This is a genomic window from Actinoplanes sp. NPDC023801, assembly GCF_040639655.1.
In the GTDB taxonomy this organism is placed as follows: Bacteria; Actinomycetota; Actinomycetes; order Mycobacteriales; family Micromonosporaceae; genus Actinoplanes.
This window is the reverse complement of record NZ_JBFAAI010000026.1, coordinates 57,118-113,749: the sequence shown is the minus strand read 5'-3', so window position 1 is coordinate 113,749 and position 56,632 is coordinate 57,118. Positions and strand designations below refer to the sequence as shown.

At 70.2% G+C, this 56,632-nt stretch carries 51 protein-coding genes and 2 pseudogenes (2 of these 53 running past the window's edge); 26 read left to right on the top strand and 27 right to left on the bottom strand.

The window, feature by feature from the left end; translation table 11 throughout:
* Positions 1 to 572, top strand: the 3' portion of a protein-coding gene (locus tag AB0G04_RS34005) for a carbohydrate ABC transporter permease (protein ID WP_360991350.1). The gene continues 259 nt to the left of window position 1, outside the view; 572 of the gene's 831 nt are visible here — the last part of the coding sequence; its start codon lies off the left edge, out of view; the stop codon is at positions 570 to 572.
* A gap of 11 nt (positions 573 to 583) precedes the next feature.
* Positions 584 to 1,807, top strand: a complete 1,224-nt coding sequence (gene ugpC / locus AB0G04_RS34000) for a sn-glycerol-3-phosphate ABC transporter ATP-binding protein UgpC (protein WP_360991348.1) — start codon at positions 584 to 586, stop codon at positions 1,805 to 1,807.
* 343 nt (positions 1,808 to 2,150) lie between these two features.
* Here ugpC and AB0G04_RS33995 read toward each other — a convergent pair.
* Positions 2,151 to 2,276, bottom strand: a pseudogene (locus AB0G04_RS33995) (peptidase M24 family protein); the annotation flags it as partial.
* Positions 2,277 to 2,321: 45 nt separating this feature from the next.
* Here AB0G04_RS33995 and AB0G04_RS33990 point away from each other — a divergent pair.
* Positions 2,322 to 2,447 (top strand): hypothetical protein, encoded by a 126-nt coding sequence (locus AB0G04_RS33990; RefSeq protein WP_360991345.1) that lies wholly within the window; start codon positions 2,322 to 2,324, stop codon positions 2,445 to 2,447.
* Positions 2,448 to 2,805: 358 nt separating this feature from the next.
* Here the strand turns inward: AB0G04_RS33990 and AB0G04_RS33985 are convergent, their stop codons facing one another.
* Positions 2,806 to 3,813 (bottom strand): LacI family DNA-binding transcriptional regulator, encoded by a 1,008-nt coding sequence (locus AB0G04_RS33985; RefSeq protein ID WP_360991343.1) that lies wholly within the window; start codon positions 3,811 to 3,813, stop codon positions 2,806 to 2,808.
* Positions 3,814 to 4,637: 824 nt separating this feature from the next.
* Here AB0G04_RS33985 and AB0G04_RS33980 point away from each other — a divergent pair.
* The 5 genes and pseudogenes from AB0G04_RS33980 (at position 4,638) to AB0G04_RS33960 (ending at position 11,434) form a co-directional block, all read left to right on the top strand.
* The gene (locus AB0G04_RS33980) at positions 4,638 to 6,038 is read left to right on the top strand and encodes a family 43 glycosylhydrolase (RefSeq protein WP_360991340.1); all 1,401 of its coding nucleotides are present in this window, start codon (positions 4,638 to 4,640) and stop codon (positions 6,036 to 6,038) included.
* A gap of 198 nt (positions 6,039 to 6,236) precedes the next feature.
* Positions 6,237 to 8,570 (top strand): hypothetical protein, encoded by a 2,334-nt coding sequence (locus tag AB0G04_RS33975; protein WP_360991337.1) that lies wholly within the window; start codon positions 6,237 to 6,239, stop codon positions 8,568 to 8,570.
* 29 nt (positions 8,571 to 8,599) lie between these two features.
* Positions 8,600 to 10,198, top strand: a complete 1,599-nt coding sequence (locus AB0G04_RS33970; RefSeq protein WP_360991334.1) for an arabinofuranosidase catalytic domain-containing protein — start codon at positions 8,600 to 8,602, stop codon at positions 10,196 to 10,198.
* A 330-nt stretch (positions 10,199 to 10,528) separates the two neighbouring features.
* Positions 10,529 to 10,774, top strand: a pseudogene (locus tag AB0G04_RS33965) (transposase); the annotation flags it as partial.
* 84 nt (positions 10,775 to 10,858) lie between these two features.
* Complete coding sequence (locus AB0G04_RS33960; protein WP_360991331.1) at positions 10,859 to 11,434, top strand: dihydrofolate reductase family protein; 576 nt, start codon at positions 10,859 to 10,861, stop codon at positions 11,432 to 11,434.
* Here the strand turns inward: AB0G04_RS33960 and AB0G04_RS33955 are convergent, their stop codons facing one another.
* From AB0G04_RS33955 to AB0G04_RS33935, 5 genes are read right to left on the bottom strand one after another with little or no spacing between them, the layout of a single operon-like run.
* Positions 11,435 to 12,127 (bottom strand): helix-turn-helix domain-containing protein, encoded by a 693-nt coding sequence (locus AB0G04_RS33955; protein WP_360991329.1) that lies wholly within the window; start codon positions 12,125 to 12,127, stop codon positions 11,435 to 11,437.
* 45 nt (positions 12,128 to 12,172) lie between these two features.
* Positions 12,173 to 12,613 (bottom strand): hypothetical protein, encoded by a 441-nt coding sequence (locus AB0G04_RS33950; protein WP_360991328.1) that lies wholly within the window; start codon positions 12,611 to 12,613, stop codon positions 12,173 to 12,175.
* A gap of 29 nt (positions 12,614 to 12,642) precedes the next feature.
* On the bottom strand, positions 12,643 to 14,889 hold the full coding sequence (locus AB0G04_RS33945) for an ABC transporter permease (protein ID WP_360991325.1): 2,247 nt from the start codon (positions 14,887 to 14,889) through the stop codon (positions 12,643 to 12,645).
* Positions 14,886 to 15,569 (bottom strand): ABC transporter ATP-binding protein, encoded by a 684-nt coding sequence (locus AB0G04_RS33940; protein ID WP_360991322.1) that lies wholly within the window; start codon positions 15,567 to 15,569, stop codon positions 14,886 to 14,888. Before AB0G04_RS33940 ends, AB0G04_RS33945 begins: the two co-directional genes overlap by 4 nt.
* Before the next feature lie 20 nt (positions 15,570 to 15,589).
* On the bottom strand, positions 15,590 to 16,111 hold the full coding sequence (locus tag AB0G04_RS33935) for a PadR family transcriptional regulator (protein WP_360991320.1): 522 nt from the start codon (positions 16,109 to 16,111) through the stop codon (positions 15,590 to 15,592).
* Between the two features lie 147 nt (positions 16,112 to 16,258).
* Here AB0G04_RS33935 and AB0G04_RS33930 point away from each other — a divergent pair, with 147 nt between their 5' ends.
* The 3 genes from AB0G04_RS33930 (at position 16,259) to AB0G04_RS33920 (ending at position 18,245) form a co-directional block, all read left to right on the top strand.
* Positions 16,259 to 16,822, top strand: a complete 564-nt coding sequence (locus AB0G04_RS33930) for an NAD(P)H-dependent oxidoreductase (protein ID WP_360991385.1) — start codon at positions 16,259 to 16,261, stop codon at positions 16,820 to 16,822.
* A gap of 218 nt (positions 16,823 to 17,040) precedes the next feature.
* Positions 17,041 to 17,565: a YrhB domain-containing protein gene (locus tag AB0G04_RS33925; protein WP_360991318.1), complete on the top strand. Its 525-nt coding sequence runs from the start codon at positions 17,041 to 17,043 to the stop codon at positions 17,563 to 17,565.
* A 188-nt stretch (positions 17,566 to 17,753) separates the two neighbouring features.
* Complete coding sequence (locus AB0G04_RS33920) at positions 17,754 to 18,245, top strand: hypothetical protein (protein ID WP_360991315.1); 492 nt, start codon at positions 17,754 to 17,756, stop codon at positions 18,243 to 18,245.
* On the opposite strand, the gene AB0G04_RS33915 is transcribed toward AB0G04_RS33920, so the two are convergent.
* Positions 18,242 to 19,042 (bottom strand): BTAD domain-containing putative transcriptional regulator, encoded by an 801-nt coding sequence (locus tag AB0G04_RS33915; RefSeq protein WP_360991382.1) that lies wholly within the window; start codon positions 19,040 to 19,042, stop codon positions 18,242 to 18,244. The two genes, AB0G04_RS33920 and AB0G04_RS33915, sit on opposite strands and share 4 nt — an antisense overlap.
* Before the next feature lie 200 nt (positions 19,043 to 19,242).
* Between AB0G04_RS33915 and AB0G04_RS33910 the strand changes: the two genes are divergently transcribed.
* Positions 19,243 to 20,271 (top strand): hypothetical protein, encoded by a 1,029-nt coding sequence (locus tag AB0G04_RS33910; RefSeq protein WP_360991312.1) that lies wholly within the window; start codon positions 19,243 to 19,245, stop codon positions 20,269 to 20,271.
* Positions 20,268 to 21,251: a HEAT repeat domain-containing protein gene (locus tag AB0G04_RS33905; RefSeq protein WP_360991309.1), complete on the top strand. Its 984-nt coding sequence runs from the start codon at positions 20,268 to 20,270 to the stop codon at positions 21,249 to 21,251. The genes AB0G04_RS33910 and AB0G04_RS33905 overlap by 4 nt, the downstream gene beginning before the upstream one ends.
* Positions 21,252 to 21,362: 111 nt before the next feature.
* Here AB0G04_RS33905 and AB0G04_RS33900 read toward each other — a convergent pair whose 3' ends face one another.
* From AB0G04_RS33900 to AB0G04_RS33890, 3 genes are all read right to left on the bottom strand, one after another.
* On the bottom strand, positions 21,363 to 21,821 hold the full coding sequence (locus AB0G04_RS33900; RefSeq protein WP_360991307.1) for a hypothetical protein: 459 nt from the start codon (positions 21,819 to 21,821) through the stop codon (positions 21,363 to 21,365).
* 226 nt (positions 21,822 to 22,047) lie between these two features.
* Entirely contained in the window at positions 22,048 to 22,707 is a 660-nt protein-coding gene (locus tag AB0G04_RS33895; RefSeq protein ID WP_360991305.1) for a response regulator transcription factor, read from the bottom strand.
* On the bottom strand, positions 22,680 to 23,972 hold the full coding sequence (locus tag AB0G04_RS33890) for a sensor domain-containing protein (RefSeq protein WP_360991302.1): 1,293 nt from the start codon (positions 23,970 to 23,972) through the stop codon (positions 22,680 to 22,682). The genes AB0G04_RS33895 and AB0G04_RS33890 overlap by 28 nt, the downstream gene beginning before the upstream one ends.
* Positions 23,973 to 24,105: 133 nt before the next feature.
* On the opposite strand from AB0G04_RS33890, the gene AB0G04_RS33885 reads away from it, so the two are divergent.
* The 5 genes from AB0G04_RS33885 (at position 24,106) to AB0G04_RS33865 (ending at position 33,029) form a co-directional block, all read left to right on the top strand.
* Positions 24,106 to 24,843: an ABC transporter ATP-binding protein gene (locus AB0G04_RS33885; RefSeq protein ID WP_360991300.1), complete on the top strand. Its 738-nt coding sequence runs from the start codon at positions 24,106 to 24,108 to the stop codon at positions 24,841 to 24,843.
* Entirely contained in the window at positions 24,837 to 27,296 is a 2,460-nt protein-coding gene (locus AB0G04_RS33880; protein WP_360991297.1) for an ABC transporter permease, read from the top strand. The genes AB0G04_RS33885 and AB0G04_RS33880 overlap by 7 nt, the downstream gene beginning before the upstream one ends.
* 62 nt (positions 27,297 to 27,358) lie before the next feature.
* Complete coding sequence (locus AB0G04_RS33875; protein WP_360991294.1) at positions 27,359 to 28,747, top strand: MFS transporter; 1,389 nt, start codon at positions 27,359 to 27,361, stop codon at positions 28,745 to 28,747.
* 65 nt (positions 28,748 to 28,812) lie between these two features.
* A complete protein-coding gene (locus AB0G04_RS33870) occupies positions 28,813 to 30,444 on the top strand; it encodes a DUF885 domain-containing protein (protein ID WP_360991292.1) in 1,632 nt (543 codons plus the stop codon).
* Between the two features lie 74 nt (positions 30,445 to 30,518).
* A complete protein-coding gene (locus tag AB0G04_RS33865) occupies positions 30,519 to 33,029 on the top strand; it encodes an RICIN domain-containing protein (protein ID WP_360991290.1) in 2,511 nt (836 codons plus the stop codon).
* A 12-nt stretch (positions 33,030 to 33,041) separates the two neighbouring features.
* Here AB0G04_RS33865 and AB0G04_RS33860 read toward each other — a convergent pair whose 3' ends face one another.
* Positions 33,042 to 33,908 (bottom strand): aldo/keto reductase family oxidoreductase, encoded by an 867-nt coding sequence (locus tag AB0G04_RS33860; protein ID WP_360991288.1) that lies wholly within the window; start codon positions 33,906 to 33,908, stop codon positions 33,042 to 33,044.
* Between the two features lie 66 nt (positions 33,909 to 33,974).
* On the opposite strand from AB0G04_RS33860, the gene AB0G04_RS33855 reads away from it, so the two are divergent.
* On the top strand, positions 33,975 to 34,388 hold the full coding sequence (locus AB0G04_RS33855; RefSeq protein WP_360991286.1) for a helix-turn-helix domain-containing protein: 414 nt from the start codon (positions 33,975 to 33,977) through the stop codon (positions 34,386 to 34,388).
* Here the strand turns inward: AB0G04_RS33855 and AB0G04_RS33850 are convergent.
* The 4 genes from AB0G04_RS33850 to AB0G04_RS33835 all read right to left on the bottom strand — a co-directional run bounded on the left by AB0G04_RS33850 (position 34,385) and on the right by AB0G04_RS33835 (position 38,358).
* Entirely contained in the window at positions 34,385 to 35,926 is a 1,542-nt protein-coding gene (locus AB0G04_RS33850) for a ricin-type beta-trefoil lectin domain protein (RefSeq protein WP_360991284.1), read from the bottom strand. The genes AB0G04_RS33855 and AB0G04_RS33850 overlap by 4 nt on opposite strands.
* A 671-nt stretch (positions 35,927 to 36,597) precedes the next feature.
* Positions 36,598 to 37,224, bottom strand: a complete 627-nt coding sequence (locus AB0G04_RS33845) for a GPP34 family phosphoprotein (RefSeq protein WP_360991281.1) — start codon at positions 37,222 to 37,224, stop codon at positions 36,598 to 36,600.
* Between the two features lie 2 nt (positions 37,225 to 37,226).
* Positions 37,227 to 37,442 (bottom strand): hypothetical protein, encoded by a 216-nt coding sequence (locus AB0G04_RS33840; protein ID WP_360991279.1) that lies wholly within the window; start codon positions 37,440 to 37,442, stop codon positions 37,227 to 37,229.
* A 4-nt stretch (positions 37,443 to 37,446) separates the two neighbouring features.
* On the bottom strand, positions 37,447 to 38,358 hold the full coding sequence (locus AB0G04_RS33835) for an SPFH domain-containing protein (RefSeq protein ID WP_360991276.1): 912 nt from the start codon (positions 38,356 to 38,358) through the stop codon (positions 37,447 to 37,449).
* Positions 38,359 to 38,491: 133 nt separating this feature from the next.
* Between AB0G04_RS33835 and AB0G04_RS33830 the strand changes: the two genes are divergently transcribed.
* The 3 genes from AB0G04_RS33830 to AB0G04_RS33820 all read left to right on the top strand — a co-directional run bounded on the left by AB0G04_RS33830 (position 38,492) and on the right by AB0G04_RS33820 (position 43,105).
* A complete protein-coding gene (locus tag AB0G04_RS33830; RefSeq protein WP_360991274.1) occupies positions 38,492 to 40,096 on the top strand; it encodes a peptide chain release factor 3 in 1,605 nt (534 codons plus the stop codon).
* 118 nt (positions 40,097 to 40,214) lie between these two features.
* Positions 40,215 to 40,676 (top strand): inner membrane protein YiaA, encoded by a 462-nt coding sequence (gene yiaA / locus AB0G04_RS33825; RefSeq protein WP_360991271.1) that lies wholly within the window; start codon positions 40,215 to 40,217, stop codon positions 40,674 to 40,676.
* Positions 40,677 to 40,783: 107 nt separating this feature from the next.
* Positions 40,784 to 43,105: a pyruvate dehydrogenase gene (locus AB0G04_RS33820; RefSeq protein WP_360991379.1), complete on the top strand. Its 2,322-nt coding sequence runs from the start codon at positions 40,784 to 40,786 to the stop codon at positions 43,103 to 43,105.
* On the opposite strand, the gene AB0G04_RS33815 is transcribed toward AB0G04_RS33820, so the two are convergent.
* From AB0G04_RS33815 to AB0G04_RS33800, 4 genes are all read right to left on the bottom strand, one after another.
* Positions 43,098 to 43,769 (bottom strand): hypothetical protein, encoded by a 672-nt coding sequence (locus AB0G04_RS33815; RefSeq protein ID WP_360991269.1) that lies wholly within the window; start codon positions 43,767 to 43,769, stop codon positions 43,098 to 43,100. The genes AB0G04_RS33820 and AB0G04_RS33815 overlap by 8 nt on opposite strands.
* Before the next feature lie 56 nt (positions 43,770 to 43,825).
* The gene (locus AB0G04_RS33810; protein WP_360991266.1) at positions 43,826 to 45,478 is read right to left on the bottom strand and encodes a hypothetical protein; all 1,653 of its coding nucleotides are present in this window, start codon (positions 45,476 to 45,478) and stop codon (positions 43,826 to 43,828) included.
* A complete protein-coding gene (locus tag AB0G04_RS33805; RefSeq protein WP_360991263.1) occupies positions 45,472 to 45,975 on the bottom strand; it encodes a hypothetical protein in 504 nt (167 codons plus the stop codon). The genes AB0G04_RS33810 and AB0G04_RS33805 overlap by 7 nt, the downstream gene beginning before the upstream one ends.
* 70 nt (positions 45,976 to 46,045) lie before the next feature.
* Positions 46,046 to 46,744: an HAD family phosphatase gene (locus AB0G04_RS33800; RefSeq protein ID WP_360991261.1), complete on the bottom strand. Its 699-nt coding sequence runs from the start codon at positions 46,742 to 46,744 to the stop codon at positions 46,046 to 46,048.
* Between the two features lie 287 nt (positions 46,745 to 47,031).
* Here AB0G04_RS33800 and AB0G04_RS33795 point away from each other — a divergent pair, with 287 nt between their 5' ends.
* The gene (locus AB0G04_RS33795) at positions 47,032 to 48,246 is read left to right on the top strand and encodes a DUF1996 domain-containing protein (protein ID WP_360991258.1); all 1,215 of its coding nucleotides are present in this window, start codon (positions 47,032 to 47,034) and stop codon (positions 48,244 to 48,246) included.
* A gap of 53 nt (positions 48,247 to 48,299) precedes the next feature.
* Here the strand turns inward: AB0G04_RS33795 and AB0G04_RS33790 are convergent, their stop codons facing one another.
* On the bottom strand, positions 48,300 to 49,088 hold the full coding sequence (locus AB0G04_RS33790) for an inositol monophosphatase family protein (protein ID WP_360991255.1): 789 nt from the start codon (positions 49,086 to 49,088) through the stop codon (positions 48,300 to 48,302).
* 101 nt (positions 49,089 to 49,189) lie between these two features.
* Here AB0G04_RS33790 and AB0G04_RS33785 point away from each other — a divergent pair, with 101 nt between their 5' ends.
* Positions 49,190 to 49,807 (top strand): hypothetical protein, encoded by a 618-nt coding sequence (locus AB0G04_RS33785; RefSeq protein WP_360991252.1) that lies wholly within the window; start codon positions 49,190 to 49,192, stop codon positions 49,805 to 49,807.
* Here AB0G04_RS33785 and AB0G04_RS33780 read toward each other — a convergent pair.
* Together AB0G04_RS33780 and AB0G04_RS33775 are read right to left on the bottom strand one after the other, a co-directional pair.
* Positions 49,740 to 50,624 carry a helix-turn-helix transcriptional regulator gene (locus AB0G04_RS33780; RefSeq protein ID WP_360991249.1) on the bottom strand — a complete coding sequence of 295 codons (885 nt, stop codon included), beginning with the start codon at positions 50,622 to 50,624 and terminating at the stop codon, positions 49,740 to 49,742. The genes AB0G04_RS33785 and AB0G04_RS33780 overlap by 68 nt on opposite strands.
* An 11-nt stretch (positions 50,625 to 50,635) precedes the next feature.
* On the bottom strand, positions 50,636 to 51,583 hold the full coding sequence (locus AB0G04_RS33775; protein ID WP_360991247.1) for an SDR family oxidoreductase: 948 nt from the start codon (positions 51,581 to 51,583) through the stop codon (positions 50,636 to 50,638).
* A gap of 158 nt (positions 51,584 to 51,741) precedes the next feature.
* On the opposite strand from AB0G04_RS33775, the gene AB0G04_RS33770 reads away from it, so the two are divergent.
* Positions 51,742 to 52,488 (top strand): VOC family protein, encoded by a 747-nt coding sequence (locus tag AB0G04_RS33770; protein WP_360991244.1) that lies wholly within the window; start codon positions 51,742 to 51,744, stop codon positions 52,486 to 52,488.
* A 5-nt stretch (positions 52,489 to 52,493) separates the two neighbouring features.
* Here AB0G04_RS33770 and AB0G04_RS33765 read toward each other — a convergent pair whose 3' ends face one another.
* The 3 genes from AB0G04_RS33765 to AB0G04_RS33755 form a co-directional block, all read right to left on the bottom strand.
* The gene (locus AB0G04_RS33765; protein WP_360991242.1) at positions 52,494 to 53,483 is read right to left on the bottom strand and encodes a hypothetical protein; all 990 of its coding nucleotides are present in this window, start codon (positions 53,481 to 53,483) and stop codon (positions 52,494 to 52,496) included.
* A gap of 55 nt (positions 53,484 to 53,538) precedes the next feature.
* Positions 53,539 to 54,177 carry a class I SAM-dependent methyltransferase gene (locus tag AB0G04_RS33760; RefSeq protein WP_360991239.1) on the bottom strand — a complete coding sequence of 213 codons (639 nt, stop codon included), beginning with the start codon at positions 54,175 to 54,177 and terminating at the stop codon, positions 53,539 to 53,541.
* Between the two features lie 255 nt (positions 54,178 to 54,432).
* The gene (locus tag AB0G04_RS33755; RefSeq protein ID WP_360991236.1) at positions 54,433 to 55,374 is read right to left on the bottom strand and encodes an NADP-dependent oxidoreductase; all 942 of its coding nucleotides are present in this window, start codon (positions 55,372 to 55,374) and stop codon (positions 54,433 to 54,435) included.
* A 98-nt stretch (positions 55,375 to 55,472) separates the two neighbouring features.
* Between AB0G04_RS33755 and AB0G04_RS33750 the strand changes: the two genes are divergently transcribed.
* Positions 55,473 to 56,510, top strand: coding sequence for a helix-turn-helix domain-containing protein (locus AB0G04_RS33750; protein WP_360991233.1), 1,038 nt, complete (start codon positions 55,473 to 55,475; stop codon positions 56,508 to 56,510).
* Here the strand turns inward: AB0G04_RS33750 and AB0G04_RS33745 are convergent.
* Positions 56,507 to 56,632, bottom strand: partial view of a hypothetical protein gene (locus AB0G04_RS33745; RefSeq protein ID WP_360991231.1) — the final stretch only. Its footprint extends 192 nt past the window's final position; the window shows 126 of its 318 coding nt (coding positions 193–318); its start codon lies off the right edge, out of view; it ends in the stop codon at positions 56,507 to 56,509. The two genes, AB0G04_RS33750 and AB0G04_RS33745, sit on opposite strands and share 4 nt — an antisense overlap.

Here is a 56,632-nt window from a genome sequence, read left to right as displayed (position 1 = left end):
CGCTCGCCGCGTACGCCATCTCGCGGTTGAACTTCCCCGGCAAACGCCTGGTGCTCGGGGTGGCCCTGGCCATCACGGTCTTCCCGGTCATCGCGATCGCCACGCCGCTGTTCAACCTGTGGCGGACCATCGGGCTCTACGACACCTGGCTCGGGCTGATCATCCCGTACCTGTCGTACTCGCTGCCGCTGGCCGTCTACGTCCTGGCCGCCTTCTTCCGGGAGATCCCGTGGGAGATGGAGCAGGCCGCGCAGGTCGACGGCGCGACCGCGTGGCAGGCGTTCCGCCGGGTGATCGTGCCGCTGGCCGCACCGGGCGTGTTCACCGCGGCGATCCTGACGTTCTTCGCGGTCTGGAACGACTTCGTCTTCGGTATCACGCTGACCTCCAGCGAGGCGGCCCGCCCGGTGCCGGCCGCGCTGGCGTTCTTCCAGGGCGCCTCGCAGTTCTCGCAGCCGACCGCGCCGATCGCGGCCGCCGCCGTGGTGGTCACCATCCCGGTGGTCGTCCTCGTGCTCCTGTTCCAACGCAAGATCGTGGCCGGTCTGACCAACGGCGCCGTCAAAGGCTGAAAGGAACTCCCATGGCAGCCATCGAGATGCGCAACATCGTCAAGGAGTACGGCGACGGCTTCAAAGCAGTGAACGACGTCAGCCTCGACATCGCCGACGGCGAGTTCATGATCCTGGTCGGGCCGTCCGGCTGCGGCAAGTCGACACTGCTGCGCATGATCGTCGGTCTCGAGGACATCACCTCCGGCGACATGGTGATCGGCGGCGACCGGGTCAACGAGAAGGCGCCGCGCGATCGCAACCTGTCCATGGTGTTCCAGAACTACGCGCTCTACCCGCACCTGACCGTCTTCGAGAACATCGCCTTCCCGCTGCGGCTGCAGAAAGGCATCGCCGAGGACGAGGTACGCCGGCGCGTGCAGGACGCGGCGAACATGCTCGAGCTCAACGAGCACCTGGACCGCAAACCCGCGAACCTCTCCGGCGGCCAGCGCCAGCGGGTCGCGATGGGCCGGGCCATCGTGCGCAGCGTCAACGCGTTCCTGTTCGACGAACCGCTGTCGAACCTCGACGCCAAACTGCGCGGGCAGATGCGTACCGAGATCTCCCGCATGCAGCGCCGCCTCGGCACCACGACCGTCTACGTCACGCACGACCAGACCGAGGCGATGACCCTCGGCGACCGGGTCGCGGTGCTGCGCCGCGGCTTCCTGCAGCAGGTCGCCTCCCCGAGGGAGCTGTACGAACAGCCGGTCAACATGTTCGTGGCCGGGTTCATCGGATCGCCGCCGATGAACTTCCTGCCCGCGGTGGTGGCCGGCGACCGGCTGAAGCTGCCGTTCATGGAGATCGACGTGCCCGCCGCGGCGGCCGGGAAGGTCACCGACGGGCAGCTGCTGCTCGCGGGCTTGCGGCCGGACCACTTCGAGGACGCCGGCCTGCTCGACCCGGTGAAGCGGGAACGCGGTGCGCAGTTCCGGGCCCGGGTCGACGTCACCGAATGGCTGGGGGACGCGCAGTACGCGTACATCCCGTTCGAGGCCGACGAGGAGGTCACCAAGCAGCTCGCCGAGCTGGCCGCCGAACTCGACAGCGAGGCCCTGCGTACCCAGCTGGTCGTCAAGATCGACGCGATGAGCCGGTTGCGGGAGAACCAGGAGGGACAGTTCTGGGCCGACACCCGGCGGATGCACCTGTTCGACCCGCGGACCGGCGAGAACCTGACCCGCGACGAATCGGCGGCGGCCGAACTCGCTCAGCTGGAACGGGAGAAACTGCAGGAGCGCACAGGATGACCTGGTGACGCCACCCGCTCACCGGCGGCGTCTCTCAAGAGGCATGCCATCCGCCCCGAACAGCACCCCTCCATGCACGTGGTGACTTGCGGCTCGCCGCGGGCGTGCGCGCATGTGGTGACTTGCGGCTCGCCGCGTGCGTGCGCGCATGTGGTGACTTACGGCTCGTCGCGGGCGTGCGCGCATGCGGTGACTTACGGCTCGTCGGCGGGTAAGTCACCACATTGCGGGCCGGGCCCTCTCGCGTGGGTGACTGGTGGCTCGCCGGTGGGCGTAGTTCACCACAGGGCCGGCAGCCCGCCGCCAGGGTGCCGAGGCTCGCTGAAGTGGGTGAAGGGCTGGTTCACGCGACGATCCGCAGACGGCGGCTGCTGTTGTTGAGGCGGCGGCCGCCGGTTCCGGCGACCGTCACGATGTCCTCGATACGCACCCCGAATCTGCCCGGCAGGTAGATCCCCGGCTCGATATTGCGTTCTCGCGCCGCGGGGCACTGAGCAGGGTTTTCGTGGTTTGAGTGGCCTTTGTGGAGGCGGATGAAGCGGGTGAAGCCCTCAAGGTGATCATGGAGTTCTTGAGATTGATCTCGACCGTGAAGGGCACGCGTACCGACCTCGACTTCACCGAGCCCTTGGCCCGTTAGGTCGTCGGCTTCTGCATCAAGTCACCCCGGTCGTACGGTGGCTTCGCCACCGACTGGGCCAGGTGCCTGATGCGGGGGCTGGTGCGGTACCCAGCGTCGTTCGGCGGATCTCGGGGCGGCGACGCGCTGCCAGAAGCCGAGAGGTGCGCCGGGGCACCGGGGATCCGGATATGGGGAAAGCCGTCAACCCGCCACCAACCCAAACGCGTCTGGTGGCCGTCACGCTGGCGACGACGACGCCCACACCGGGCCCGCCTCAGTCACTAGTCCAGGCCTTCTGCGCCCACGACCCAGCTATACCGTTGCGCAGTTCAGGGAGGATCTTTCGAAGGGAGAACTGGAGCGCCTGGCAGATCCGTCATGCGTTTTCTCGTCCACCGATCGTCGATTCCCGTATCTCAATCGTGAAGTCGGCGTATATCTCGCGGTATTCCTCGGGTCCGCCGCCGCCGATCCTCTCAGCCAACAGGTCCACCGCGGTGCGGGCGATCTGCTTCTGGCCGGGTTCCACGGACGACAAGGGTGGCATGGAGAACCTGGTTTCCTCGATGTTGTCGAAGCCGATCACGGCGACGTCCTCGGGGATGCGCCGGCCGCTGCGAAGTAGCACGTGCATGGCGCCCAGGGCGAGAGTGTCGTTGAAACCGAAGACCGCATCGATCGGGGTGCTGGAGTCGAGGAGTTCTTGCATCGCCTCTGCACCCGCGGTCCGGTGCCACGACAGTCCGACCATGGGAATCAAGGTGTCGTCTCTCTCGAGACCCGCGGACTCGACGGCGGCCAGGTAGCCGTCGAACCGGGTTGTCGCGGCTCCGGCGACCCCGTTGGCTCCGATGGCGGCGATGCGATGCCGGCCGAGGTCGAGCAAGTGCTGGGTGGCTGCCCGTGCCGCTTCCACGTTGCTGATGGTCACGTGGTCGACCGGGCCGTTCGACATTCGCTCGCCGAGCAGGACCAGAGGGAAATCGACGTGGAGGTGGTCGGTTTCGCCTGGTCCGAGCGCAAGGGGTGAGAAGATCACGCCGTCGACGAGGTGGCGTCGTGCTCCGGACAGCATATCGAGTTCGCGTTCCCGTACGCCGCCCGTCTGTTCGACGATCACCGTCCAGCCCTTGGTGGCGGCGGCTTCGATGATGGCGTCGGACAACTGCGCGAAGTAAGGCAGGCTCAGTTCGGGAACGACGAGGGCGATGATGCCGGTGCGGCCGGCCCTGAGATTCCTGGCGGAGATGTTCATCCGGTAGCCGAGTTGATCGATCGCTGTCAGGACCTTCGTGCGGGTCGACTCCTTGATGTACGGGTAGTCGTTGAGCACGTTGGACACCGTCTTGATCGACACCCCTGCGCGTGCGGCAACGTCGCGCATGGTGGCCATCGTGCTCCCTCGGTTGTCACTGGCAGGTCATGGACGTTACCGGGTTGTTGCGGAACGCCGTTGACAGTTCCTACATCGATGTAGATCCTGACTTGTACATCGATGTAGAAGCCAATCGAGTGGCGGTCGGATCGGCGGCACCTGACCGTACGGGGCCCTCGGTGGCACGCAGCCCCACCCGAGTCGGATGCCGATGCTTCGGCGAGGGATGGCGGCGGGACCATGCGCTGTCGGACCGGCCCGCGAAGATGCCGGCCCGACTGCAAGCGGCGCCTCCATCAGTGTGCCCTTCTTTGTTAGCGATAACTTCAATGGGTTCGACCGTAGCGATGAAGTGGTCGTCCGGTGGTATCTGACTGCCCATGATCCCGCAGTGGATTCGCGGAAGGTGCGTCTGACGTGCCTAAAAGCGCCGAAGTCAGGCTCCTCCGGCGTCAGTGCGGAGTCGAAGCTGCGCCAACGTGTTGACAATCATGGATGTGAGCGTGAACATGTGAATGGCTTGGCCGTAACACGGACGACATAGAAATCGCCTCCGGCAGTGAGGTGGCCGCCACGCCATGCAGATGTGGGGGAGCCGGCCACCGAGGCGCCACCAGGTCATTCCGCAGTGCCGTGGCAACGGTGCCTCCACGTGGAAGAAGCGTCCGGCACATCCGCCGTAAGGCCCCCGCGGGCCCGGCTCCGAGTCCGCAGTCAGTGGTGCATGTGGTTCCACGGAGCCGCATCAGAGCAGTTGAGGAGTGTTCATGTCTCTCCAAGGTTGGCGGCGAGCGACGCGACGACTGTGGTCGGCGTTCCTGACAGGTGCCGTCGTGCTTTCAGTGGCCCTGGTCGGTCTGCAGAGCCCGGCGTCAGCAGCCGGGCCGGCGTTCACCAATCCCGTGGTGGGCTCGCCGAACAGTGGTGACCCAACCCTCGTCCACCACAACGGCTTCTACTACTACGTCGCGACGACGTGGTCGTCCGACGTGGTGATGCGCCGTTCCGCGACAATCGCCGGGCTGCGCAGCGCCCCGGAACAAGTCGTGGTTCGTACCGGCGGTGACACGATGTGGGCGCCGCACCTGGAGATGGTCAACAACCGCTGGTACCTGTACTACTCCGTGGAGGGCTTCGGTGCCGCCCGGCGTACCCATGTCGCGGAAAGCGCAGGTAGCGACCCGCTCGGCCCGTACACCAACCGGGGCATTGTCAATCTGATGCCGAACAACGGCTGGGCCATCGATGCCGCCCTGGTGCGGCTCAACAACGGCCTGTACATGACCTTCTCGGCATTCGCCCCGGACGGTCTGCAGTCGCTGTACCTGGCCCCCATGTCGAACCCTTGGACTGCCGGCGGGTTCGGTGTCCGGGTCTCCACTCCGACGCTCGGCTGGGAGCGCCAGGACGGCGCGGTCAACGAGGGCGGCTTCCTGCTGCAGCGCAACGGCCGGACGTTCCTGACGTACTCCGCCAGTCACTGCAACGGACCGAACTATAAGCTCGGCATGCTCGAGTACCGCGGCGGTGATCCCTTGAACGCGGCCTCCTGGTTCAAGTTCCCGAACCCGATCTTCCAGCGCAACGATGCCGCCGACGTCTTCGGACCGGGTCACCATTCGTTCTTCTCCTCGCCCGACGGCACCGAGACCTGGATCGCCTATCACGCGAACGCTTCAGCGAGTCAGGGCTGCGGCACGACCCGCATGACCCGGGTGCAGAAGATCTCGTGGAACGCAGACGGCACCCCCAACCTGGGAGTTCCGGTCTCCACCACGACGGTGCTGCAGGCTCCCTCAGGGGAGAACGGCACACTGCCGCCGGCCAAGGAGATCCGTAACCGGCACAGCAACCTGTGCCTCGACGACTACAACTTCGTGACGACCCCCGGTGCTGAGGTCCGGCAGTGGACCTGCTCAGAGCTGCCCGTACAGGACTGGGAGGTCACCGACGCCGGCGGCGGCTACTCCCAGATCGCCAACCGCCACAGCGGCCTGTGCCTGGACAACACGAACTGGGGCACCACGGCCGGCGCCTCTGTGCAGCAGTGGACCTGCAACGGTCTGGCCGCACAGCACTGGCGGGTCAACCCGCTGGGCAACGGCTTCTCCACGATAGTCAACCGCCACAGCGGACTCTGCCTGGACAACTACAACTTCGGCACCGCCAACGGCTCAGAGGTACGCCAATGGACCTGCACCAACAACAACGCCCAGCAGTGGGCCATCTCCTGACACCCGCCCGGTAGCTCACAGCAGGGGCAGCGGTCCCCGCGACACCGCGCCGTCGCCCCTGCTGCCCGGCACATCCTCCTCGACACGCCGGGTCCACCCCAGCCGTCGCTTCGCGCGACAGATCGAACCCGGCGTGCATCCCCGAACGACGCGCGACGTGGTCAACCGCCCCGTCGTGACGTGGAAGGAAGCCGAACCATGGACACGATCACGACCAGAAGGAAGCGCCTACGACGACTGACAGTTGTTACCGGCGGCGCGGCGATCGTGCTGGCCGCAGCGCCGGTGCCGCTGGCCGCGGCAGCCGATGGCGATCTGCTGCGGTCCGGCGGTTACGAGATCGTCCTCAACTCCGGCGCCACCGGCCAGCCGGTCGTCGTCCGCGACGCGACAACAAAGGCAGCTGTTCTGGCGGAGCCGCTGCCGCTGCAGTTGATCATCAAGAGCGGCACGAACCCGGTCGACGTCAACGGCCGGTACACCACGGTGGGCCTGCAGGGCGGCGAGTTGGTCGGCACGGGGGACGTGCGTACCCCCGGCGGGAGTGTGTTCCGGATCCGGGACAGTTACCGCGTTGCCCAAGGCGGCGGCTTCTCCGCGAGCCGGACGGTGACGGTCGTGACCGCGTCCGCCGCGGACCAGGGGTTCAATTCCCGGTTCACGATCGGTGCCGCAAACCCGCGACCGTTGCAGGACTACCAGTTCCTGGCGCCCGGCGTGTGGTACGACCGCAACCGCAACGTGCCGGCCGGTGCGCTGGCCAGCAACCTCAACGACAACTATCTGTACTTCCGCGAGATGCGGATGCCCCTGCCGTTCGTCATGATGCACGATCCCGGCAGTGGCCTCGACGTGAGCCTGACGCACCAGAATCCGCGGCCGGCGTCGCCGGTCGACGAGGGATCCGCCGCGTGGCTGGTCAACGGTGGTATCACCTACGCTGCTCTCGGCGCGCAACGCGTCCCCGCCACCAAGCTGGCCATCGTCTATCCCGGAATGGAGGGCGAGAAGAACTACGTCAACCGCGGTGCTGCGTGGGTACGCCGGAGCAACCCGGTGACCGCCGGATACACCCAGCACTACGAGTTCGGTATTCGTACCGGCCGGACCGCGGACTTCGCCGCCGCCGCACGCGACGCGTGGCGCTACCACTGGAACATACAGAACCTTCAGATCACCAAGGTGCCGGTCGAGCAGATCTACCGCTCGTCGATGGACGTGCTGGCGTCCTACACCTCGACATGGGGCGGGGCGCCAGGGCTGCCGTTCAGCGTCAATCTGCCTCACGGGACGGTCACAGAAGTCAGCTACCAGATGGGCTTCGTCGGACAGCAGATCCCCGCGGCGTACCTGATGCTTCGCGACGGCTACCTCAACACCCGCCCGGACAACGTCACCAAGGGCCGGCAGATCCTCGACTTCTGGGCGAACAACTCCTCAGCAACGTCAGGCCTGCCGAGAACCTGGTACGACGTCAACCCGCCGGGATGGCGCAGCTTCTACCCCACCTACCTGCGCATCGCCACCGACGGCATGGAAGGCATCCTCAAAGCCTGCCGCCTGATGCGCGACCGCGGCGCACCCGTCCCCGCATGGGAGAACTACGCCCGACGCTTCGGCGACTGGCTCGTCACCCACCAGAACCCGGACGGCTCGTACTACCGCTCCTACAACCTCGCCGGAACGGCACCGGACAACCAGGCCAAATACAACACGCACAACGCCGTTCCCTTCCTGATGGAACTGACTGCCTACACCGGCGACACCCGATACCGCGCGGCCGCCCTGCGTGCCGGCGAATTCGCCTGGCAGAACGTCCACCTGCCGTCGGCCTATGTCGGCGGCACCCCTGACAACAACAATGTGACCGACAAGGAAGCCCCTTCCCTCGCCCTGCGGGCGTTCCTCTCGCTGTACGACCACACCCGCGACGCCCGCTGGCTGCAAGCGGCCCAACGAGCCGGCGACTTCGCCGAAACCTGGGCGTACGCATGGAACTACCCGGTGGCCTCCAGCCGGGCTGCCTACGCAAAGTACGGGATCCGCGGTCAGAGCCTCATCGCCACCGGACACTCGGCCATGGACACCTGGCACTCCGCGAGCCTCTACGACTTCTATCGCCTGTACCGCGCCACGAACGACACGCACTACCTGCAGTACGCACGGCTACTGGCCAACGAAGCCAAACTCACCACCCAATATCCGGGTAACCCCCTCGGCTACGCCCGCGACGGCCTGCTCGAGGAGGCCATCGGCCTGTCCGACCTGCGATACGGCGGAGTCAGCCTGTGGCTGCCCTGGAACTCGGTCGCCCACGCCGAACCTCTGGCGCTGCTGAAAGACACCTACGGCAACATGGACATCGACGCGCTGTCCGCCAGCCCCGGCACCGAGCCGAGCACTCCGGCGTCGGCTGGCGGAACCATCAGCAACAGACACCGCGACTGTTCCTGGAAGGTTGCAACGCAATCGTCGCCCGCGGCGCCGAGGTGCGGCATCAATGCCGAAGGCACCGCCCTGCCGCAGCCGTAAAAACACGCGACCTGATCCTCGCACCCCTGGTGACGTTCGAAGAAATGACGCGCCCAGCGCACATGGAACTTCTGATCGGGTGGCGATCCGTGCCGTTCCGATGGAGGACACCGGAAGGGAAGAACATGCTGTCGAAGAGAAGTCCCGCTCGAATGCCGCGCACAATCATGCTGGCAGTCGCCGGCTTGGTAGCCACGATCGTCATGGTGCCGAGTGGTAGCGGTACCGCGCACGCGGCGCCTGTCATGCCGTGTGACATCTACGCAAGCGGCGGTACACCCTGCGTCGCGGCGCATTCCACCACTCGCGCCCTTTACGGTGCCTATACAGGCCGGCTCTACCAGGTCCGGCGCCTGTCGGACAACGCCCTACGCGACATCTCGGCTCTGACCGCCGGCGGAGTGGCGAACGCCGGCGCGCAGGACGCGTTCTGCGTGAACACGACGTGCCTCATCACCGTCATCTACGACCAGTCGCCGCGCGGGAACCACCTCACGCAGGCCCCCGGCGGCGCCTTCGCCGGACCGGAACCGGGCGGCTGGGACCGACTGGCGACAGCGACGGCTGCGCCGGTCACGGTCGGTGGCCAAAAGGCGTACGGCATCATGATCACTCCAGGGACGGGCTACCGGGACAACGCGACGAACGGGATCCCGGTCGGTGACCAGCCGGAAGGCATCTACTCCGTCCTGGACGGCACGCACTACAACAACGGCTGTTGCTTCGACTACGGCAACATGGAGCCGAGCGTCACCGTCACCAACCTCGGCGCCATGGAAACGATCTACTTCGGGCTCGGGGGCGGGTGGGGTGCCGGCGGCGGATCAGGTCCATGGATCATGGCCGACCTGGAAATGGGTATCTTCTCCGGCCGCAACCGTGGCACCAACACGACGAATCCCTCACTCAGCCACCGCTTCCTGACGGCGATCGTCAAAGGCAACTCGGGCAATCAGTGGGCCATCCGCGGCGGCAACGCCAACAGCGGCTCGCTGCTCAACATCTACGAAGGCCCACGTCCCGACGCCAATTACAACCCGATGAGAAAGGAAGGCGCCATCGGCCTCGGCATCGGGGGCGACAACAGTCCCTGGGGTGCCGGCACATGGTACGAGGGGGCGATGACGGCCGGTTACCCGTCGGCTGCCACCGAGAACGCCGTGCAGGCCAACATCGTGGCTGCCGGCTACACCACCGCCGCCCCGCCGGCGCAAACGCGGACGATCCGCAACCAGCACAGCAACCTGTGCCTCGACGACTACAACTGGGCGACCAACGACGGCGCCGAAGTCCGGCAGTGGGCCTGCAATGGTTCCGCCGTCCAGCAGTGGGACATCAGGCCCGCCGCCGGAGGCTGGTCCACCATCGTCAACCGGCACAGCGGCAAGTGTCTCGACAACTACAACTTCGGTACCGCTAACGGCGCCGAAGTCCGCCAGTGGACCTGTAACGGCAACGACGCCCAACTGTGGCGGATCGTCGACGCGGGCAGTGGCTTCTCCTGGATCATGAACAGACACTTCAACCACATGTGCCTGGACGACTACAACTGGGGAACAGCCAACGGCGCCGAGGTGCGCCAATGGGAATGCAACACTCTGCCCACGCAACGGTGGCGCATCTCCTGATCAGAAGATGCAAGCACTCAGTGGAGGGCCGCGTCATAGGACACGGCCCACCACTGAGGGTGGCATGGAACCTGCCGGCGAGCAAACATGCGAGTCAGGTGTCCGACCGCATTTTGAGGAGTCCAAACAGCCGCGGGAGGGACTTTCTCGCTAACGGTGTTTCCGGCGTCTTCCCGGCCTTTGCCGGTCGGGTCCAGTGACCGGGTCACCAGGTAGAGACGTCAAAGGCCAGCCGGAAGGTGGCCGCCCGAACCCGCGCCACCGCCAGGAGAAAGCAACCGCTCCCGCAACCACCGGCGCCTCGCGCTGTTCTGGGCCGAGGTCAGACGGCGCTCGTTTTGCCACACCTACGGACGCGGCAAGGACGAACACCGGATGATCCCCGGCCGGCCCTACTCGATCGTCGCCGCCCTGGAGACCGGCCGCAGCTCGTGGACCGCCCTGCTCGACGCGGTCCGGCTGCCGCCCGGCGCGGACGTCCCCACCATCACCTGCGCGCAGATCCGGCAGCTCATCGACCGGCTGACCGACGCGGGCCAATGGCGGCCGGGAGACCACGACATCCTCATCGTGCTCATGTCGTTTCCGTCCAAGACGTCGGGAGCGAGGTGATCTAACGTTTTCACCGGCAGCCTCGCCCCAGTCGGAGGAGAAAGCATCATGCGTGACCTGGTCTACACCGGTTTCATGTCGCTCGACGGCGTCGTGGACTCGCCCGGCGGCCCGCAGGAGGGGCACCGCGGCGGGGGATGGGTGTTCCAGGACCTGGAGTTCGTACCGGAGGCCTGGTCGTTGAAGGGCGAGGAGCTCGCCGACACGACGGCGCTGATGTTCGGCCGCCGCAGCTACGAGGCGTTCGCGCCGTTCTGGCCCGGGTCGGAGGACCACGCGGGCTACAGGGACCTGCCCAAGTACGTGGTGTCGAGCAGCCTGTCCGACGACGCGCTCGTCGACGGGTGGGGGCCGATCACGATCCTGCGCTCCACCGAGGACGTCGCCGTGCTCAAGGAGACCGAGGGCGGCGCGATCTTCATCCACGGCAGCGCCGAACTGGCCCGGCGGCTGTCCGACGCCGGACTGATCGACCGGTACAACCTGCTGGTCTTCCCGGTGCTGCTCGGTGCCGGCAAGAGCCTGTTCGGCCGGGCCGACCGGGACAAGTACATGCTGGCGCTGCGCGAGTCGGAAAGCTACAAGAACGGCATCCTCAAGCTGGTGTACGACGTCAAGCGCTGATCACAGATCGAGGGCGATCGCACCGCCGGCCCCGTCACGCAACTGCCCGGCGGTGCGCCCCACGTAGGAGCGCAGCGCGCGGGCCAGGTGCGGCTCGTCGAAGTAGTCGAGCTTGGCGACGACATCGGCGGCCGGATCCCCGCCGGCCAGCAGTTCCGCCGCCGTCCGGGCCCGCTCGATCTGCCGGACCGCCCCTCGGGTCAGTCCGGTGGCGGCCCGGAACCGGCGCTCGACGGTGCGCCCGGAGACGTCCGGGAGATGTCCTCGCAGCACGTCGGCGACGAGCGGGTCCCGCACCACGATCCCGGCCCGCACGAGACTGCCGACCAGGGCCTCGGCGTCATCGGGACCCGGTGTGGCCCAGCGCGTCCCGTCCAGCCGGAAGGTCCGGCTCGTGGTGCCCGGAAGCTCGACCCCGCCGTCGACCAGCGAAGGTGTGGCGACGATCCGCAGCGACGTCCCCACGGCGAATTCGATACCGGTGAAGGTCGCGCCCTCCGGCACCGGCGCGGTGCTGGTCCGGGTCTCGGGCCCGGTGACAGCCGCATGGGCCCGGCCGCCCTGCTCCCAGAACACCAGTCCCCAGCGCGCCCCCGCGACCGATGTCATCGCGGTGACCTGCTCGCTGGTGCACGTCCAGACGATGTCGACCCACGGCGAATCGGACTCGCGAGTATCGAACCGCAGCCCCACGGGCGAAGGATACGCCGCCACCCGCCGCGGCCGGCGGGCTGAACCTCAGCGGCGGCCGGTGGAGAGCGCAACCAGGAACTGGCCGCCGCCGGTGTCGACGCTCGCGGTCACCGGCAGGCCCGGCACCAGCCGGGAGAAGCGGTCGACGAGCCAGTCGGCCGCCTCCTGCGCGTCGCGCCGGCTCGGGCATCGGGCGACCAGCTCACGGCCTCCCTTGCGTTCGAGCCGTTCGGCGACGGTGATCAGCGGTGCCGGTTCCACCACGTTCAGCCGCTCCGGCCAGGCGATGACGACCTTGACGGCGCCCTTGCGGGTGTTGCAGGCGCGGTGGGCGAGCCGCTCGGTGATCTTGGCTTTCCGGTCCGCGGTGCGGCTGTCGACGCTGGGGCCGCGAGGGTCGTTCACCGACATGTCGGCGTCGACCGGCTCGTCGCACACCCAGCATCGCCAGCCGTCACGGGCACCCACGTCATCAAGGAGACTCACCGCAACAAACTAGCCCATCGGCCGGTGGCTCATTCGTTGCGCAGGTTGCCCGGCCGGGTGAGCCGCCACAGGGCGGGCAGCCCGGCCGCCGTGGTGCCGAGGACCACGAGGGCGGCGATCCCGGAGGTGGTGCCGATGCCGAACCAGTCGACGGTCAGCGGTGCGTCGACGGCCACCATGAGGATCGTGGCGAGGACGGTTCCGACCGTGACAGCCAGGACCATGCCCAGCGCGACCGGAATGGCCACCTGATACAGCACCGACCCGCTCAGGGTCCGGCGGCGGGTCCCGAAGGCGACGAGGACGGCCAGCACCTTCCGGCGTTCCCGCAGCTGCTCGGCGACGTTGACGATCATGCTGGCGCCGATCAGGAACAGCAGTGCCACGGAGCCGGCGAGCAGGGCGTCGCGCATGCCGGCGAGGGCGTCGCGGACGGTGTCGTTCGTGTACGAGTACAGGTAGGCCTGCAGGTCGAGTCCGATGGCGGTGTTGCGCAGATGCTCGATCGCCAGCGAGTCGCCGGGGTCGAGGTCGACATAGAAGTACGTGTTGTCCGGCTTGACCTTCACCCCTTCGATGGCGGCGGGAGTGACCAGCAGCGTCGCACCGGAGGCGGGGACGTCCGACTTGCCGGCGACGGTGCGGGTGGTCGCCGGCGAGGTCCAGGACGCTCCCGGCTCGCCCAGCGAATACGTCGTACCGGCGGTGGCGCCGTCGAGGGCGAACACGTCGCCGTCCCGGCACGTGCCCACTGCGGCGAGCTGCTCCAGCACCCGGCAGGAGCCGATCCGCAGGGTGGCGTCGTCGCCGCTCCGCACGATCGTGAGGGACTGGTGCTCCCGGACACCGGCGGTGGTGTCGAGCGCGGCAGCCCACGTCCGTTCCGGAACGTCCGTCCCGGGAAGGATCTCCACCCCATATCGTACGGACGAAGTGGTCCCCTCCCTGTTGTAGAGCGATTCGATCCCCGTGACGATGCCCTGCATGGCGAGCACCCCGGCGACCGAGACGGCGATACCGGACACCGAGCGGATCGCGGTGCCGCTGTCGAACTGCAGGCGCCGTACCGCGAGCTCCCACGCCGGGCTGCCGCCACCGAGCCGCCGGACCACCGCCTCGACCAGCCACGGCAGCAGCAGCGAGATGCCGACCAGCAGGAACGCCATGCCGGCGACGACCTGGAACTCGTAGTTCGCCGACTCCTCGTCGATGCCCCGGTAGAGCGGCCACAGCAGTACGAGACCGACGACCGGCAGGAGGAGCCGCCACCACAGCCGGCGACGGATCGGGACACTCATCCGGGTCACGCCGAGCGGCTCGACGACGACCCGGCGCATCGCCGACAGGGTCACGAGCACGGCCACGACCGGCACACCGACCACGATCGCGGCCACCAGCAGCGGCACCGGACGCATGTCGGCGAGGTAGAAGCTGAGTCCACCGGTGCCGTACCGGTTGGCCAGCAGGATCTCGCCCACCCACAGCAGCCCGCCGATCAGCAGCCCGAGCACCGCGCCGGCCAGGGTCTCACCGGCGGCTATCCGGCGGGTCATCGCGGCGTCGGCGCCGACCAGGCGCAGGGCCGCGAGCCGCCGGTCGCGCGACTGGCCCCCGAAACGCACGGCGGTCGCCATGAAGACCATCACCGGGATCAGCAGTACGACCATGCCGACCAGGGTGAGCAGGACGAAGATCGGTACGACGTCCCGCTCGGTCGTGCCGTTGCCGAACCCGCTGATCCGGATGTCACCGTCGTCTGCCGAGAGCGTGTCGGTGCCCAGGTAGAAGAACAGCTCGGCCGGGCCGGACAGGCCCTCGTCGCCGATGACACCGATCACCTCGGCGTCCCAACGCTCGCGCAGCAGGGCGTTGCCGGGGTCACGCATCAGCCGGTGCAGCGCGGGGGAGACCACCATCTCGCCCGGCCCCGGGAGCCGTGTCACGCCGGGCGGCAGCGGCGGACGTGAACCCTCCGCCTGCAGCATCTCACCACTGAACGCGTGTTCCCGGTACGTCGTGCCGACGTGGCTGACCAGCAGCGTGTCCTCGCCCTTCGACACCCCCTCCTCGAAGTTGTCGATCGCACGGGCGCCGGTGCGGGCGTTGCTCGCCGACATGGCGGCCGGCACGGTCGCCGCACCGAGCAGCACGGCGACGCCCAGCCCCACCCCGATCGCGATCAGCCCGAGCCGGAACCAGCCGGCCCGGCCGCCGGCCACACTCATCCGTGCGCCCAGTCCCAGCTCGAACAGCCACTTGCCCGGTCCCCGGCTCAACGGGCCAGCTCCTGTTCGCGGACCCGGCCGTCGCGGACCACGGCTTCCCGGTCGGAGTACGCCGCGACGCGCGCCTCGTGCGTGACCAGCACTACAGCGGCGCCGGTCTCCTTGGCGGCCGCGATGAACAGCTTCATCACCAGTTCGCCGTTGAGCGAGTCGAGCGCACCGGTCGGCTCGTCAGCGAAAATCACCTTCGGGCGGCTGACCAGGGCGCGGGCCACCGCGACGCGCTGGCCCTGACCGCCGGACACCTGGCCCGGGCGCTTGCCGGCCACGTCGGGCACCTCCAGCCGTTCCAGCCATGCGGCGGCCTGCCGGTGCGCGTCCTTGCGGCCGGTACCGGCCAGGCGCAGCGGCAGGGCGACGTTCTCCTGACAGGTCAGCTCCGGAACCAGCTGGCCGAACTGGAACACGAAACCGAACTCGCCACGGCGCAGCGCGCTGCGCTCCGGATCGGACATTCTCGCCAGGTCGCGGTCGCCGTACCGGATGCTGCCCGACTCGGGGGTGAGGATGCCGGCGAGGCAGTGCAGCAGGGTCGACTTGCCGGAGCCGGAGGGGCCCATCAGGGCGAGCACCTCACCTCCGTACACATGTAGCGAAGCGCCCTGCAGTGCCTTGGTCTCCCCGAAACTCAGGTGGACGTCGTCGGCGGTGAGCAGCGGTCGTGCAGCCATGGGATTCCTCGGTGTCGTGGTCACGGGCGAACCTGGGCGGCGAGCCGGTCGAGGCGGGCGGCGGTGAGTTCCAGCCAGCGCAGGTCGGCTTCCAGGTGAAACAGGGCGTGGTCGCAGATCAGCTCGTCGGCGAGGTCGCCGTCGTTCTTGCGCCGGGTCAGCACCCGCATCAGCCGCAGGTGCTCGGCGCGCTGGCTGTCGAGTACCTCGGTGGCGTCCCGGCCGGTCATGAGCGCGAGCACGACCTTGGTGTAGAGCGTGCTCTGCAGGTACGGCTCGGGCTGTTCCGGCCGGGAGATCCACTCGGCCACGTCGGTGATGCCGGCGTCGGTGATGGCGTAGCGCTTGCGGTCGGGGCCGTCGCCCGGCTCCGATTCGACCTCGACGAGCCCGTTCTTCAGCAGCCGGGCCATCGTCGAGTAGACCTGGCCGTAATGCAGCGCCCGGTCGCGTCCGAAGGCCTCGTCGTAGGAGCGCTTCAGGTCGTATCCGTGGCGCGGGCCGTTCTCCAGGAGCCCCAGCAGGGCGAAGCTGACTGACATGCGGCCACTATACACACGGTGTATAAACCTGATGCATAGCCAGGTCCGGGGGCTGAGGCGTAAGTGGCCGAAATCCGGGAACGGCTCGTGGCGCAACGAAGAGCTCGTAACGTGCCGCTCATCGTCATCGTCGAACTGGAGCATTCCGTGATTCGCATCGGCATCATCCTCGGCAGCACGCGCCCCAACCGGAACGGCGAGCAGGTCGCCGCCTGGGTGCTCGACCACGCCAAACAGCGCAGCGACGCCGAGTACGAGCTGGTCGACCTGAAGGACTTCCCGCTGCCGCACCTCGACGAGCCGATCCCCCCGTCCATGGGTCAGTACCAGAACGAGCACACCAAGACGTGGGCCGCCAAGATCGCCTCCTTCGACGGCTTCGTCATCGTCACCCCGGAGTACAACCACAGCACCTCCGGCGTGCTCAAGAACGCCATCGACTACCTGTTCGCCGAGTGGAACAACAAGGCCGTCGGCTTCGTCTCGTACGGCTCCGTCGGTGGCGCCCGTGCCGTCGAACACCTGCGCCTGGTCGCCGGCGAACTCAAGATGGCCGACGTCCGCCAGCAGGTCACGCTCGCCCTCAACACCGAGTTCGAGAACTACAGCGTCTTCAAGCCCGGCGACTACCAGATCCCGCAGCTCACCACCCTGCTCGACGAGGTCGTCTCCTGGAGCACGGCCCTCGCCGGCCTGCGCAAACCCGCCTGACGTCACCGCCCGCCGGCCTTACCCCACGCCCGTCTGCCGGGCCGGATCCACGGCCGGCGGGCCGGAAACCTGTTGATCGGCCGGCTGTGCGGGTCGCAGGATGGCGGCGTGGGCGACCTGCGATGGGACGACGTCGAATACTGGGGGCTGCCGTCCGGTTCGTGCGCGGACCGTACCGGATGGTGATGATGTTCTTTGTGATTTCGAGAGAGCGGGCCGTGAAGCTGGTCGAAGCTCAGCTGGCGGTGGAACGGGAGGCGCAGCCGACGCTTCCCGAACTGGTCGTGTTCAAGGTGGAGGAGCACGCCTTCGGCTGGCTGGTCTACTGGCAGTCCGCTGACTACGTCAAGACTTCGGACTTCGGGCGGATGCTGGTCGGGCACGGACCGTACCTCGTCGATCGTGAGGACGGGCGGATCCATCACATCCCCGTGACCACGTTCGTCCCCGGGGCCTGGGAGGAGCTCTACCGGCAGCAGGTCAAGGGGATCAAGCCGCTGGATCCGCTGCTCACCGCCGTTCGTGAGATCCTCGGCCGCGACGGCCGGTTGGCTGCGTTGCACCACCTGCGCAAGCATGCGCCGAGGTTGTCGCTGTACGAGGCGAAGGCGTACGCCGACGCGTTGCGTGCCGGTGGCGAACCCGAGGACGAGCTGGTCGCGCGGGCGGGCCCGGAGCAGGCAGGACGGACGTACTTCGCCATCGAGACGCTGACCGGACCCGCGGAGGAACAGCCGGCCTGAGGCGTCCGGCGACCTCCCGGCAGTGCTTCAGCGTCGGCACGGCTGGTTTCTCATCCACATCGGCGTCAGATGCGGCTGCGGTCCGGTTCGTGCGGGGACCGTACCGGGATGGTGATGTCGAGGGGTTGTCGTGGAGATTGTGTGTGCGGCCTCGCCTTGGGGGAACGGGCGGGCCTAAGTTTTCGATCATGAATACGATCACCCGGATCCGGGTCTGGCTCGCCGTCTTCGTCGTCGGGCTGGTGGTCAGTGGCCTGACCGCTTTTCCGCTGGTCATCGAGACCCGGCTGCTGGCGGAGGTGTTGCATGCGGTGCCCGCGCCGGACGTGCTCGTCGAGTGGATCGATCGGGTGCATGCGGGGCTTGCCGCGACGGGCCGGGACTATCCGTTCATCGCGTACGGCACCGACTGGCTCGCCTTCGCCCATCTGGTGATCGCCGCCGCGTTCTGGGGGCCGTGGCGTGACCCGGTCCGCAACGTCTGGGTGATCGAGTGGGGCATGATCTGCTGCGCCGGGGTGATCCCGCTGGCACTGATCGCCGGTCCGGTCCGCGGGTTGCCATGGGGCTGGCTGCTGCTGGACATGTCGTTCGGCGTGTTCGGCGTCATCCCGCTGCTCGTCATCCGGCGACTGATCCGCCGCCTGCCCGAGACCGGGACTGCGCCGCGGCCGCGCTAACCCATCGCCGACGGGTCAGGCGGGAAGAGGGCATGGCCGGACCACGGGTCGGCCGGCTCGGGATAGTCGGTGTCGGCCTCGACCGGCATGCGGCGGGTCGGGTCGACCGGCATGCGGCGGGTCGGATCAAGCGGAGGCCGCGGCGGAGGTGACGGCGAAGCTGCGGGAACGGGCACGGGTGAAGCCGGAGGCCGGGGTGACGACGAAGGCGGGGGCGACGCCGGCGATGCGGGGGAGGGCGCCGGTGCCGGCGAGACGGGGCGGTCCGCCCGGCTGACGGCCATGGTGTGGTCGGGGACGGCCAGCAGCGACGAGGCGCTGGTGCGTTCCGAGTTGAGGCGTTCGCGGGCGGTCTGGAAGAACGCTCCGGTCAGGCCGGCGAGGGGCTCGTCCTGCCACATGTCGAGCGCGCCGCGTACCTGGATGGTGGCGGTGTGGACGTTGCCGGTCCGGTATTCGTCCTGCGCCTGGGCCAGGGCGGCCCGGAACATGCCGGTGTCGATCGAGTTCTCGTCGACGCGCAGAAGGTAACCGTTGTCGGTGAACGCCAGCAGCGACGGTTCGAGCGCACGGCGCAGGCCCCCGATGCAGCGCTGCACCACGTCGACGCCGTTCTCCGGGGGGTCGCCGTTCCACAGGGCGGCGACGATCTGCTGGATCGGCACCGGCTTGCCGGCGTTGAGGAGCAGGACGGCGAGGACCGCCTGCTGCCGGATCGGGCCCAGATCCACCGCCTCGGCACCCCGGAACGCGCGGACCGGACCGAGAATCCCGAACCGCAGCGCGCCGTCGGACATCGCCACCCCCCAGCTTCCAGCAAATTCCCAGCTGCCACGGTACGTCAGCCGGCAGCAGCATAGTCACGCGGCGCGAGAGGGGCGCGAAGGCGGGATGTCACAGGCAGAGGCCCCGATGAAGGCATGCCCCGGGACGCCGGCGGCGCGGGTACGCACGGTCGCGGGCCACGGACATCGGCGGCCAGCACTATCATCTTGCGGTGATCCGGCTGCTGTACCGACTTCTGACCGACGGGCCGCTGCTGCCCGTGCCCGAGTTCGACGCCGATCAGGCCGTCCTCGACCGGTCGCTTGCCCGCGCCCGGCGCGACGTGCGCAGAGGCGACTGGACCGCGGCGCGAGCCGTGATCGACGAGGCCGGCGACGACTGGGAACTGCGTGGCCGGCGGATCGGCTCGCTCAGCGGCCTGGCCGCCGGCGACCGCGGCTGGCTGGACTCCTGGCTGGCCGCGGCTCCCGAGGATCCGATCGCGGTGCAGATGCTGGCCGCGACCCTGAGCGACCAGGCCGGCCGGGCACGGGGAAGCGCGACGGCCGACAAAACCAGCCCGCAACAGGCCCACGGCTTTCACACCCTGTCCGCGGCGGCCGCCGAGGCCTGCCACCGCGCCATGGAACTGGCCGGTCCGGCCGACCCGAATCCGTGGTCGGAGCGGCTCGGGACGATGTTCACCGGAGTCGGCCCGGAGGAGTTCGACGAGATCTTCGACGAGGGGCGGCGCCGTGACCCGTTCCACTTCGACCTGCATTCGTACGCCGTCACCTGGCGGTGCGAAAAATGGTTTGGCTCGCACGAGTCGATGTTCACGACCGCGCGTGAGGTGGCCGCCGCGGCGCCGGCCGGCGCCAGTGTCGTGCTGCTTCCGCTGTTCGCCCACTACGAGTACGCACTCAGCGGGTTCACCTGGGGCGCCGACAACACGGACAAGGCGCTGGCCGAGTCCCGGCGCTGGTTCCGCGGGCCGGAGGTGCAGCAGGAGATCGACTCGTTGATCGCCAAGTGGCGGGCCGGCACACCGCACCCGGCCACGGCGCAGATGCTCCGCCAATGGGTGGCTCTGTTCTACTCCCTGGCCGGCCGGCGTAAGGAGACCAGGGCGGTCTTCGAGGAGCTGGGCCCGTACGTGATCCCGCACCACGCGTGGGGCTATCTCTACGGCGGCGGCGAATACGGGTACCTCAGGAGCTGGTTCTGGGCCAGCGGCCTGAAGCACCGGAGCCGCCGATGACCGCCGGAACGTACAGCGAACGGGCGCGGGAAGTGCTCGACGAGCAGTGGACCGGGTCGGACCACGACGACAACGGTCTGATCCTCTGGGCCGCCGGGCAAGGGGCGTACGAGGTGATCGAGGCCCGTCTCGGCCGGTGGCTCCCGGACGCGACCGTCCCGGTGACGCGCGAGACCCGGGAGGCCGCGTTGCGGATCGCGCGCGCCGCCGCGACGCCCGCCCACCTGGCCGTCGTGACCTACCTGGAGGAGTCGCTCGGCATCCTGGTCCCGCGGGACGAGTTGCTGGCCCGGGCACTGACCGACCGGGATGCCGAGTCGGTCAACTGGGAGCGGCAGACGTACTCCGTCGCCAATCGGCTCGACACCGCGACGAGCCTGCGATGGGCGGTGGCCCGACTCGCCGACCCGGATCCGGACGTGCGCAGGTTCGCCGCGACGGTGGCCCACTGGATGTCGTTCAACGAACCTCCGGGCGCGGAGGAAGCAATTGCCGCTCTGCGCATCCGCCTGCCGGTCGAGCCGGACGCCGGAGTCCTGGTCGAGCTGATCGGTGCCTTCGCCGAATATCACGGCGGCGGCGAGCTGCCGGAGATCGTGGCCCACGCCGGCCACGCTGACGCACGGGTGCGCCGGATGGTCGCGGCCGAGATGCAGTACGCGTTGCCCGCCGCCGCGGCCACGGAGGTGCTGGCGTTCCTGGGGCGCGACCAGGACGCCGACGTCCGGGCAACCGCGCTCCGGGTGATCCGCGACCACCTGTTCGACCATCCGGTGACCAGGGAGCTCATCGCCGCGGGCAGGGAGGATCCCGATCATCGGGTACGCCTGGAGGCGCTCGCCGGTCTGGCCCGGTCCGGTGACGCCGAGGCGTGCGCGGAGCTGCGACGCCTCGGCGACGAGGCGGGTGAGGGCAGTCCCGTCGCATCGATGGCCGACGCCGCCCAGGCCTGGCTGCGCAAAGCCCGCGAATGTAGGTGACGCCTCGGCGCACCGCCGGCCTCACTCGGCGCGGTCGCCGCACCGCCGGCCTCACTCGGCGAGGTCGCCGCACCGCCGGCCTCACTCGGCGAGGTCGGCGTACCGCCGCCCTCACTCGCCGAGCAGGTTCTCCAGCCGATCCAGGCCGCCCCTGATCAGCCGCCCGTAGTCGTCGTCGCCGAGCGAGCCGATCCCCGCCCTCGCCTGCCGGAGGTGTTCGCGGGCATGATCGAGTTCGCCGAGCCTGCGGTAGCACTCACTCACGCTGAGATACAGCGACGGATACAGCCCGGCCACCGGCAGGGGAACCCCCGCGCCCGCCACCCGATCCTCGGTGAGCCGGTCGGCCGCGGCCAGCGCCCGTAGATGCCACTCCAGTTCCTCGCGGACGTTGTCCTGCACATAGGCCATCGAGTGCGCGAGGACGCAGACGTGCAGCGGATCGCCCCGCTCGCCGCCGATCTCGTCCCACACCCGCGCGAACAGCAGACGGGCCGCGTCCCGGTCGCCCCGCTGATGGTGCAGTTCCACCCCGTGGCCGATCCGGGCCATGATCTCGTCAGCGTCCATCAAACCTCCCGGGCGGTGGGCATTCGTCGGGCTTCGCGGTTGGCCGGTGTCTGTCGGCTGTCCAGGCGGTGGGCATTTATCGGGCTTCGCGGTCTGCCGGTGCCCGTCGGTTTTCCAGGCGGTGGGGCATTCGTCGCTTCGGTCGGCCGGTGTCCGTCGGGCATTCGGGTGGTGGATTCGTCGGGCCTCGCCGTCCGGCGCTGTCCGTCCTGCCTGTGGGCCGAGCTCAGGACCGCAGGAAGGTCAGGACGGCAAGCACCCGGCGGTGGTCCTCCTCCGCCGGTGGCAGCCCGAGCTTGTTCAGGATGCTTCGGATGTGCTTGGCCACCGAGGCCTCCGCCACGTTCAGGGCGGCCGCGATGGCCAGGTTCGACCGGCCCTCGGCGACGAGAGCGAGCACCTCGCGTTCCCGGGCGGTCAGCGATGCTAGCGGGTCGCGGTGCCGGCGCAGCATCTGCCGCACCACCTCGGGGTCGACCACCGTGCCGCCCTCGGCGACCCGCCGTAGGGCGTCGACGAACTCGTTGACGTGACCGATGCGGTCCTTGAGCAGATAGCCGACATGGGTGCCGTCACCGGCGTTGAGCAGGTCAGTCGCATACCGGGTCTCCACATACTGGCTGAGGACCAGGATCGGCAGCCGTGGATGCTGCCGGCGGAGCTCCAGAGCCGCACGAAGCCCTTCGTCCTTGAAACCCGGCGGCATCCGCACATCGGTCACCACCACATCCGGCCGGTGGGCGGTGACGGCCTCCTGAAGGCCATTGCTGTCGGACACCGCGGCGACCACCTCATGACCGAACCGGCCCAGCAGGCCCACGAGACCGTCGCGCAGCAGCACACTGTCCTCGGCGAGCACTATGCGGAATCCGGGAGCGCCTGACACGGGATCTCCACAACTAGGCGGGTCGGCCCGCCGGCCGGGCTGGACAGCGACAGTGTGCCACCGACCACGGACACCCGGTCGGCGAGCCCGATCAGGCCGGTGCCGTCCCGGATGTCGGCGCCACCGCGACCGTTGTCGCAGATCGCGACCCTGAGCGTGCCGCCGGAGTAGCCACCGGTGATCTCACCCCGGTCGGCACCGGAGTGCTTGGCCATGTTGGCCAGGGCCTCGGACACCACGAAGTAGACCGCGGACTCCACCGCGCGGGGGAACCGCTCGGTCACGGCGAAGGCGACGGCGACCCGCACCGCGGACCGGGTGGCCAGGTCACTGACCGCCGCCTCCAGCCCGAAGTCGGTCAGCAACGGCGGATGGATACCGCGAATCAGCTCCCGCAGCTCCACCAGCGCCTCTCCGGCCTCGTCGTGCGCCCGCGACAACCGGTCGGCGAGTGGACCCGCCGGCGCGTCCAGCCGGGCCAGACCGAGCATCATGGTGAGAGCCACGATGCGTTGCTGCGCCCCGTCGTGCAGGTCTCGCTCGATGCGGCTGCGCTCGGCCTCGAAGGCGTCGACCAGCCGCATCCGGGACCGGACCAGCTCGACCACCTGATGATCCACCCGGTGGTCCGCCGGTGGGCTGAGGATCGCGCGGGCCAGCGCCGCGCGGGCCGCGGCGAGCGCGCCGACACCGTAGGCGCAGGCCGCCAGGGCGACCAGCCCGGCCGCACACGACAGCAGTGCCTGCTGCCAGGAGGTGACCGGGTACGCCTTCAACACGTTCACCTGCTCCGTATCGCCGAGCGTGGCGAACAGCACGGGTGTGGCGAGCAGCGCAGCGGGCACGGTCACCGCCAGCGTCACGGCGAACAGATCGATCGGCCAGAGCACCGTCATCAGCAGCGTGGCATAGCCGAGTGAACGCCAGGTACCCGATTCGGTGTAGCGGGTCCGCAGCCAGGTGACCAGGCCGGGACCGGACGGCACGCGATGGGGGTGCCGCATCGGACGGCTGTCGATCAGCCGTCGGCACCACCGCTCGATCGCGGCGGTGGGTATCCCGATCAGCGCGAGGCCGGCGAGCAGCGGAAGACCCACCACGACCACCGCCAGGACGCCTCCCACCGCGAACAACAGCAGTGTGGTGACCAGCGTCAGCACGCCGGTGAGGCCGCCCGCCAGCAGGTAGAGCGCAGCGCGCAGCGGCCACCAGGACCGGAGATATCCGGTCCTGAACAGGGCTTGGACGACATCGATCGCTTGCACCCGGATCACGCTAAACGGCTGGCCGGGCCGTTACCACCCAGCTGGAGCTACCTCGGAAGGTAGTCCAGGCACTACCGGAAAGAGTCCATCAGGAGGGGCTGTGATCGGAACCGGCGTGCGAAACGGTGGTGGCATGACCCGTGACGCGATTCGGCTGCGACGTGTCGTGCGGACCTTCGGGGCCGGCGACGCAACGGTGACCGCCCTGCACGACCTGTCCCTGTCCTTCGCCGCGGGCACCTTCACTGCCGTCATGGGCCCGTCCGGATCCGGCAAGTCGACGCTGCTGCAGTGTGCGGCCGGCCTCGACCGGCCGACCTCCGGTTCGGTGCTGCTCGGCGACACCGACCTGACGTCGCTCAGCGAGACCCGGCTGACCCGGCTGCGGCGCGACCGGATCGGCTTCGTGTTCCAGGCGTTCAACCTGCTGCCCACTCTGAGCGCCGAACAGAACGTGGCGCTGCCGCTGCGGCTGGCCGGTCGCCGCCCGGCCCGTGCCGAGGTGCGCGACACGCTGGCCCGCGTCGGCCTCTCGGACCGGGCTCACCACCGCCCGCACGAGATGTCCGGCGGTCAGCAGCAGCGCGTCGCGATCGCCCGCGCGCTGATCACCCGTCCCGAGGTGCTCTTCGGCGACGAGCCGACCGGCGCGCTCGACTCCATGGCCGGCCGGCAGGTGCTGCGGCTGCTCCGCGGCATGGTCGATGACGACGGTCAGACGATCGTCATGGTCACCCACGACCCGGTGGCCGCATCCTGGGCCGACCGTGTGGTCTTCCTGACCGACGGCCGGGTCGACGGAGAGCTGGACGATCCGTCGGCCGAGGCCGTCGTGGCCCGGATGACCCGGCTGGAGGACGCTCCGTGCTGACCGTGACGCTGAGCAGCCTGCGGGCCCGGTGGGCGAGCCTGGCCGGCGCCTTCCTGGCCCTGGGGCTGGGCGTGGGCCTGATCGCCATGATGGGCCTGGGGCTGGCGGCCACCCTGGACGCGCCCGGGCAGCAGCCGGAGCGCCTCGCCGGCGCACCCGTCGTGGTGCGCGGCGCGGACGAGTTGCGGGTGCCGACCCCGGCCGGTGACCGCCTCCACTTGCTGGCCCGTCCGCGAGCGGTGCCGTCCGCCGTCGCCACCGCACTCACCAAGCTTGGCCCGACCGTCGCCGACCGGTCCTTCCCGGTGGCCGCCGGAGCCCTCGGCGACGGACTGACCGGGCATCCATGGTCCGTGGCGGGCTTCGGCGGCCACCGTCTCGCCACCGGTCACCCGCCGCGTGGGCCGGCCGAGATCGCGCTCGCCGCGGGTCCCGAGCAGATCGGCCGGACCGTGGAGATCCGCACCCCGGCCGGGTCCGGGCGTTACACCGTGGCCGGGACACTCATGCCGGTCGCCTATGAACGCGCGGTCTTCTTCACCGACGGCACCGCCGCACGACTCTCGCCCGCGATAGACAACGTCGTCGTACGGGCCGCACCGGACGCCGTACGCGCGGCGGTCCGCGGTACCGACGTCCAGGTACTGACCGGCGACGATCGCCGCCGGGCCGATCCCGACCCGGATCGCGACCGGGACGCTTTGATCACGATGAACGCTCTGCTCGGCACCGCGGGAGGGATCACCGCGTTCGTCTCGGTGTTCGTCGTCGGTTCCACCTTCGCCTTCGCGGTCGCTCAGCGGCGGCGCGAGATCGGCCTGCTGCGCACCGCCGGGGCGACACCCGGGCAGGTCCGCGGCGCGATGTTCGCGGAGGCCGTCGTGGTGGGCGTGCTCGCCTCGGCCGCGGGGTGCGTGCTCGGCGCCCGTGCAGCGCCGTGGCTGATCCGGCTGCTGGTCAGCGAGCGGCTGGCGCCCCCGTGGTTCGCCGTCGGTGAGCATCGCTGGCCGTACCACGTGGCGTTCTGGACGGGACTGACCGTCGCGCTGGCCGGCGTCCTGGTCGCCACGGTCCGAGCCGGACGGATCCGTCCGGTGGAGGCGCTGCGCGAGGCCGCAGCCGACACCACCGACATGACCCCCGGCCGATGGATCTGCGGTGCCCTGCTGCTCGCGACCGGCCTCGGCCTGCTGACCTGGCGGCTGCTGAACGATCCCGGCGAGGCGTTGCACCGCAAGACCTACACCACCCAGCCAATGCTGCTCATCACCGCTGTCGCACTGCTGGCGCCGGTCCTGGCCGGCCCGATCGCCCGGTTGATCGGCTGGCTGCCGGCGCGGCTACCGGGTGCCACCGGCATGCTGGTGCGGGAGAACGCGGGCGCGCAGATCCGGCGTACCGCTGCGGTCGCGGCACCGGTCCTGGTGACCGTCGCGCTCGCCGGATCCCTGCTCGGTGCCACGGCGACGATCAACCAGGCCAAGGCGACCGAGCTCGGTACGCGGACCGCCGCCCACCTGATCGTGCAGGCCCCCGCCGCCGGTCTCGCTCTGGACCCTCGCTCGGTGGACGCGGTCCGGGCCGTCCCCGGCACGGCGGTGATGGCGAGCTCCACCACGGCGGTGTACACCCTCGAGGACGGTGTCGCCCTGACCCGGTCGGAAGCCCACGCTGTGGACTCCGGCGCCCTGCCCGCGGTCCGCCGGCTGCCGGTCAAGGCCGGCGACCTCGAGGACCTCGACGACGACGGCATCGTGGTCAACGAGGAGTGGGCCGAGCACACCGTCGGCGAACACGTCGAGGTGTGGCTCGGCGACGGGACGCGGCGCGCGCTGCGGATCGTGGCCGTGCTGGCCACCGGTACCGGCAGCAACGGCGTCTACGTGACGGCGCGTAACGCCGGTGGCGCCCGGGCCGACCGTCTCGAGGTCGCATGGCGGTCCGGCACCGACCCCGTCGCCGCCGAGGCGGCCGTCCGTGCTGCGCTCAAGTCCTCGGGAGCCGAGGTGCGGACGCGTGAGCGTTGGCTCGCCGAACAGCTGCCGGCCCCCAACCGGCAGACCCGCGTCGGCTACCTCGTCGTGCTGGGCATCGCGCTCGTCTACACCGGCATCGCCGTCGCCGTCGCGATGGTCATGGCGACTTCGGACCGTGGCCGGGAAGTCGCGGTGCTCCGGCTGGCCGGGGCGATTGGACGGCAGGTGCTCCTCCTGGCCGCGGCCGAGGCGCTGACGGTCGTCGCGGTCGGAACGGTCCTGGGCATGCTCGTCGCCGGGTTGAACCTGGCCGGCATCTGGGCCGCGCTGGCGTCACTGTCGGTCTGGGCGCCGGTCGTCGTGCCGTGGACGGCCCTTGCGATCATGCCGATGGCGTGCGCGGCCGTCGCGCTCGTGGCGGCGCTGGCCCCGACTATCGGGACACTTCGCAGCCGGGCGCTGGACAACACCCGCTGACCCGCCGGAAGCCGTGCCCTAGTCGGATCGGTGCCGGGCGGCAAGAGATCGAGGACCTGCAGATGAGAAGTGAGCGGATGCGCTGGCTGGTGCTGGTCGTCGGCATGCTGGCGATGATCGCGGGAAGCACGTTCCAGTTCGGGCTCGCCTATCTGATCCCGGCATTCCGCGACGAGGGCCTGACGCTCGAACAGGCCGGTCTGCTCGTGGCCTGTCCCACCGCGGGTGTGATGCTCACACTCATCGCCTGGGGCGCCGCCGCCGATCGGTGGGGCGAGCGGATCGTGCTGTCCACGGGCCTCGGGCTGGCCGGTGTCTTCCTGCTCGCCGCCCGCCTGGCGCACGGCACCGTCGGACTGGCCGTCTGGCTGGCGCTCGCCGGAGCTGCCGGAGCCTCGGTCCTGGCGAGCGGCCGGCTGATCCTCGGCTGGTTCGCCCTGCACGAACGCGCCCTGGCGATGGGTATCAGGCAGAGCGCCCAGCCGATGGGTCTCGCACTCGCCGCGGCCACCCTGCCGGCGCTTGCCGGCGGCGGCACCGATGTACCGCTCGTCTTCCTGGCGGTGCTGTTCTTCGTCGCGGCGACGACGGCGTTCGCATTGGTCCGCGATCCGGCCCCGGTTCCACCGGCAGCGGGCGGAAAGCCGGCGGACGGAAAGCCGGCGGACGGCAGGCCGGGGGACGGCAGGCCGGTGGCCGGCAGGCCGGGGGACGGAAGATCGGGGGACGGGAGGCCGGGCGACGGGAAGTCGGCGGCCGGAAAGTCGGGGGACAGGAGGCCGGCGGACGGCCGGCCGGCTGAGCACGAGCCGATCTCTGGAACGCCCTATCGCACGCCCACCCTGTGGCGCATTCACGCCGCCAGCGCGCTGCTGGTGATCCCGCAGTTCACGATCACGACCTTCGCGCTGGTGTTCCTCACCGACACCCGTGGCTGGAGCGCCCTTGCGGCCGGGCACCTGCTGGCCGGGGCCCAGGTGTGCGGTGCGCTCAGCCGTCTGGGGGCCGGGTACTGGTCCGACCGGACCGGGAGCCGCCTGAATCCGATGCGGATCATTGCGGTGACCACCGGCGCGGGCATGTTGACGCTGGCCGCCGCTGCTGCGGCCGGGTCGGGCCTGGCGGTTCCGGTTCTGCTCTTCCTCGGCGTGGTGGCGGTGAGCAGCAACGGCCTGTCGTTCACCGCCGTCGCCGAGTACGCGGGTTCGGCGTGGGCCGGCCGTGCCCTCGGCATCCAGACGACCGGCCAGAACGTGTTGACCGCCGCCACCCCGCCGGTCCTGGCCATGACGATCGGCGCTGCGGGCTTCGCGCCGAGCTTCGCCGTGGTGGCTGCGTTTCCTCTGATCGCCGCCCTGCTCGTGCCGGTGGCATCCGAGCAGACCGAGACGGGAGCCGCGCCCGGCGAGTCGGAACCAGCAAACGAAACGGCTCCGGTGCACCGCTCATAGAGCCCGAGGCGCGCCGGGAGCCGCGACCCTGTTCCCGTCGGGCCGGAATCTGCCAGGATGTCGCGGTGACGGTACGTGAACTCGGCGCGGCGTTCTTCGACCGGCTCAACAGTCACGATCCGCTGGGTGCGAGCCTGGTCGGGCTGACCGCCTACGACGCGATGCTGCCCGACCTGCGGCCGGAGGCGGACCGGGCCGCCGCCGCGTTCTTCCGGCGGATCGCGCGGGACACCGGGCAGGCGGACGGCGACGACACCGATCGCGAGGTGTTGCGCTGGATGGCGGACACCGCCGCCGACGAGGCCACGCACTGCCTGTGGGAGGCCAACGCCTCGGCCATGTTCTGCGGTTCCCCGCAAGGTTCCTATTTCGCGGCCGGTGCCGGCCTGCGGCTGCCGGGGGCCGCCCGCTTCTTCGACGGCCTCGCCGACCGCTACTGGGACGCGTCGGGCCGGGGCCGCCCCAGTACGCGGGCCGGTATCGAGCAGGCCGTGGCCCAGCTGACCGAGCATCTGGGGCGGCCGGTCGGCGACGACGACCCGCACCGGCGGCTGATCGAGGACGAGGTGCGTCCAGCGATGCGCCGGCTTGCGGACACGCTGAGCGGGGAGCTCGCCGCGGTGGCCCGCGACGACGAGCACGCCGGCATCTGGGCGGTGAGCGGGGGAGAGGCCGGATACCGGGCGGCCGTCGCGGCGCACACGACCCTGCCGGTCAGCCCGGAAGAGGTTCAGGAGCTGGGCGTACGGCTGCTCGCCGAACTCGACGAACAGTGGTCGCGACTGGGTGGGGAGGCGTTCGGGCTGACCGATCCGGTGGCGATGCGGGCGCGTCTGCGTGACGACCCGGATCTGCGGTTCACCAGCGCCGGCGAGATCCTGGCGGCGGTGGCGGCGGCGCTGCATCGGGCCGAGGCGCGCGGCACCGAGATCAGCTCGGTCGCGGCGGCGGTGCCGTGTGCCGTGCAGCCGGTGCCGGCCGAGGACGCTGCCGCCGCGCCGGCCGCCTATTACGCGCCGCCGGCTGGGGACGGCAGCCGTCCCGGGACGTTCTTCGTCCTGACGACGGAGCCGCGGCAGCTGAGCCGCTTCGCGATGGAGGCGATGACGTTCCACGAGGCGGTACCGGGGCATCATTTCCAGGCGGTCGCCGCTCAGGGGCTCGGCACGCTGCCGGACTTCCGGCGGCACGTCGACGCGCGGCTCAGCGCCTACGTGGAGGGCTGGGCTCTCTACGCCGAGCGGCTCGCGGACGAGATGGGTCTCTACTCGTCCCCGCTGGCCCGGCTCGGGCAGGTGGCGCTGGCCGCGCTGCGTGCCGCGCGTCTGGTGACCGACACGGGCCTGCATGCGCGGCGCTGGTCGCGGGACCGGGCGCGGAGGTTTCTGCGCGAGCACACCGTGGAGTCGGAGCGCAGCGTGTGCCAGGAGGTCGACCGTTACATAGCCTGGCCCGGTCAGGCGCTTGCGTACAGCGTCGGGGTCCGGGAGATCCTCCGGCTGCGGGAGAGCGCCCGTGCGGCGCTCGGCTCACGCTACCGGCCGGCCGCCTTCCATGATCAGGTGCTGGGTGCCGGTCCGGTCCCGCTCGGTGTCCTCGCGACGATCATCGAGCGGTGGGTCAAGACCGAGGAACAGAGACCGAACGGCAACATATTCGCGCACGATACGACAGACATTGACACGGGTCGTATTTAACAGGTTGGATTCCTAAGAGATGTTCGTGTGCGGCATCCACCGGCCGTGCCTCACGTTGTCCGAGGAGTCCGCCCATGCCGCGACGGCTGCTGGCCACCGTCACCGTTCTCGTCCTGATCGCCGGTGGCCTCGCCGCCACCACCGCTCCGGCCGCCGCCGCCGACCCGCCGGGCCCCTATCCGCCGGTCGGCGCGGGCACCACATTTCTGAACAAGGACACCTTCGTCGGCGGATTCAACGATCCGGCCTGGTACCGGGCCAACATCCCGTTCCTAGAGGTGCCCGACCGGCAGATCCAGGACGTCTACTACTACCGCTGGAAGACGTGGAAGGAGCACCTGGTCTACACCGGACCGCAGTTCGGCTGGATCTCCAGCGAGTTCCTCAACCCGGTCTTCTACGGCGCACCCTACGGCGGCATCTCCGCCGCGGCCGGGCATCACATCAACGAGGGCCGGTGGGTACGCAACAGCCAGTACCTCGACGACTACATCAACTACTGGCTCACCGGTCCCGGCGCGGGCCCGAAGCCGGCCGAGGAGCCGGTCAACCCGAACACCACCGACTGGGGTCACGAGTACAGCTTCTGGGCGGCCAGTGCGGTCTGGAACCGGTTCCTGATCAACGGCGACCGGGCCTTCGTGACCGCACAGCAGCAGGCCCTGCAGCGGTTCTACGACCGATGGAATGTGCAGTTCAACGCCGCTCTCGGACTCTACTGGCAGGTGCCGGTGTGGGATGCCAGCGAACTGTCGGCCGCCTCCTACCAGTCCCCGGACCCCTATCACGGCGGCGCGGGTTACCGGCCGAGCATCAACGCCTATCAGTACGGTGACGCGCGGGCCATCGCGGCGATCGCCGGGCTCAACGGCGACACGGCCACCGCGAACACGTACCACGCGCGGGCGGCGGCGCTGAAGTCGAACATTGACGCCCGCCTGTGGGATCCGCGGCGCGGCTTCTACTACCACGTGATGCGCGACCAGAACCCGGGCCTCAGCAGACTCGACACCCGCGAGCACATCGGATTCGTACCGTGGATGTTCGGTATGCCGGACGCGAACCGGTCGTCGGCGTGGGCACAGATCACCGATCCGCAGGGCTTCCGTTCGGCGTACGGGCCGACGACCGCGGAACGGCGCAGCCCGCAGTTCATGCGGGAGGCGCTGGACGGGTGCTGCCGCTGGAACGGGCCGTCGTGGCCGTACGCCACCTCGCAGGTCCTCTCCGGTCTGGCGAATCTGCTGCAGGACTATCCGGCACAGCCGTACGCCGGAAAGGCCGACTTCGTCGATCTGCTCCGCGGGTACGCGTCGACGCAGTACCGCAACGGCGTCCCCTACGTCGCCGAGGCGCACCACCCGGACGAGAACCGGTGGATCTACGACGGGCGCGGGCACAGTGAGGACTACAACCACTCCACCTACGTCGACAACGTCATCTCCGGTCTGATCGGGGTGGACGGCCGCGCCGACGACGCGGTCACGATCAAGCCGCTCGCGCCGGCGAACTGGGATTACTTCCTGCTGGAGAACGCGCCGTACCACGGGCACAACCTGACCGTGCTCTGGGACCGCACGGGCGGCAGGTACGGCCGGGGCGCCGGGCTGAAGGTGTACGTCGACGGCGTACAGGCGGCGGCGCAGCCGGGTCTGGAGCCGTTGACCGTCAATGTGGGGAACCCGGTTGCCCCGCCCGCCGGGGAGCGGGTCGACATCGCCGCGAACCCCCAGCGGCACGGCAACGGCGCCCCGCAGCCGTTCGCCTCCTACACGTTCACCGTCGACAACGCGTGGCGCACCATCGACGGCAACATCTTCGAGAACAACGTCCCGCAGAACACGCGCTGGACCACGTACAGCTCACCGAATGCGACCGACCACCTCGGCGTCGACTTCGGCCGGCCGGTGACCGTCGACGATGTGCGGCTGTACTTCTACGACGACGGCGGGGGAGTGCGCGTCCCCACGAGCTACGAGCTGCAGTACCACACCGGCACCGAATGGCGGACCGTGGCGACCGGCGCGTCACCGGTCGCCAACGGGCTCACCCGGCACACGTTCGTACCGGTCAGCGCCTCCAGGCTGCGGGTGGTGGCGCCCAACCGGGGCGGTGGCGCCGGCTGGGGCCTGAGCGAACTGCAGGTGTGGAGCCGGCCCACCTTCAAGATCTTCAATCGGCACAGCGGCAAACTGCTTGCCGTCAGCAACGCGTCCACGGCCGGCGGCGCGCCGGTGCAGCAGTACAGCGACACCGGCACGATGGATCACCGCTGGGAGCTCGTCGACAACGGCGACGGATGGTTCCGCATCAGGAACCTGAACAGTGACAAGGTCCTCGGCGTGGCCGGCATGTCCACGGCTGACAGTGCCCAGGTCGTCCAGTTCGACGACAACGGCACCGCCGACCACCTGTGGCTGCCCGTGGACGCCGGGAACGGCAACTTCAAGCTGGTCAACCGGCACAGCGGCAAGCTGCTGGCGGTCGACTCGATGTCGACCGCCGACAGCGCGAACGTGCAGCAGTACCGGGACAACAACACCGACGACCAGCAGTGGCAGCTGCGGGTGAGCGTGGGCCGCTGAGACCGGCCGGCTTCAGCGGCCGATCTCGTCCAGCTCGGCGATGTCGCCGGGAGCGAGCCGCAGGGCTGCCCCGGCGACGTTCTCGCGCAGGTGGGCCACCTTCGAGGTGCCCGGGATCAGCAGGATGTTCGGTGAGCGCTGCAACAGCCACGCCAGCGCCACCGACATCGGCGTCGCCCCCAGCCCGGCGGCCACCGCGGACAGCGCCGACGACTGCAGCGGGCTGAAGCCGCCGAGCGGGAAGAACGGCACGTAGGCGATCCCCTCGGCGGCGAGCTCGCCGATCAGTTCGTCGTCGTGGCGGTGCGCCAGGTTGTACATGTTCTGCACGCACACGATCGGTGCGATCGACCTCGCCTCGGCGACCTGCCCGGCGGTCGCGTTGCTCACCCCGAGATGCCGGATCAGACCCTGCCGCTGCAGGTCGGCGAGCGTCCCGAACGCCTCGGCGACCGGTACGGCCCGCGGGCCCTCGGCGTTCCCGAGCCGCAGGTTTACCAGGTCGAGCGTCTCCAGGCCGAGAACCTCCAGGTTGTCGTGCACGGCCCGGCGCAGGCTCTCCGGGTCGCGGGCCGGCGGCCAGCCGCCCTGCTCGTCACGGGTCGCGCCGACCTTGGTCACGATGTGCAGATCATCGGCGTACGGGTGCAGCGCCTCCCGGATCAGCTGGTTGGTGACGCGGGGGCCGTACGCGCCGGAGGTGTCGATGTGGGTGATGCCGAGATCGACGGCCTCGCGCAGGACGGCGAGCGCCCCGTCGCGGTCGGCCGGCGGGCCCATCACCCACGGGCCGGCGAGTTGCATCGCGCCGTATCCGAAGCGGGTGACGGTCAGATCGCCCAGCGGCCAGGTGCCGCCGGGAAGTGAGGTCGAAGCCATGCACTTACTGTGCGAGAGTTACTCTCTCCGGGGAAGTAGGCACTTGAAAGTGCGTAAGGGGTGGCGATGGCGACGACGGCGGCGCAGCAGAGGGCACAGGCCAAAGCGGAGTACGACGCCTTCCTGGCCGTGTGCCCCAGCCGCAAGCTGCTCGAACGGATCTCCGACAAGTGGGTCGCGCTGATCCTGGCCGCGCTCGGCAGCGGACCGGACTGTGCCGGCGAGCCGCGGCCGATGCGCTACTCGGAACTGTCCCGCCTGCTCGCCGGCGTGAGCCAGAAGATGCTGACCCAGACGCTGCGTTCGCTGGAACGGGACGGGCTGGTCAGCCGCACCGTGGTGCCGACCGTGCCCGTCACCGTCTCCTACGAGCTCACCGCGCTGGGTCTGTCCCTGCACGAGACGATGCGCGGCCTCAAACGCTGGGCCGAGTCGCACATGGACGAGGTGCTCGAGAACCGCGCACTGCACGACACCTAGCCGCGGCGCCACTTCTGGTTCAGGGTGCCGCCGCACTCCCACAGCTGGAGCCGCGCGCCGTCGTTGCCGTTCCAGTCCTGGATGTCGATGCACTTGTTGGCCTGCGGGTTCACCAGGTCACCGGCGGCGCTGAGCACCCACTGCTGGGCCGGGTTGCCGTTGCACGTGACGATCTGCAGGACCGCACCGTTGGCGGTCGAGCCCCAGGGCACGTCCAGGCACTTGTTGCCGGTCCGCAGCGCGCCGCCGACCGCCTCCCAGCGCTGGGCGGCCGAGCCGTTGCAGGTCCACATCTGCACCAGCACGCCGTCGGAGAAGTCGCCGTTCGGCACGTCGAGACACTTGTTGTTCCAGTTGCTGATCACGGCGCCGCCGCCACCGCCGCCGGTCGTGGTGAGCGACAGGCCGTACACCGAAAGGATCTCGTTGACCGGCTGGAACCACATCGTGCCGCCGGTCATGCAGTTGCCGCTGCCGCCCGAGGTGACGCCCTGCGCCTGATTGCCGGAGATCCACGAGCCGCCGGAGTCGCCCGGCTGTGCGCACGCGTTGCTGCGGCTCAGGCCGGAGACCGAGCCCTGCTGGTAGTTGATCGTCTCGTTCTTGCCGAGCAGTGTGCCGCAGCGCCAGCCGGTGGTGCGCCCGGAACGGCAGATCGAGCTGCCGATCGCCGCCTCCTGCGATCCCGCGACCAGCACGTTCCCGCCGGAGTAGTTGTTCACCCACGGCTGCGAGACCCAGTTGCCGTTGGTGCGTACCCAGCCGTAGTCGTTGCCCGGGAAGGACGAGCCGGCGAACGTACCCTGCGCCTGGTTGTTGAATCCGAGCGTCGGGCTGCCGGTGCCGCCGCAGTGACCGGCCGTGACGAAGCCGCCGGACACGGCGAACCCGACCGAGCACAACGTGTTGCCGTTGATCACGTACTGGTCGCCACCGCGGATGTCGTACATCGGTTCCGGCTGCTCGGCGGCGGTCCGGACGGTGACCGCCCCGGCGCCGCTCGCCGCGGCGAACGCGCGGGCCCCGGCCTCGGCGCCCGGCTTGACGGTGACGACGACGCTGTTGGCCGCCGGATCGACATACCAGCCGCGTACGGTGTCCGGAGCCGCCGCGCCGTTGCGGTCCAGCCGGGCCTGCGCCGCGGCGAGGTCGCGCGCACTGCGCTTCACGATGGCCGGGTCGGCTCCTTCGGCCCGTACCTTCGCCGCCTCGGCCTCGCTGGTGACCGCGACGGTCAGGCGGGTGGCGCCGGCCGGGATCCAAGCCCCGCCGAACCGGTCGCCGAGCGCCTTGCGCAGTCGCTGTTCGACGACCGGCGCGGCCGCCTCGACGGTGAGCCGCCGGGCAATCTGGTCGTCGTCGAGTTTCAGGTCGCGCCGCATGGCCGCGAGCATGCCGGGTGCCAGGCCGAGGTCGGCGGGTGCGACGGCTGACGGCAGCGCGGGTCTGGGGTCGGCGTGACCGGCAAGGGGTGTCGCGGCGACCGCGGTGAGTGCCGCCGCGGAGCTGGCGAGTGCCTTGACGAGTGGGCGTGGCATGGGGGTCCTTTCATGCACGCACGACCGCACGGCCCGGTCGTGCCGGGACGTGGAGAAGCCGCTGGGCTGGGGATGGAGGGTAGAGAGCGCTCTCAGGGAGATTCTCAACCTTCGATTGTTAATCGTCAACAAACTTCATTGAATGCATGTGTCATCGGCGACCCCGAGGCGCCGGCCGGCCGCTGCTGGCCGGGTGCCCGCCGAACCCGTGTCAGGGGGCGCTGAGCAGCCCGGCGCCATGGGATCGCCGATTCCGCGCACGGCGGCCCGAGGACGGCTGGCAGGTGCTCGGACCGGACACCGGCGGCGACCGGCGCGAAGGTGAACTCGTCGTGCAGCGGCCAGGCCGGCGCGCGGCAGAGCAGATCGATCGCCTCGGCGAAGTCGGCGGCCGACCTCATAGGGTGAGCAGGCGCTTCGCTGGCCGGCGCGTCAGCCGGTCTCGCGTTTGACGGCGCCTACGGCGCCGGTGTCACGGCGAGAACATGGACGGCCGTGAGGATCTTTTCGGAAGACGAACAACCTGGTGTGGCATCAATGGGCCGCAAGCTTCGCGTGCAGGTCATGGGCCCGGCCGATCTGGTGCTGAGCACCGTCCGGCAGTGACGACTTCCGCACCGGGGGACGCGGGTGGTGGGCGGACGGGGCCCGTCCACCACCCGCGGAACGGGTTAAGCGGCGGCGGCGCTCGCCGAGGCCTCGATCGACTTGCGCAGGGCCGGGGCGATCGGCCCGCTCAGGTCGTTCAGGTGCTGGATGCGCTGCTTCTCGGCGCGCCGGGTCTGGCGGTCCAGGACAAGACTGAGCTCTCCGGCGGCGACGATGGCCACCATCGTGGCGTCGGTGTGATCGACCTTGCCGGCCGGGTCCCGCAGGGTGCCCCGGACCCGGCTGACCAGTTCCTTGCGGACCCGCGGATCCCGGATGGTCACCTTGGTCAGCGGAAATACCCCGAGGGCGCGGTACGGCTCGACGCGGATCCAGCCACCGTCGCTGAGCTGCTGGCGTACCGCTTTGACGGTCGGGCCCTGTCGCCGGTCGACCCAGTGCTGCCACTTGCGCGGCTTGGCCGCCTTGATCTCCTCGAGGACCGTGGCGAGGACCGGGTCGGAGCAGGGCTGCTCGCCGGCGACGGTGGCGCGCCCGCGCTCGTCGGTGAGCAGTCCCTTGAGGTACAGGTCGGCGAGCGCCGCCGCGCGGATCATGGCGCCGATCTCGGTGCCCACGCGGAACCGGCCCTTGTCCGGGTCGTGGGCCAGCAGGAAGATGCGCTGTGGGAGGCTGCCGGGCAGTGCCATCGTTATTCCTCTTCCGGCTCGGGGGTGGCGGGGGGTCTGCCGGGTCCTCGCATCCGGCTGACGCCTCCGGGGAGGCGCCCTGCGTCGCCGAGGGCCTTGCGCAGCAGGTATTCGATCTGGGCGTTCGTGCTGCGAAGCTCGTCCCCGGCCCACCGTGCCAGTGCGTCGTGCACGGCGGGATCGAGCCGGAGGAGGAGTTTCTTTCGCTCGGTAGCCATGGGCCTAGGAGTAGAGGGTTCCCGCGTTTACCACGGGCTGGGCGTCCCGATCGCCGCACAGGACGACCAGCAGGTTGCTGACCATCGCGGCCTTGCGCTCCTCGTCGAGCTCGACGACGTCGTGCTCGGCCAGGCGGTGCAGAGCCATCTCGACCATGCCGACCGCACCCTCGACGATCCGGGTCCGGGCCGCGACGACGGCGTTGGCCTGCTGACGGCGCAGCATGGCGTGGGCGATCTCGGGTGAGTAGGCGAGGCGGGTCAGCCGCGACTCGATGATTTTCACCCCGGCGGCGGCGACGCGCACACCGATCTCCTCCGACAGCCGCGCGGTGATCTCGTCGGCGTTGTCACGCAGCGACATGAGCGTGGTGTCGTGGGAGTCGTAGGAGTAGCTGTTGGCGATGTGCCGGACCGCGGTCTCGGTCTGGATGGCGACGAACTCGATGAAGTCGTCGACCTCGAAGACGGCGCGGGCGGTGTCCTTGACCTGCCAGACGACCACCGCGGCGATCTCGATGGGGTTGCCGTCGGCGTCGTTGACCTTGAGGACGTCGGTCTCGTGGTTGCGGATCCGGGTGGAGACCCGGCGGCGGGCGGTGACCGGGTTGACCCAGCGCAGTCCGTCGGTGCGGACGGTGCCGGTGTAGCGGCCGAGCAGCTGCAGGACGCGGGCCTCGCCGGGTGCCACCGGCGTGAGTCCGGCCAGAGCGAACGCGACCGCCAGCACGAGCAGGGCGCTCAGTGCGAGCAGGCCACCGACGGCCAGCGCGCTGTCCTGCTGGACGGCGACGACGAACACGGCCGTGCTGATCAGCAGCAGGACCACGGACAGTCCGAGGATCGGCCAGCCGGACGCGTCCCGGGCGGCGCGCTCGCGAACCTGCGGGGCGGGCAGGTCGAGGTGTTCGGTCATGTGGGCCTCCTCCGTGTAGCGATGTCCTGACAGTAGCAAACTGATATCACTTTTTCGACCCCGGGACCGTCGGCGGTTCAGGGCGACGGCGACCGTAAGGTTGCAGGGTGACCGGCAAGGAAAGTGGGAGCTAGTGAGTCAGAGTGTGCTGTCGTCCGCCGCGGGTGTCGCCGCGCAGGCGGCCCGGAGGCGTACGTTCGCGGTGATCTCGCACCCCGACGCCGGAAAGTCGACGATGACCGAGGCGCTCGCCCTGCACGCGCGGGTGATCGGCCAGGCCGGCGCCGTGCACGGCAAGGGTGACCGCCGCGGCGTGGTGTCCGACTGGATGGCCATGGAGCAGCAACGTGGCATCTCGGTCACCTCGGCCGCCCTGCAGTTCTCCTACGGCGACATGGTCATCAACCTGCTGGACACCCCCGGCCACGCCGACTTCTCCGAGGACACCTACCGGGTGCTCACCGCGGTGGACAGCGCCGTGATGCTGCTCGACGCCGCCAAGGGCCTCGAGCCGCAGACGCTGAAACTGTTCGAGGTGTGCCGCCAGCGCCGCATCCCGGTGATCACCTTCATCAACAAGTGGGACCGTCCCGGCAACGACGCCCTGGCTCTGATGGACGAGATCGAGCAGCGGATCGGCCTGAAACCGACCCCGCTCACCTGGCCGGTCGGCATCGCCGGGCAGTTCCACGGCGTGATCGACCGGCGTGACGGCGTGTTCGTCCGGATGCAGCGCGCTCCGGGCGGCGCCGACCTGGCCATCGAGGAGGAGATGAGCGACGCCGAGGCGGCGCAGCGCTACGGCGCCGACTGGGAGTCCGCCAACGAGGAGCTCGAGCTGCTCGCCATGACCGGGGCCGACCACGACCAGGCGGCGTTCCTGTCGGCGACCACCACCCCGGTGCTCTTCGGTGCGGCAGTCGCCAACCTGGGCGTACGCCAGCTTCTGAACGTCCTGGTGGAGCTGGCTCCGCCGCCGGACGCCCGGCCGACCGTCGCCGGCACCGACAAGGCGGTCGACAGCGCGTTCTCCGGCTTCGTGTTCAAGATGCAGGCGAACATGAACCGCACCCACCGTGACCAGGTCGCCTTCATGCGGGTCTGCTCCGGCCGCTTCGAGCGCGGCATGATCGTCACCCACGCCGGCACCGGGCGCCCGTTCGCCACCAAGTACGCCCAGCAGATCTTCGGTCAGGGCCGCGAGACGATCGACGAGGCTTTCCCCGGCGACGTGGTCGGCCTGGTCAACGCCACCGCGCTCGGCATCGGTGACACGCTGTACGTCGGCGAGCCGGTCCAGTACCCGCCGCTGCCGTCGTTCCCGCCGGAACACTTCGCCGTGGTGCGCACCGACGACACGTCGGCCTTCAAACGGTTCCGGCGCGGCATCGAACAGCTCGACGGCGAGGGCGTCGTCCAGGTGCTGAAGTCCGAGCAGCGCGGCGACCTGGCGGTGCTGGCCGCCGTCGGTCCCATGCAGTTCGAGGTCGCGACCTACCGCCTGGAGACCGAGTTCGGGGTCAAGGTCAAACTCGATCATCTGCCGTACGAGATCGCCGCCATCACCGACGCGGCCGGGCGCGAGACCCTGCGTACCGAGTCGAACGTCGAGGTGATGACCCGGGTCCGTGACGGCGCCCTGCTCGCGGTCTTCCCGCACCGGTGGCGGCTGCGCACCATCGCGGGCCGTCACCCCGACCTGCGTCTGGACGCGCCGATGGACACCGGCCAGTCGTAACCGATTCGCGCCCACCGGGCTGGCACGGCTGTCCTAGCATGATGTCTCCGCGCCGCCGCGCTCAGTGATCGCCGTCGTGCCGGGACCATGGTCGTCACCAACCTGCCGGGAGCCTGCCTTGTCGTACCCGTCGCCGTCCTCGGCCAAGCCGACCGCCGCCTTCGTCGGAGCCTCCTGGGCGGCGCTCCTGCTGGGCGTGGTGTCCTTCGGTGTGGGCCTCTGGAACGCCACGATGATCGCCAGCGAGAAGGGCTTCTACGCGGTGGTGCTCGTGCTCGGCCTGTTCGCCGCCGTCTCGCTGCAGAAGTCGGTGCGGGACCGGACCGAGGGCCTGCCGGTCTCGGCGCTGTACATGGGCCTGTCGTGGGCGGCGGTCGGGATCGCCGTCGTCATGCTGGTCGTCGGGCTGGTGAACAGCGGGATGATGCTCAGCGAGAAGGGCTTCTACGGTCTCGCGTTCGCGATGTCGCTGTTCGCGGCCGTCGCGGTGCAGAAGAACGTGCGCGACACCCTGCAGTTCCGGGCGTCGTCCCCGGACGGGCTGCGGTCCGAGGCCTACGGGGCCGACGACCGGGGCTGACCTCGGAGATCCCGGGGCACCGCGCCGACCCGGAACACGTGCCTTAACGTCGGTTCAGGTTGCGATATATGCTGTCGCCCCTGTTCAGAACTGGAGGCACGGTGACCATGGCCACCGAATCGGCAACCGAGAGGCCGGCCGACCGGCTGAGCGCACTGCGGGACGTGGAGCAGCGGGTCCTCTGGCTGGCGACCGCGATGATCGACCACGCCAACCGGGTACGGCCCAACCCGAGCGGGCTGAAGGTCGGCGGTCACCAGGCCTCCAGCGCCTCGATGGTGACGATCATGACGGCGCTATGGTTCGAGCACCTGACCTCGGCCGACCGGGTGTCGGTCAAACCGCATGCCTCGCCGGTCCTGCACGCCATCAACTACCTGCTCGGTGACCTGGACGAGCGATATCTGACGACGCTGCGCTCGTTCGGCGGGCTGCAGAGCTACCCGAGCCGGGCCAAGGACCCCGACCCGGTCGACTACTCCACCGGCTCGGTCGGCATCGGCGCCACCGCACCGATCTGGGGTGCCCTGGCCCGCCGTTACGTCAACACCGTGGGTGCCACCTCCGGCATCGGGCGGCAGTACTCCCTGGTCGGCGACGCGGAACTGGACGAGGGCGCGGTCTGGGAGGCGATCCTCGACCCGATGGTGGCCGGTCTCGGTGAGGTCTGCTGGATCGTCGACCTGAACCGGCAGTCGCTGGACCGGGTGGTGCCGCAGATCGCCGTGACCCGCCTGCAGGCGATGTTCGAGGCCGCCGGGTGGCAGGTGCTCACCGCCAAGTACGGCCGGCTGCTCACCGAGCTGTTCGAGCAGCCCGGCGGTGACGCGCTGCGGCGGCGCATCGACACCATGTCCAACGCCGAGTTCCAGCGGCTGCTGCGCTGCACGCCCCAGCAGCTGCGCGACCGGCTGCCCGGCGAGGGCGGCGACGCCGAGGCAGTGCGAGCGCTGGCCGACCGGCTCGACGACGAGACCCTTGCCGCAGCCGTGCGCAACCTCGGCGGCCACGACCTGCAGACCATCGGCGACACGCTCGCGGCGATCGACGACAGCCGGCCGACGGTGATCTTCGCGTACACGGTGAAGGGGTACGGCCTCGCCAGCGAGGGACACCCGCAGAACCACTCGTCCATGCTGACCGAGGCCCAGCTGCGCAGACTCGGCGACGAGGTGGGCATGTCGGTGGACGCGCCGTGGGCCCGGTTCGCGCCGGACTCGGCCGCGGGGCGGCTGTGCGACACGGTGGCGGCGCGGCTCCGGCGTACGACCGAGGGTCTCGGAACGCCCCCGGACGTGCCCGCCGACCTGGGCCGGACGCCGACCGGCACCAGCTCCACCCAGGCCGCTCTGGGGCGTGCGCTGCTCGACCTGACCCGGCAGGCGCCGGACGTGGCCCGGCGGGTGGTGACCGCGGCGCCCGACGTGGCTTCGTCGACGAACCTGGGCGGCTGGATCAACAAGGTCGGGGTCTGGTCGGCCGACAACCGGCGTGACTGGTTCGCCGACGATCCGGAGACGATCCTGCACTGGCGGGAACGCCCGACCGGACAGCACATCGAGCTGGGCATCGCCGAGGTCAACCTGGTCGGGCTGCTCGGGGAACTGGGCGCCACCTGGAGCCGGTGGGGGCAGCCGTTGCTGCCGATCGGTGTGGTCTACGACCCGTTCGTGGAACGTGCGCTGGAGCCGTGGTCGTTCGGCATCTACGCCGGCGGGCAGTCGATCCTGGTCGGCACCCCGGCCGGGGTCACCCTCGCGGCCGAGGGCGGCGCGCACCAGTCGATCAAGACGCCGTCGATCGGCATCGAGCAGCCGGGCTGTGTCAGCTACGAACCGGCCTTCGCCGTCGACATGGAATGGACACTGCTGGCGTCGCTGGGGCGGCTGGGCCGTCCGGACGGCGGCTCGGCCTACCTGCGGCTGTCGTCGCGGCCGGTGGACCAGTCGCTTGCCGCGGTGCCGGCCGATCCGGCCGCCCGGGAAAGGCGCCGTCGTCAGGTGGTCGCCGGCGCCTACCTGCTGAAACGGGCGCCGCAGACGCCGGTGCTGACCATTGCGGCGATGGGCGCGCTGGTGCCCGAGGCGCTCGCCGCGGCCGACCGGCTGATCGCGCTCGGCATCGCCGTCGACGTGGTCTGTGTGACCAGTCCCGGCCTGCTGTTCGAGGCGGCCCAGGCACAGGCCGGGCAGGGCAGCGGCGACACCTGGGTGCTCGGTGCGGCGTTCCCGGCGGACCGGGCCGCACCGCTGCTGACCGTGCTCGACGGCCATCCGCACACGCTGGCGTTCCTGGCCGGCATCCACCGGGTGCCGGCCAGGCATCTGGGTGTCACCCGGTTCGGTCAGTCCGGCGACCTGGAACAGGTCTACCGGCACCACGGGATCGACACCGACAGCATCGTGCGGGCCGCACTCGACCTCACCTGAGGGCGGCTCGGACGGTCCCGCCGCCGGTCGGAGGGGCGACGACCACGCTGTCCGGGTCGAGCCCGGCCGGCGGGGGACCGGCGACGATCATCGTGGCCCGTTCCCAGGGCCGCTCCCGTGCCAGGAACGGCAACTCCTCGGCCAGCCAGTTCGCGACGTGTTCGCGTTGCGCCGGGGAGTCGCCGTCGCGGGCGGTCAGCAGGCGTTCCTGCTCGTCGAGGTCACCCTGCATCCAGATCGTCGCGTCCAGCCACGGTGCGAGCCGGTCGCGGATGACACCGGTGCCCTCGACCCAGACCACGCCCGCTCCGGCAGGCACGGTGATCGACCCGGGCCGGTCGTGGCGGATCCAGGCGTCCGGGAGGAAGTTCACGGCCGTACCGCGGTGGAGGGGTTCGAGGATCTTTTCGATGAGGAGATCGGCCCAGTCGAAGCAGGCGTGATGCCAGGCGACGTCGTCGGTGTGGACCACCGCGGAATCCGGTGCCGGCCCGCGGAAGCGCTCGGCCAGGGTGGTCTTTCCGGCACCGCCCCGGCCGTCGATCGCGAAGACCCGCGGACGGCCGGTGACACCCGGCGACGCCGCATGCAGCCGCCGGAGGGCGTCACTGACGGTCGTCACCCGCCATCCGGTGGCCGCGGTCTCGCCCGGGTGCAGTCGCATCGGCAGGTTCATGCTGTTCCCCGTACCCGCCGGCGTCCGGACGGAAGCGGCCACGGTCAGGTTGCCGGTACCGGGACCGGCCGTCGGGTGACGGTGCTCGTGCCCAGCTGCATGCTCTCGTTGTCGCCCCAGCACCACAGGCTCCGGTCGGTACGGATCGCGCAGGTGTGCCACAGGCCGGTACCGACCGAGAGCCAGGTTCCGCCGGCGGTTCCGGCCCGGACCGGGGAGTGCCGCTCGATCCGGCTGCCGTCGCCGAGCTGGCCACGGTAGTTGTCGCCCCAGCACCAGACGCTCGCGTCGGCCCGGGTGCCGCAGGCGAACTCCCCGCTGATCGAGACGCCCGTCCAGTCCGAGGCACCGCCGACGCGTACCGGCGTCAGCATGTCCATCGTGTCGCCGTCGCCGAGCTGACCCTGCCGGTTCCCGCCCCAGCACCAGAGGCTCCGGTCGGTGCCGACGGCGCAAGTGCTGATCGACCCGCCCTCGACCGTGGCGGCGGCACGGGCCAGCTTCACGACCGGCACCGAGGTAATCCTGCGGTCACCGTCGCCGAGCTGTCCGTAATCGTTGGAACCCCAGCAAAACACCTTTCCCGCCGTGTCGCGCGCGCAGGCGTGGCCGCCACCGGTCGTCACCTGCACCCACCGGGCGCCGGACCCGGCGGCCCGCACCGGCTCACCGGCCGGGCCGGTGCTGCTCCAGCACCAGACCGAACCGTCGGCACGCGTGGCACAGAGCTGGCTCGAGCCGACGTCCATACCGGTCCAGTCGCTGGACCGGCCCATGCGGCGGGGGTGGCCCGGCTGGTCCGGGTCGCCGAATCTGTCGCCCCAGCACCACAGACTGCCGTCGGTCCGGAGACCGCAGCTGTCACCCGCATCGGCCGAGATCGCCGTCCAGACCTTGCCGCCCGTTACCTGAACCGGTCCGGACCGGCTCGCCGTCGTGCCGTCGCCCAGTTCGCCGTCCTCGTTGCCGCCCCAGCACCACAGGGACCGGTCGGTGCGCAGCGCGCAGGTATGGCCGTCGGCCGGAGCGACCCGGTCCCAGCCGGTGCCGGTGCCGACGCGCAGCGGGGCGGTACTGGACAACACCGTCGTGTACGTGCCGTCGCCGAGCTGGCCGCCCGAGTCGTCACCCCAGCACCACAGGGCGCCGGCGACCGACAACGCACACGTGTGCCCGGTGCCCGGGGAGATCGACTTCCAGTTCGCATCGGAGCCGATCCGTACCGGCCTGGTCGCATTGCGGGTGCTGCCGTCGCCGATCTGCCCGTCGTCGTTCCTGCCCCAGCACCAGGTCCGGCCGCCGGTGTCCAGGGCACAGGTGTGCAGCCCGCCGCCGGTCAGCACGGTCGCCCACCGGTTCTCCGGAGCGATCCGGGTGGGTGCCGCCCGTTCGGTGCCGCTGGTGCCGTCGCCGAGCTCCCCGTACAGGTTGCGGCCCCAGCACCACAGCCCGTCGCCGGTGTCCACGGCGCAGGTGTAGAACAGGCCCGCAGCGACCGACCGCCAGTCCGACCGTGTGCCGACCCGGGACGGACGTGTCTCGGAGAGGAGGGAGGCCCGCTCCTCCCAGCACCAGAGCGTGCCATCGGTGCGCACACCACAGACGTGGTAGCCACCGATGCTCACCGAGGCCCAGTCGGTGTCGGCGCTCACCCGGCCCGGGAAGCGTCCCCCGGTGTCCTTCCCGGCGGTCACCATGCCGCCGGCTCCGCTGCCCCAGCACCACAGGCTGTGATCGGCGCGGATCGCGCACGTGACGTACCGCGGGAATGCACCGACGTCCAGTCGGTCGCGGTGCCGACCCGTACCGGCGAGCTGCGGAACGGGGTGTCGCTGTCCAGCCCGAGCTGATGTTCGGTGTTGGCACCCCAGCACCACAGGCTGCCGTCGGTACGGATGCCGCAGGTGTGGCCGGAGCCCCGCGCCACGGCCGTCCATCTGCCGTCGCCGGCGACCCGGGCCGGCGCGTTGCGATCGACCGTCGTGCCGTCGCCGATCTGGCCGCTGGAGTTCGCACCCCAGCACCAGAGCGTCTGATCGCTGCGGATGGCGCACGTTGCCGAGTCCCCGGAAACCACCTGCGACCACGACGCGGCGACCGCCTCCGCCCGAAGCGGTGCGGCCAGCGTCAGGACCGCCAGCAGCAGGGCGGCTCCGACGCTTCGCCGCCGTGCGGCCGTGCACGTCGCGGACATGATGGTCCCCTTCCGGAATGTCCTGGAACTACCATTCCGATTCGACCATCCCGCCCGCTTCCACGGCCGGCTAACGGATGAGCGCGCTGCTCAGAACACCGGGAAGGCCGGCCATCCCGGTGAAGATGTGCGCCGCTCCGGCGTCCAGCAGCGCCTGCGGAGTGCTGTGCGACGGGCTTCCCGGCGGGCAGTAGCCGAAGACGGTCGCACCGGCGGCCACCCCGGCACGGACACCGGTCGGGGTGTCCTCGACGACCGCGGCGCGGGCCGGATCCACGCCCAGCGCCGCCGCCGCGGCCAGGTAGACGTCCGGGGCGGGCTTGCTGCGGGGCGTCTCCATGCCGCTGAAGATCTTGCCGGCGAACACGGTGTCCAGACCCACCTTGGTCAGCTGCAACTCGACCTTGTGCCGGTCGGCTCCGCTCGCGCAGGCCAGACGGCCGCGGTAGAGCCGGTCGATCTCCCGGACGGCGGCGACCGCGCCGGGGATCGGCAGCAGATCCAGCGTCAGAGCGTCGTTACGGCGCTTGCGGAACTCGCCGAGCCAATCCTCGGTCACGGTGAACCCGGTGTGCGCGGTGATCACACCCGTCTCGTCGCGCAGTGCCCGGCCGACGAACAGCCGGAAACAGTCGGCCTCGGAGATGAACCAGCCGAGCTCGTGCAACATCGTCCGGAGCACCGAGTTCGTGATGCGTTCCGAGTCGACGAGGACCCCGTCACAATCGAAGAGCACGGCGTCGTACGGGAGCGCGGCAGATTCCAGCATGGCCGTGACGATAATGGTGCGCGACCCGCACGGCGATGACCGGGCGCACACCCGATCGTTGCTCCCGGCCGTCGCGGAGACGGGCTCGCCGAATCGGGCGGTTCATCGGCGCCCTTTCAAGGACGGGTGAGGCGGCGGTGGATAACACTTTTCCGGATCGGGACCGCGAAATGCGTACCGATGGACAGTCTTTTCTTTGCTTTGTTTTAAGTGACTGTCCGGTGCGTGTGACGGCTGCCTAGCATTCCGGCGAGTTCTGTCGTGTTCCGCATGCTGGGGAGTCACCTGTGCCGTCTTCCACGCCCTCCGAGCCGACGCCCGGACCCGGCCGCCATGCTCGCCGCTCGCGCGGGCGGGCCGCCGCCGCGGCCGGGGTCGCCGTCGTCCTGATCACCGGGGCGGCCGTGTGGACGAGCCGGCCCGACCCCGGCCGGCAGCCGCGGAACGCCGCCGCCGACCGCGCGCCGGCATCGGAACCGGGCGCGCCGGGAGCGGCGACGGCAGCGCCGGGCACGTCGCTACCCGGATCCGCCTCGGCGCCGGCCTCGGTGGCCGCGAGCGCGCCGGCCGCCGGCACATCCCCGGCCGCCGCGAAACCGGCCGTGGCCAGGGGCGGCTGGGTCCCGATCGACCGGGCCGCCTGGAATGCGCAGGTGGCCGGCTACCGACGCACCAAGGCCGACCCGCCGGTCAATGCCGGCAACCTGCCCGAGTTCCGGGCCGACTGCAAGTACAGCCACCGCAGACCGGACGACCCGATCGTCGCGCCGGGTCTGCCGGGCGCCTCGCACATGCACTCGTTCGTCGGCAACAAGGCGGTCGACGCCCACACCACTGCCGAAGACCTCACGAAATTCACCGCCACCACCTGCATGCCGACGGTCGACCATTCCGCCTACTGGGTGCCGACGCTGTACGAGGCGGCCACCAAGAAGCCCGCCGAGACCACCGGATTCCGCGTCTACTACCGTTCCCTGCGGAAGAATTCGACCGGCATCCTGCCGATTCCCAACGGCCTGCGAATGATCGCCGGTGACGCCAAGAAGAAAGTGCCGACCCCGCGCGGTGCGCAGGGCCAGTTCTACTGCGCTTTCTACGGACCCGGTGACATCGACGGATATGCGCGCAGCGACAACGGCAACTGGCCGATCTGCGCCGAACCGGCGAGTCTGCATTTCATGCTGCAGTTCCCGGACTGCTGGGACGGCAAGCACCTGGACAGTCCGGACCACAAGGGTCACGTGGCGTTCGGCGACGACGAGGGCTGCCCGGCCGCGCACCCGGTGCGCATCCCGGCGCTGACCTTCGACATCGCGTACGGGGCGAAGGGCACCAGGGCCGGCTACTACCTGTCGTCCGACCCGGACGGCCGCAGCGCCTCGTCGATGCACGGCGACGCGTTCGTGATGTGGGACGCCGGCGCCATGAACCAGCGGGTCCGCAACTGCATCGCCCAGCGACGGACCTGCAACAACGACGGATACGACCCGTTCTCCTACTGACCTCCCGCGGTGCTCAGCAGGCACCTCCGGGTAGTACCGCAAGGCACCCGGGCTCAGGAACCGGCGTCGGCCGCGCGGACCCGCTCCGACAGGGCCGGCCACAGTGAGGGGCCCGCGCCGATCGTCAGCTCGGTGGTGAAGTCCGGGCCGTGCCCGCCGAGAACGACACCGGCCTCCCGGGCGATGAGGGCACCCGCGGCGATGTCCCACAGTTTCGTGTCCAGCGCCAGGCCGCCGTCCAGCCGGCCGGCCGCCAGATACACGAGGTTCAGCGCGGCCGGGATCCGGCGGATGTCGCCGGCCAGCGGCAACAGCTCCCGGATCACCCGTCCGGCGCGGTCCTTGGTCCGCGGGTTCGGCTGGAAACTGACGCCCACCAGGGCCTCGTGCAGTTCGCGTCCGGTCGATGCGGTGATCGGCGCGCCGTTGAGCAGGGCACCCCGCCCGTCGACGGCGGTGAACGTCTCGTTCGCGGCCGGCTCGTGCACGACCGCCATCCGGGGCTGATCGTCGTGGTACAGCGCGATGCACACCGACCAAGGTCCGGTACGGCTGACGTAGTTGCGGGTACCGTCCAGCGGGTCGACGATCCAGGACCAGCCACTCGTACCGTCGCGGCCGTGTCCTTCCTCGGCCTGGATGGCGTCGTCCGGCCACGTCTCGACGATCGCGTCGACGATCAGCCGCTCACTGTCGATGTCGACATCCGAGACGACATCGTTCACGTGAGCCTTGGGTGCGCCCATCTTCAGGGTGTCGCGTCGCTCCAGCTGCAGCCGGCCGGCGCGGACCGCCAGGTCGACGGCGAGGTCACGGGCGGCGAGCAGATCTCGATCCATCATCGGGAGCCTAACGGACAGCCCGTACGGCCGCCGCGCCGTCGGGCCCCCTCAAGTCCGGGGGCCTCCTCAGGTCCGGGGCCCGGTGACCGATGGTCGCGGTCATGCTGAGCCGAACGCGTTGCGCCGCCGGTATCGTCGTGCTGACCGTTCTGCTGCCCGGCACCACCGCCGTCGACTGGTGGACGACCGAGACCGAGTGGCAGGTACGGCACGATCTGCGAGAGGTGAACTCGGCCCTCGGCGCGGTGGAACGCATCGAGAGCACCCTCGGCAGGAGGGGCCCGCAGTACTTCCCCCGCGGCATCGACGTCGTCGCCCTGATGGGGCCCCTCCCCATGCCGAGGGAGGGGGAGATGCCCGGCGCAACGATGCATCGGGCGCTCTCCCTCCTGGATTCCGGGGAACTGACGCTCGAGGAGCGCACCCTTCGCAAGCCGCTGCGGCTGGCAGTCGACGAGTACCTCGACGCCCAGGAGGTGGCCGAACGGGACGGCATCGACGCCGGCATCGATCCGCCGGGACACCGGAAGAGGGTCGAGACCCTGGGCCGGCAGCTCAGAATCTCCCTCTGGGCCCGCGAGGACGCACTCCGCTCCGGCCTGGAGATGGCCCGTACCCTGGGCGACGCCGCTCAGGTGACGGCGTTCCTGCTCAGCGTGCTGGCCGTCTTTCTGGCGTCCCGGCTGATGCCGCACCGGAAACACCGGTCGCTCCGATGACGGCGAGCAGTTCCAGCTTCTCGTAGCTCTCGCTGCCGGGCACGGCGGTGTAGACCAGCAGCGAGTGTCCCTGATCCGGGTCGAGCAGCGCCTGGCACGTCAGCTCCAGCGCGCCGACGTCCGGATGCACGAAGCGTTTCAGGTGGGCGTACCGGATGCCGATTTCGTGTTCCTCCCAGACGGCGCGGAACTCGGCGCTGCTGTCGAACAGCAGCTTCTGCAGGTCGGCGGCCCGCGAGCGAGGTCCGCGCAGGGTGGCGACGTGGCGCAGCCCGGACGCGAAGACGCGCGAGTGCAGCGGGTGGTCGCCGGGATGGTAGAGGGCCCGGCACGCCGGATCGGTGAACCAGCGGTAGCCGATGCTGCGGGCCGGCCCGGTGAAACGGGTCAGGTCGCCGTTGAGGGCCACGCCGAGCCGGTTCTGCCGCAGGGTCTCGCCCAGTTCGGTGACGATCTCGGCGGGCGTGTCGGTGAGCCGGTCGAAGATGCGCAGCAGACCCGGACTGATGTGCTCGCCGGTCCCGCCCCGGACCGGCGGATGATGCCCGGCCAGGCGGAACAGGTGGTCGCGTTCGTCGTACGACAGGTGCAGGCCCTGCGCGATCGAGGCGATCATCTGCTCGGACGGGTGCGGCCCACGCTCCCGCTCCAACCGGCTGTAGTAGTCGGCGGAGATGTGACAGAGCGTGGCGACCTCCTCCCGGCGCAGGCCGGACGTCCGGCGGCGCTGTCCACGCGGCAGGCCGACGTCCTCGGGCTGCAACGACTCACGACGCCGGCGCAGGAACTCGGCCAGCCCGGCTCGATCGATCGGCACGGTCTTCCCCTCTACCGCGGCGCTGCTTCGAACGCCCCTGTCAGTTTCTCGGAAACCTGCCACACGCGTTCGGCATCCCGCTCACCGTGCAGGCGTGAGTAGAGCTTCTGCTCCGCGGGCGGGCCGCCCAGGTGCCCCGGTCCGCTGGGGCCGTAGAACCCGCCGTCACGTGCGTCGCCGGCGGTGGCCGCGTACAGGGCTGGCAGGGCCGCAGTCTCGGCGGTGCCCAGCAGGATGCCGCGTGCGGACAGCGCCCCGATCAGCCGCCGCCCCGCGGTCTCCCGGGTCCGGCCGACCTCCGGACGGGCCGCCAGCAGACTGGTCGGGGCGACGCCGGGATGCGACAGGTTGCTCGTGATGCCCCAGCCGTACCGGAGGCTCCGCCTGCTCAGTTCCAGTGCGAACAGCCCGAACGCGATCTTCGACTGGCTGTAGGCGCGCATGCCGTCGTACGAGCGTTCCCAGTTCAGGTCGTCCCAGTTCACGGCGTTCGAGTTCGCCGCGACACTGATCTGCGACGTGACCCGCGCCCGGCCGGCCCGCAGCAGCGGCATCAGGTGCGCCACCAGCGCGAAATGCCCCAGGTGGTTGATGCCGAACTGCAGTTCGAACCCGTCCGCGGTCACCTGCCGCTCCGGTGGCGTCATCACGCCGGCGTTGTTGATCAGCAGGTGGATCGGCTCACCCTCGCGCCGCAGGGTCTCGCCCAGCGCCCCGACGGATTCCAGGGACGACAGATCGAGCGTACGCAGAGACACCCGGGCGCCCGGCGTCAGCTGCCGGATCCTGGCGATCGCCGCCTCGCCCTTGCGTGTGTTGCGGACCGGCATGACGACCTCGGCCCCGGCCGCGGCGAGGCGGGCCGCCACCTGGAGACCGATGCCGTCGCTGGCGCCGGTAACCACGGCACGCCTGCCGGACAGGCCGGGAACGGTGATGTTCACTGCTTTACGGGGCATGAGCTGCTCCTGAACGTGTCGCTCGCTGGATGTGACACCAGCATGCGGTGCCCGCCGGGGCATAACCACGGCCCGTCGATCCCAGGCTGCGGAGCCCGCGGTCGTCGCCGGTTGTCCGCGCGCCGCCGTGGCCCGCGGTGCCGCATAGGATCGCCGGCATGGCGCTGCGACCGGTTCAGGTGAACATCAAAGCTCTCGACGCCCCGGCGATCGGCCGGTTCTGGGCGGAGGCACTCGGCTGGACCGCCTACCCCGGGTCGGAGGGCGTCACCACCTACGTCGGGCCCGCCGGTGGTCTCGTCTGGCCGGACCCGCTCGTCCTGGGCATCGATGTGGTGCCCGTGCCGGGGCCCCGGAAGGCCGCCAAGAACCGGGTGCATCTCGATCTCGCCACCACCTCGCCGGCGCATCAGGCGGAGTTGATCGAACGTCTGCTGGCCATCGGCGCGAGCGCCGCCGACGTGGGCCAGCGCGACGTTCCGTGGACGGTTCTGGCCGACCCCGAGGGCAACGAGTTCTGCGTGCTGGAACCCCGGGACATCTACCGGGACACCGGGCCGATCGCCGCGATCGTGGTCGACTGCGCCGATCCACGCGTGATGGGCCGCTTCTGGGGTGAGGCGATCGACTGGGTGCTGCACACGGTGGGCGGCGATCAGGCGACGCTGCGCTCGGCCGGGGGCGGCGGCCCGTACCTCGAGTTCCTTCGTACGCCGGGGGAGAGGACCGCGCCGGATCGCGTGCACCTCGACCTGCTGCCGTATCCCGGCGACGACAAGGCGGCCGAGGTGGCGCGGCTGCGCTCGCTCGGGGCCGTCGACCTGGACCTCGGGCAGGGCGATGTCCCGTGGACCGTGCTGACCGATCCGGAAGGACACGAGTTCTGCGTCCTCGCTGCGGCCTGAACCGTTCAGCGCGGGCCGAAGGCCTTCCGCAGCCACGGTGCCCGGGCCTCGGGCATGCGAGCCAGAACGGTCCGCAACACCTTGTAGGAGGGCCGGAAGAGGCTGCCGGTCAGCGGCACGCGAGGGTCGTCCATGGGATCGGCGACCGCCTTGCGAAGGTGGCCGAAGGCCAGATGGGCCCAGGCGTCCCAGGCCAGCGCGACGGTTCTGCTGATCTCCGGGACCGGCCAGTGCTCGCCGGTCTGCGGATGCCGCGGAACGAGAGCGATGTCGCCGCCGGAGGCAGGGCGGCCCGGGCCTGCCAGGACCAGTGACAATCCGTCACCGGCCGGCAGGATTGAGTCGAGGGCCGGGCGGAACAGTTCGGCGACCCGCCCGTCGGGAACCGACACCGGAGACCCGCCGGACGCCACCAGCAGATGGGCGATCGACTCCGCGACAGCCGCCGGCCACGACGGATCCCAGGCGCCGGACGGCCGGAGTTCGAGCCGTCCGCCGAGCAGGTCGTCCCATGCGACGACCGGATGCGGGCCCTCTCCGTCCACGGCCCGGACGGCGCGCGGGTCGAGCCGGGTGGCATTGAAGCAGCCGCAGTCGTCGATGCGGGTCGCCACCAGCTGGTCGCAGTCCCCGCACCGCATGTTGGGACCGGCCTGGCCGGCCCAGCCGCAGCAGGCGTTCTCGCCCGCCAGCCCGGCGTCGAGCACGGTGCCACGGACGTCGCCGGGCGCGAGCACCACGGTCCCGGCCGGGCCGCGGGACATCCGCGTCGGGAGGCGGTACCAGCCGTACGACCGGTCCTCGTCCTGGAACGGCTGGTCCCACGGCCGCCAGGGCGGACCGAACGGGAGCGGGTCGACGGCGAACGTGCCGGGTTCCATCAACGGGCCCATCAGCCCGTAGTCCCAGCTCTCATGGGCGTGCGGTGGCATCACGACCCGCGACACCGGAACCGTCAGGGCCGCCCCGCAGCTCCGGCACAGAAAAACCGTCATACCACCCCCGTGTCGGCTCAGGTCGATGTAGTGCGGTGCCCGCCCGCAGCGTGCGTCAGCCGGACCGGCGGACCAGCATGTAACCGTAGGGCGGGCCGCCGTCCCCGGGCGGGGTGTGACCCTGGAAGACCATGGCGAAACCGGCGGTGGCGAAGCGGTCCTCCATCTCCCGCGGCGAGAGCCAGTACCGGTCGAAATCGACGCCGAGGGCGCTGCTGGGGCCGTTGCGGTGCAGGGTTCCGGTGCCGTGCTTGAAGGCGGCGATCAGACAACCACCCGGCTGTACGACCCGGGCGAGTTCCGCGAACGCGCGGGCTCTGGCGTCCGGCGCCAGGTAGATCAGGGAGAACCAGCACACCACCCCGGCCAGGGAGGCGTCCGCGAACGGCAGCTCGCGCACGTCGGCGACCTCGTAGGAGAAGCCCGGGTTCTCCCGTCGCGCCACCTCGATCATCCCCGGTGACAGGTCCACCCCGCGCGGCTTCAGGCCCCGGCCGGCCAGGTACGGAAGGAGGCGCCCGGTGCCACAGCCGACGTCGGCGACGTCCGTACCCGCCGCCGAGGTCATCTCCGCGAACAGGTCGAGCATTGCCCGTTCGACCGGCATGCTCTCCAGCACCCCGGTCAGGTTCTTCGCATACCACTCCGACAGCACGTCGTGGGCGTGCCTCAACTCCTCGGTACCGGCATCCATGGTCGGCTGTCCTTCCCCGTCGCCACCGTTGTGGCGCCGAACCTACCGCCGGCCCCGCCGAAGACTGCGGGGGGTCAGAGTTCCGGATGTCGAGGCAGGGAGGGGCGGCTATGACGGCCCGGCCGGGGCAACCGATGCGCAGGCGTCCTGCTGCATTGCGAAGTGCATGAGGGCGACGAGCCGGGCCGCCCGTCGCCGGCGCCGGGCAGCGGCTTCTGACACCGTGCCCGGCAGGCTTTCCGCGAAGGCGGCGGTCTAGCTTCCGGCGCCCGTGGTCAGCACGATCTTGCCGGTGACCCGGCCGGTCTCACTCAACTCGTGTGCCTTCGCGGCCTCGGCCAGTGGCATCGCGGCCTCGATGAGCACCCGCAGCCGGCCGGCGGTCACCAACTCGGCGAGTGCGAGCAGCCCGGCGCGGTCCGGTTCGACGAGCAGGAAGCCGGCACGCACTCCGAGTACGGCGGCCCGCTCGGCCAGCTGCTGCTCGGCCGGCGAGTTCAGCGACACCAGGACGCCGCCGGGCCGGAGGACGCTCAGGCAGCGGGGGCCGTCCGCGCCGCCGATCGGGTCGATCACCACGTCGACCGGCTCGACGGCCCCGGCGAAGTCCACGGCCGTGTAGTCGATCACCTCGTCGGCGCCGAGTTCCCGCAGCAGGTGGTGCTTGGCGGCGCGGGCGGTCCCGATCACGTACGCCCCTCGAGCCTTGGCGATCTGCACCGCGAGATGACCGACGCCGCCGCCCGCCGCATGGATCAGGACCCGCTGGCCGGGCTGAACCCGGGCGCGGTCGACGAGCGCCTGCCAGGCGGTGAGGCCGGCGAGCGGCAGACCGGCCGCGTGCACATGGTCGAGATCGGCGGGTTTGGCGGCGAAGTGCCGGGCCGGGGCGGTGACGTAATCGGCGTAGGCACCGGCGGGCCGCGGGAACCACGGCATCCCGAACACCTCGTCACCCGGAGTGAACAGGGTCACTCCGACGCCGACCTCCTCGACCACTCCGGAGACATCCCAGCCGAGCACGAACGGTGGCTGCCCGAGGAAGCCACCGTGCGCCCGGGACTTGACGTCGACCGGGTTGAGGCCGGCCGCATGCACCCGCACCAGGATCTCCGTCGGGCCGGGCTCGGGTCGATCAAGTGTCGCCTCGGTGAGTACTTCGGGTCCGCCCAGCCGGTCTTGCGTGATTGCGCGCATGAGTGCACAGGTCCTCTCGTGACGTTGTGTCACCAGCCTCGTGCCCATGGCCGCGCCGAAACAGTGGCCTGACTGACGACATGTGCAAAGATCTGGCCATGCATCGCGTCGCCGTCCTCGCTCTGCCCGGCGTCTACCCGTTCGAGATGGGCATCCCGAGACGGGTCTTCGGCAGCGCCTTCGACCGCACCGGTGCACCGCTCTACGAGGTCGTCACCGCGGGTCTCAGCGCCGGCCCGGTGCCGACGGCCGCCGATTTCAGCATCGATGTCGAACACGGCCCGGAGGTGCTGGCGACCGCCGGCACGGTGATCGTCCCGGCGCTCGAACCGCTGGAACCGATGTTCACCGAGGGGCGCCTCGACGACCGGGCAAGGACGGCTCTCGGGTACGTCCGGCCGGGCACCCGGCTCGTGTCGATCTGCACCGGCGCCTACGTGCTCGCGTCGGCAGGCCTGCTCGACGGGCGGCCCGCGACCAACCATTGGCACTGCACCGCGCACTTCCAGCGGCTGTTCCCGCGAGTCGCGGTCGACCCGGCGGTCCTGTTCGTCGACGACGGTGATGTGCTCACCTCGGCCGGCGCCGCCGCCGGGATCGACCTGTGCCTGCACATCGTGCGGCGTGACCACGGCAGCGAGATCGCCAACGCGGTGGCCCGCAGGTGCATCGTGCCGCCGTGGCGGGACGGTGGCCAGGCGCAGTACATCGAGCAGCCGGTGCCGGTGCGGGCGGAGACGTCGACCGCGCCGACCCGCGAGTGGGCGCTGCGGCATCTCGACGAGCCGCTCAATCTCGCGGCGCTCGCGGCCCATGCCCGGATGAGCATCCGCACGTTCACCCGCAGGTTCCGCCAGGAGACCGGTGCGACGCCGGGCGCCTGGCTGACCAACCAGCGCATTGACCTGGCCCGGCATCTGCTGGAGACCACCGACCTGCCGGTGGAGCGGGTCGCCCGGTGCGCCGGATTCGGCACGTCCGCCTCGTTCCGCCAGCACCTGCGAGCGGCTACCGGCGTCGGCCCGCACAGCTACCGGCGCACCTTCCACCACGCCACGGTGTCGCGCCGCGCGGCCGCCGCCGTCACCACCGGCGCCGACGCCGGCGCGAGCCAGGCGAAGAACTCCGCGAGCTAGGCGAAGAGCACGTCCCAGTAACCCCAGACGGCGGCGACGAACAGGCTGAAGAGCCCGGTGAACCACCAGCGCCGTCCGGGCCGCCACACCCTCAGGAGCGCCGTGACGCCGTAGAGGGCGCC

Excerpts from the sequence above, each read along its gene's own strand:
- ugpC (WP_360991348.1), top strand. The coding sequence starts at position 584 with ATGGCAGCCATCGAGATGCGCAACATCGTCAAGGAGTACGGCGACGGC.
- AB0G04_RS33985 (WP_360991343.1), bottom strand. The coding sequence starts at position 3,813 with ATGCGCGACGTTGCCGCACGCGCAGGGGTGTCGATCAAGACGGTGTCC.
- AB0G04_RS33975 (WP_360991337.1), top strand. The coding sequence starts at position 6,237 with ATGGACACGATCACGACCAGAAGGAAGCGCCTACGACGACTGACAGTT.
- AB0G04_RS33960 (WP_360991331.1), top strand. The coding sequence starts at position 10,859 with ATGCGTGACCTGGTCTACACCGGTTTCATGTCGCTCGACGGCGTCGTG.
- AB0G04_RS33940 (WP_360991322.1), bottom strand. The coding sequence starts at position 15,569 with ATGGCTGCACGACCGCTGCTCACCGCCGACGACGTCCACCTGAGTTTC.
- AB0G04_RS33935 (WP_360991320.1), bottom strand. The coding sequence starts at position 16,111 with ATGTCAGTCAGCTTCGCCCTGCTGGGGCTCCTGGAGAACGGCCCGCGC.
- AB0G04_RS33920 (WP_360991315.1), top strand. The coding sequence starts at position 17,754 with ATGAATACGATCACCCGGATCCGGGTCTGGCTCGCCGTCTTCGTCGTC.
- AB0G04_RS33915 (WP_360991382.1), bottom strand. The coding sequence starts at position 19,042 with ATGTCCGACGGCGCGCTGCGGTTCGGGATTCTCGGTCCGGTCCGCGCG.
- AB0G04_RS33905 (WP_360991309.1), top strand. The coding sequence starts at position 20,268 with ATGACCGCCGGAACGTACAGCGAACGGGCGCGGGAAGTGCTCGACGAG.
- AB0G04_RS33900 (WP_360991307.1), bottom strand. The coding sequence starts at position 21,821 with ATGGACGCTGACGAGATCATGGCCCGGATCGGCCACGGGGTGGAACTG.
- AB0G04_RS33885 (WP_360991300.1), top strand. The coding sequence starts at position 24,106 with ATGACCCGTGACGCGATTCGGCTGCGACGTGTCGTGCGGACCTTCGGG.
- AB0G04_RS33875 (WP_360991294.1), top strand. The coding sequence starts at position 27,359 with ATGAGAAGTGAGCGGATGCGCTGGCTGGTGCTGGTCGTCGGCATGCTG.
- AB0G04_RS33865 (WP_360991290.1), top strand. The coding sequence starts at position 30,519 with ATGCCGCGACGGCTGCTGGCCACCGTCACCGTTCTCGTCCTGATCGCC.
- AB0G04_RS33860 (WP_360991288.1), bottom strand. The coding sequence starts at position 33,908 with ATGGCTTCGACCTCACTTCCCGGCGGCACCTGGCCGCTGGGCGATCTG.
- AB0G04_RS33855 (WP_360991286.1), top strand. The coding sequence starts at position 33,975 with ATGGCGACGACGGCGGCGCAGCAGAGGGCACAGGCCAAAGCGGAGTAC.
- AB0G04_RS33850 (WP_360991284.1), bottom strand. The coding sequence starts at position 35,926 with ATGCCACGCCCACTCGTCAAGGCACTCGCCAGCTCCGCGGCGGCACTC.
- AB0G04_RS33845 (WP_360991281.1), bottom strand. The coding sequence starts at position 37,224 with ATGGCACTGCCCGGCAGCCTCCCACAGCGCATCTTCCTGCTGGCCCAC.
- AB0G04_RS33840 (WP_360991279.1), bottom strand. The coding sequence starts at position 37,442 with ATGGCTACCGAGCGAAAGAAACTCCTCCTCCGGCTCGATCCCGCCGTG.
- AB0G04_RS33835 (WP_360991276.1), bottom strand. The coding sequence starts at position 38,358 with ATGACCGAACACCTCGACCTGCCCGCCCCGCAGGTTCGCGAGCGCGCC.
- AB0G04_RS33820 (WP_360991379.1), top strand. The coding sequence starts at position 40,784 with ATGGCCACCGAATCGGCAACCGAGAGGCCGGCCGACCGGCTGAGCGCA.
- AB0G04_RS33815 (WP_360991269.1), bottom strand. The coding sequence starts at position 43,769 with ATGCGACTGCACCCGGGCGAGACCGCGGCCACCGGATGGCGGGTGACG.
- AB0G04_RS33810 (WP_360991266.1), bottom strand. The coding sequence starts at position 45,478 with ATGGTGACCGCCGGGAAGGACACCGGGGGACGCTTCCCGGGCCGGGTG.
- AB0G04_RS33805 (WP_360991263.1), bottom strand. The coding sequence starts at position 45,975 with ATGTCCGCGACGTGCACGGCCGCACGGCGGCGAAGCGTCGGAGCCGCC.
- AB0G04_RS33800 (WP_360991261.1), bottom strand. The coding sequence starts at position 46,744 with ATGCTGGAATCTGCCGCGCTCCCGTACGACGCCGTGCTCTTCGATTGT.
- AB0G04_RS33790 (WP_360991255.1), bottom strand. The coding sequence starts at position 49,088 with ATGATGGATCGAGATCTGCTCGCCGCCCGTGACCTCGCCGTCGACCTG.
- AB0G04_RS33785 (WP_360991252.1), top strand. The coding sequence starts at position 49,190 with ATGCTGAGCCGAACGCGTTGCGCCGCCGGTATCGTCGTGCTGACCGTT.
- AB0G04_RS33775 (WP_360991247.1), bottom strand. The coding sequence starts at position 51,583 with ATGCCCCGTAAAGCAGTGAACATCACCGTTCCCGGCCTGTCCGGCAGG.
- AB0G04_RS33770 (WP_360991244.1), top strand. The coding sequence starts at position 51,742 with ATGGCGCTGCGACCGGTTCAGGTGAACATCAAAGCTCTCGACGCCCCG.
- AB0G04_RS33765 (WP_360991242.1), bottom strand. The coding sequence starts at position 53,483 with ATGACGGTTTTTCTGTGCCGGAGCTGCGGGGCGGCCCTGACGGTTCCG.
- AB0G04_RS33760 (WP_360991239.1), bottom strand. The coding sequence starts at position 54,177 with ATGGATGCCGGTACCGAGGAGTTGAGGCACGCCCACGACGTGCTGTCG.
- AB0G04_RS33755 (WP_360991236.1), bottom strand. The coding sequence starts at position 55,374 with ATGCGCGCAATCACGCAAGACCGGCTGGGCGGACCCGAAGTACTCACC.
- AB0G04_RS33750 (WP_360991233.1), top strand. The coding sequence starts at position 55,473 with ATGCATCGCGTCGCCGTCCTCGCTCTGCCCGGCGTCTACCCGTTCGAG.